The organism is Vibrio sp. 1F279, assembly GCF_041439815.1.
GTDB classification, from domain to species: domain Bacteria; phylum Pseudomonadota; class Gammaproteobacteria; order Enterobacterales; family Vibrionaceae; genus Vibrio; species Vibrio tasmaniensis_A.
The window spans coordinates 57,672-103,588 of the sequence record NZ_JBGOOU010000018.1 but is presented as its reverse complement, the minus strand read 5'-3'; the positions used below and the strand labels follow the sequence as shown (position 1 = coordinate 103,588).

The 45,917-nt window shown below is 44.2% G+C and carries 41 protein-coding genes and 3 pseudogenes (1 of these 44 only partly in view); 19 read left to right on the top strand and 25 right to left on the bottom strand.

The genetic code is table 11. The features are described 5' to 3' along the window. The 3 genes from ACED60_RS14510 to ACED60_RS14500 all read left to right on the top strand — a co-directional run. On the top strand, positions 1-3,364 hold a 3,364-nt coding region (locus ACED60_RS14510; protein ID WP_371727854.1), incomplete at its 5' end, for an RHS repeat domain-containing protein. Positions 3,365-3,932: 568 nt separating this feature from the next. After that, entirely contained in the window at positions 3,933-4,361 is a 429-nt protein-coding gene (locus ACED60_RS14505) for a hypothetical protein (RefSeq protein ID WP_371727853.1), read from the top strand. 491 nt (positions 4,362-4,852) lie between these two features. Then, entirely contained in the window at positions 4,853-5,113 is a 261-nt protein-coding gene (locus tag ACED60_RS14500) for a YcxB family protein (protein WP_009846197.1), read from the top strand. 69 nt (positions 5,114-5,182) lie between these two features. On the opposite strand, the gene ACED60_RS14495 is transcribed toward ACED60_RS14500, so the two are convergent. Next, positions 5,183-5,461, bottom strand: a complete 279-nt coding sequence (locus ACED60_RS14495; protein ID WP_371727852.1) for a hypothetical protein — start codon at positions 5,459-5,461, stop codon at positions 5,183-5,185. 205 nt (positions 5,462-5,666) lie between these two features. Between ACED60_RS14495 and ACED60_RS14490 the strand changes: the two genes are divergently transcribed. The 3 genes from ACED60_RS14490 (at position 5,667) to ACED60_RS14480 (ending at position 7,662) form a co-directional block, all read left to right on the top strand. Then, complete coding sequence (locus ACED60_RS14490; RefSeq protein WP_371727851.1) at positions 5,667-6,233, top strand: RHS repeat-associated core domain-containing protein; 567 nt, start codon at positions 5,667-5,669, stop codon at positions 6,231-6,233. After that, positions 6,223-6,555, top strand: coding sequence for a hypothetical protein (locus ACED60_RS14485; RefSeq protein ID WP_371727849.1), 333 nt, complete (start codon positions 6,223-6,225; stop codon positions 6,553-6,555). The genes ACED60_RS14490 and ACED60_RS14485 overlap by 11 nt, the downstream gene beginning before the upstream one ends. Before the next feature lie 828 nt (positions 6,556-7,383). After that, positions 7,384-7,662, top strand: coding sequence for an RHS repeat-associated core domain-containing protein (locus ACED60_RS14480; RefSeq protein ID WP_371727848.1), 279 nt, complete (start codon positions 7,384-7,386; stop codon positions 7,660-7,662). 26 nt (positions 7,663-7,688) lie between these two features. On the opposite strand, the gene ACED60_RS14475 is transcribed toward ACED60_RS14480, so the two are convergent. Continuing rightward, positions 7,689-8,486 (bottom strand): CLCA_X family protein, encoded by a 798-nt coding sequence (locus ACED60_RS14475; RefSeq protein ID WP_371727847.1) that lies wholly within the window; start codon positions 8,484-8,486, stop codon positions 7,689-7,691. An 85-nt stretch (positions 8,487-8,571) separates the two neighbouring features. Beyond that, positions 8,572-9,273: a flavin reductase family protein gene (locus ACED60_RS14470; protein ID WP_371727857.1), complete on the bottom strand. Its 702-nt coding sequence runs from the start codon at positions 9,271-9,273 to the stop codon at positions 8,572-8,574. Positions 9,274-9,539: 266 nt separating this feature from the next. Between ACED60_RS14470 and ACED60_RS14465 the strand changes: the two genes are divergently transcribed. Continuing rightward, positions 9,540-9,947: a hypothetical protein gene (locus tag ACED60_RS14465; protein WP_026012354.1), complete on the top strand. Its 408-nt coding sequence runs from the start codon at positions 9,540-9,542 to the stop codon at positions 9,945-9,947. Positions 9,948-10,155: 208 nt separating this feature from the next. On the opposite strand, the gene ACED60_RS14460 is transcribed toward ACED60_RS14465, so the two are convergent. Then, a complete protein-coding gene (locus ACED60_RS14460; protein WP_371727846.1) occupies positions 10,156-11,598 on the bottom strand; it encodes an N-acylglucosamine 2-epimerase in 1,443 nt (480 codons plus the stop codon). Positions 11,599-11,831: 233 nt separating this feature from the next. Here ACED60_RS14460 and ACED60_RS14455 point away from each other — a divergent pair, with 233 nt between their 5' ends. Together ACED60_RS14455 and ACED60_RS14450 are read left to right on the top strand one after the other, a co-directional pair. Continuing rightward, positions 11,832-12,380: a DUF2975 domain-containing protein gene (locus tag ACED60_RS14455; protein ID WP_371727845.1), complete on the top strand. Its 549-nt coding sequence runs from the start codon at positions 11,832-11,834 to the stop codon at positions 12,378-12,380. 10 nt (positions 12,381-12,390) lie between these two features. After that, positions 12,391-12,624 carry a helix-turn-helix transcriptional regulator gene (locus tag ACED60_RS14450; protein WP_009846209.1) on the top strand — a complete coding sequence of 78 codons (234 nt, stop codon included), beginning with the start codon at positions 12,391-12,393 and terminating at the stop codon, positions 12,622-12,624. A 77-nt stretch (positions 12,625-12,701) separates the two neighbouring features. On the opposite strand, the pseudogene ACED60_RS14445 reads toward ACED60_RS14450, so the two are convergent. Continuing rightward, positions 12,702-13,348 (bottom strand): annotated as a pseudogene (locus ACED60_RS14445) (glutathione S-transferase family protein). 138 nt (positions 13,349-13,486) lie between these two features. Here ACED60_RS14445 and ACED60_RS14440 point away from each other — a divergent pair. Then, positions 13,487-14,338: a LysR family transcriptional regulator gene (locus ACED60_RS14440; protein ID WP_371727844.1), complete on the top strand. Its 852-nt coding sequence runs from the start codon at positions 13,487-13,489 to the stop codon at positions 14,336-14,338. 118 nt (positions 14,339-14,456) lie between these two features. Here the strand turns inward: ACED60_RS14440 and ACED60_RS14435 are convergent. The 3 genes and pseudogenes from ACED60_RS14435 to ACED60_RS14425 form a co-directional block, all read right to left on the bottom strand. Next, positions 14,457-16,163: pseudogene (locus ACED60_RS14435) on the bottom strand (methyl-accepting chemotaxis protein); the annotation flags it as partial. 144 nt (positions 16,164-16,307) lie between these two features. After that, positions 16,308-16,697 (bottom strand): annotated as a pseudogene (locus tag ACED60_RS14430) (methyl-accepting chemotaxis protein); the annotation flags it as partial. 407 nt (positions 16,698-17,104) lie between these two features. Further along, positions 17,105-18,892 (bottom strand): sigma-54-dependent Fis family transcriptional regulator, encoded by a 1,788-nt coding sequence (locus ACED60_RS14425; RefSeq protein ID WP_371727843.1) that lies wholly within the window; start codon positions 18,890-18,892, stop codon positions 17,105-17,107. Positions 18,893-19,245: 353 nt separating this feature from the next. Between ACED60_RS14425 and ACED60_RS14420 the strand changes: the two genes are divergently transcribed. Next, positions 19,246-20,766, top strand: coding sequence for an aldehyde dehydrogenase family protein (locus tag ACED60_RS14420; protein ID WP_004732897.1), 1,521 nt, complete (start codon positions 19,246-19,248; stop codon positions 20,764-20,766). A gap of 143 nt (positions 20,767-20,909) precedes the next feature. Here the strand turns inward: ACED60_RS14420 and ACED60_RS14415 are convergent, their stop codons facing one another. From ACED60_RS14415 to ACED60_RS14395, 5 genes are all read right to left on the bottom strand, one after another. After that, entirely contained in the window at positions 20,910-21,647 is a 738-nt protein-coding gene (locus ACED60_RS14415; RefSeq protein WP_371727842.1) for an NUDIX domain-containing protein, read from the bottom strand. A 236-nt stretch (positions 21,648-21,883) separates the two neighbouring features. Next, complete coding sequence (locus ACED60_RS14410) at positions 21,884-22,285, bottom strand: hypothetical protein (RefSeq protein ID WP_009846215.1); 402 nt, start codon at positions 22,283-22,285, stop codon at positions 21,884-21,886. Between the two features lie 144 nt (positions 22,286-22,429). Next, entirely contained in the window at positions 22,430-22,762 is a 333-nt protein-coding gene (locus tag ACED60_RS14405; protein WP_012601126.1) for a multidrug efflux SMR transporter, read from the bottom strand. A 162-nt stretch (positions 22,763-22,924) separates the two neighbouring features. Further along, a complete protein-coding gene (gene fghA, locus ACED60_RS14400; RefSeq protein ID WP_371727841.1) occupies positions 22,925-23,764 on the bottom strand; it encodes an S-formylglutathione hydrolase in 840 nt (279 codons plus the stop codon). A 154-nt stretch (positions 23,765-23,918) separates the two neighbouring features. Then, the gene (locus ACED60_RS14395) at positions 23,919-25,067 is read right to left on the bottom strand and encodes an S-(hydroxymethyl)glutathione dehydrogenase/class III alcohol dehydrogenase (protein WP_017064961.1); all 1,149 of its coding nucleotides are present in this window, start codon (positions 25,065-25,067) and stop codon (positions 23,919-23,921) included. A 463-nt stretch (positions 25,068-25,530) separates the two neighbouring features. Between ACED60_RS14395 and ACED60_RS14390 the strand changes: the two genes are divergently transcribed. Genes ACED60_RS14390 through ACED60_RS14380 form a run of 3 tightly spaced genes read left to right on the top strand, consistent with a single transcriptional unit; the run spans position 25,531 to position 26,766 of the window. Next, the gene (locus ACED60_RS14390; RefSeq protein ID WP_017099702.1) at positions 25,531-25,674 is read left to right on the top strand and encodes a hypothetical protein; all 144 of its coding nucleotides are present in this window, start codon (positions 25,531-25,533) and stop codon (positions 25,672-25,674) included. A gap of 55 nt (positions 25,675-25,729) precedes the next feature. After that, entirely contained in the window at positions 25,730-26,098 is a 369-nt protein-coding gene (locus ACED60_RS14385) for a hypothetical protein (protein ID WP_230691214.1), read from the top strand. After that, positions 26,095-26,766, top strand: a complete 672-nt coding sequence (locus ACED60_RS14380; protein WP_048665043.1) for a site-specific DNA-methyltransferase — start codon at positions 26,095-26,097, stop codon at positions 26,764-26,766. The genes ACED60_RS14385 and ACED60_RS14380 overlap by 4 nt, the downstream gene beginning before the upstream one ends. 356 nt (positions 26,767-27,122) lie before the next feature. On the opposite strand, the gene mpaA is transcribed toward ACED60_RS14380, so the two are convergent. Further along, positions 27,123-27,833: a murein tripeptide amidase MpaA gene (gene mpaA, locus ACED60_RS14375; RefSeq protein WP_371727839.1), complete on the bottom strand. Its 711-nt coding sequence runs from the start codon at positions 27,831-27,833 to the stop codon at positions 27,123-27,125. A gap of 174 nt (positions 27,834-28,007) precedes the next feature. Between mpaA and ACED60_RS14370 the strand changes: the two genes are divergently transcribed. Then, complete coding sequence (locus ACED60_RS14370) at positions 28,008-29,633, top strand: ABC transporter substrate-binding protein (RefSeq protein WP_371727838.1); 1,626 nt, start codon at positions 28,008-28,010, stop codon at positions 29,631-29,633. A gap of 106 nt (positions 29,634-29,739) precedes the next feature. Here the strand turns inward: ACED60_RS14370 and ACED60_RS14365 are convergent, their stop codons facing one another. The 4 genes from ACED60_RS14365 to ACED60_RS14350 form a co-directional block, all read right to left on the bottom strand. Next, on the bottom strand, positions 29,740-31,164 hold the full coding sequence (locus ACED60_RS14365; RefSeq protein ID WP_371727837.1) for a fructose-specific PTS transporter subunit EIIC: 1,425 nt from the start codon (positions 31,162-31,164) through the stop codon (positions 29,740-29,742). Between the two features lie 13 nt (positions 31,165-31,177). Then, the gene (locus tag ACED60_RS14360) at positions 31,178-31,618 is read right to left on the bottom strand and encodes a PTS sugar transporter subunit IIA (protein WP_009846228.1); all 441 of its coding nucleotides are present in this window, start codon (positions 31,616-31,618) and stop codon (positions 31,178-31,180) included. A 258-nt stretch (positions 31,619-31,876) separates the two neighbouring features. Next, on the bottom strand, positions 31,877-33,094 hold the full coding sequence (gene manA / locus ACED60_RS14355; protein WP_371727836.1) for a mannose-6-phosphate isomerase, class I: 1,218 nt from the start codon (positions 33,092-33,094) through the stop codon (positions 31,877-31,879). Positions 33,095-33,224: 130 nt separating this feature from the next. Continuing rightward, a complete protein-coding gene (locus ACED60_RS14350) occupies positions 33,225-35,144 on the bottom strand; it encodes a fructose-specific PTS transporter subunit EIIC (protein WP_371727835.1) in 1,920 nt (639 codons plus the stop codon). A 378-nt stretch (positions 35,145-35,522) separates the two neighbouring features. Between ACED60_RS14350 and ACED60_RS14345 the strand changes: the two genes are divergently transcribed. Beyond that, positions 35,523-36,362 (top strand): helix-turn-helix transcriptional regulator, encoded by an 840-nt coding sequence (locus tag ACED60_RS14345; protein ID WP_029223612.1) that lies wholly within the window; start codon positions 35,523-35,525, stop codon positions 36,360-36,362. 63 nt (positions 36,363-36,425) lie between these two features. Here ACED60_RS14345 and ACED60_RS14340 read toward each other — a convergent pair whose 3' ends face one another. Both ACED60_RS14340 and ACED60_RS14335 read right to left on the bottom strand, forming a co-directional pair. Next, positions 36,426-37,199 carry a PTS sugar transporter subunit IIA gene (locus tag ACED60_RS14340; protein WP_371727834.1) on the bottom strand — a complete coding sequence of 258 codons (774 nt, stop codon included), beginning with the start codon at positions 37,197-37,199 and terminating at the stop codon, positions 36,426-36,428. A 7-nt stretch (positions 37,200-37,206) separates the two neighbouring features. Beyond that, a complete protein-coding gene (locus ACED60_RS14335) occupies positions 37,207-37,509 on the bottom strand; it encodes a PTS fructose transporter subunit IIB (RefSeq protein ID WP_009846233.1) in 303 nt (100 codons plus the stop codon). Positions 37,510-37,752: 243 nt separating this feature from the next. On the opposite strand from ACED60_RS14335, the gene ACED60_RS14330 reads away from it, so the two are divergent. After that, on the top strand, positions 37,753-39,618 hold the full coding sequence (locus ACED60_RS14330) for a fructose-specific PTS transporter subunit EIIC (RefSeq protein WP_139683511.1): 1,866 nt from the start codon (positions 37,753-37,755) through the stop codon (positions 39,616-39,618). Positions 39,619-39,712: 94 nt separating this feature from the next. Here the strand turns inward: ACED60_RS14330 and ACED60_RS14325 are convergent, their stop codons facing one another. Together ACED60_RS14325 and ACED60_RS14320 are read right to left on the bottom strand one after the other, a co-directional pair. Next, positions 39,713-40,315, bottom strand: a complete 603-nt coding sequence (locus tag ACED60_RS14325) for a TetR/AcrR family transcriptional regulator (RefSeq protein WP_371727833.1) — start codon at positions 40,313-40,315, stop codon at positions 39,713-39,715. 144 nt (positions 40,316-40,459) lie between these two features. Beyond that, positions 40,460-40,633 carry a hypothetical protein gene (locus ACED60_RS14320; RefSeq protein WP_198592270.1) on the bottom strand — a complete coding sequence of 58 codons (174 nt, stop codon included), beginning with the start codon at positions 40,631-40,633 and terminating at the stop codon, positions 40,460-40,462. Between the two features lie 424 nt (positions 40,634-41,057). On the opposite strand from ACED60_RS14320, the gene ACED60_RS14315 reads away from it, so the two are divergent. After that, positions 41,058-43,037 (top strand): methyl-accepting chemotaxis protein, encoded by a 1,980-nt coding sequence (locus tag ACED60_RS14315; protein WP_102250183.1) that lies wholly within the window; start codon positions 41,058-41,060, stop codon positions 43,035-43,037. A 125-nt stretch (positions 43,038-43,162) separates the two neighbouring features. On the opposite strand, the gene ACED60_RS14310 is transcribed toward ACED60_RS14315, so the two are convergent. Further along, entirely contained in the window at positions 43,163-43,585 is a 423-nt protein-coding gene (locus ACED60_RS14310) for an organic hydroperoxide resistance protein (RefSeq protein ID WP_012601111.1), read from the bottom strand. Positions 43,586-43,712: 127 nt separating this feature from the next. Between ACED60_RS14310 and ACED60_RS14305 the strand changes: the two genes are divergently transcribed. Then, the gene (locus ACED60_RS14305) at positions 43,713-44,150 is read left to right on the top strand and encodes a MarR family winged helix-turn-helix transcriptional regulator (protein ID WP_041473174.1); all 438 of its coding nucleotides are present in this window, start codon (positions 43,713-43,715) and stop codon (positions 44,148-44,150) included. Between the two features lie 151 nt (positions 44,151-44,301). Here ACED60_RS14305 and ACED60_RS14300 read toward each other — a convergent pair whose 3' ends face one another. After that, positions 44,302-45,465 (bottom strand): amino acid permease, encoded by a 1,164-nt coding sequence (locus tag ACED60_RS14300; protein ID WP_371727856.1) that lies wholly within the window; start codon positions 45,463-45,465, stop codon positions 44,302-44,304. Positions 45,466-45,716: 251 nt separating this feature from the next. Next, on the bottom strand, positions 45,717-45,917 hold the 3' end of the coding sequence (locus tag ACED60_RS14295; protein ID WP_371727832.1) for a PLP-dependent aminotransferase family protein. 1,230 nt of this gene lie beyond the right edge of the window; the window shows 201 of its 1,431 coding nt (coding positions 1,231-1,431); the start codon falls outside the window, past its right edge — the gene reads right to left on this strand; its stop codon occupies positions 45,717-45,719.

Below are 45,917 nucleotides of genomic sequence, written 5' to 3'. Positions count from 1 at the left end.
CCCCCCCCCCCCCCCCCCCCCCCCCCCCCCCCCCCCCCCCCCCCCCCCCCCCCCAGGAGATGATTGCCATTCTTCGAGAGGAGCACCAATATGGCACTTTGACTTCAATAATCTCAACCTCGTTGTTCAAGATACGCCAATCTGGTTTGATTCGGCGTATGGACCTAATATTGAATTCACATTAACTTACAATGCGCTTGGAAAAGAAAATACAAATAATTCGGTTGGCTCTCGATGGTCCCATAGTTACAGTGACTATATAACCCAACCGAATGAATCTAATTCGCTAGTTCTGTTTGCGGGAACAGGACGCGTCGATGAATACCAACAAATTGGTACTAACTATGTTTTAAATTCACAATCGCTTCTGTCAGGAGAAGCGACTTTGCTGCCTCGGTTGAGTGTTGAAGATGGCGTGATTAAGGCGACTTACGTTGACGGCAGTTACAAAACGTTCACTCACGTGGAAAGTGGCGACTACCGATTAAGTTCCACGGTCGATCAAAGCGGTAACGCACTTAAGTTTGCTTACCAAGACGACCAGTTAACGAGTGTGACTAACGCATTAGATCAATCTCTGACTTTTAGTTATAACCAGGCCAAGCAAATTGTCTCGGTGAAAGGCCCGACGGGGTATCAAGCTCACTTCAACTATAACCAGAAAGGTGAATTAATCTCGCTTGAGGACATGCAAGGGTACTCCGCAGATATCACTTATGATGAGATGGGGATAATCTCGTCAATCACTGATGCTAAGGGACAAACCCAATTTGTTGTTGAGCTAGGCAACGCTGATTCAAATCGGGTAGATGAATATCCAGCACCTGGTGACCCAATGGGAATGAGTAGCCGAGTGACTGCGATAAATCCGCTGGGTTATAAAGAGGAGTTTTTCTACAACTCAGAAACAGGCAAAGCGTGGTACATCTCACCAGAACACTACATCAATTACGTGGATGTTAATGTTAACAATGACCAACCCGACGTTCCTAAAACTGTCTATGACTATCAGCGGTTCTCCAAAGGTTATTCTCGTGTTCAACAGGTTACTAGACCGGATGGTACATGGACTCGTTTCGAATACGATCAAAATCGTAATCTATCCAAAACTGTTTATTCAGATGGTAATTCCGTAAAGTATCGCAACAACTCGTTTGGTAAAGTTGTGGAGTTTACTAATACGCTCAATAACAGCACGATCTATGTTTACGATGCTCGTCAAAACTTAATTAAAGCTGTCACGCCGACAGGCGAAAAGGGTTTTGAATACAGCCAAAATAACTTACTGATTGGTGCTACTAATTTAAACGGAGTTAAAACTCGCTATAAATACAACGACCAAGGGCAGTTGTTACAAGTAACGACTGCTGATGGTAACGTTGTCGACTTTGGTTATTCATCTGGGCGACTCGACTCGATTGTTAGTCAGGGTAAGGCGCTGGCGTCATATCAATATGATGAGCTAGGGCGCGTAACGCAAGTTATTGATATACATGGTAACGCCACGCAGTATCGTTATGACCGAATTAACCAACTCACTCATGTCAGCGGAGAGGGAAATCGTGATACTGAGATTGTTTATGGGAGTTGTCCTCGCCTTGTAGAGAGCGAAACCCTTCCGGGAGGTCGAACTTACCAATATCAATATAATTCAGCAAAGCAACTGGTAGCGGTTATTGACCCTATGTTGGGCGTTACACGGTTAAAACGAGATGCGGCAGGACGCACTACGGTTTTAATTGATGCCAATCAAAATAAAACAGAATTTGAATATAACGCCGTGGGTCAGCTTACAACGAAGCGTTACGCAGATGGCAGCGCGCTAAAAATTGATTACCAGCAAGGTTATATCAACAGCACCACTAATGCTCGAGGCGTTACAAAGTCTTTTCATTACAATGAAAATAACCAACTGACTCGTGTAAGTTATGGCGACGCTACACCAGAAGTTTCCTATCAATATAATTCGTTAGGAGAGCTGGTATCAGTCTCTGATGGCCAAGGTCTGACACAATATTCTTATTTCTCGGACGGTAAAGTTGAGAGCATTGATGGCCCTTGGGACAACGATACCATTGAACTTGGGTTTGATAAGCTGAATCGATTGTCTTCATTGATGTTGGATGGAGATAACTACGGTGAGTACAAGTACGACGCTCTGGGTCGACTAAAGCAAGTTTCGGCACTGGAACAGGTCTTTGAACTCACCTACGATGATTCGCCTGATAATGTTTCGGCTCACTTAACTTACCCCAATGGCATCAAGCAAGTATTGAGCTTTGACAATATTGGCGATCTCTCCAAGCTCGAATACCGAAAAGGCGTGAATACAATCGGCAAGTTTGTTTTCGGTTTTGACGTTGCAGGTAAACTCACCCAATTAGAGTCTAACGAACCGCTCCTTCTAGAGCGCCCACAAACACAAGCCACGTACAATTCGCTTAACCAAATTTCCTCGTGGGATGGCGACAGCAGCGCTTTTGTTTATGATGCTGATGGAAACTTAGTACAAGGCTTATTGCCAGGTGAGACTCCTTTTGAAGCAGACTATGACGCTGAAAACAGACTGACCGCGATTCGTTTTGAGAAAAGTGGCACTCAGATTGAGGAACGATTTGAGTATGGTCACGATCATTTTCTAAGAGTGTATCAGCGTTTTGAAAGCAATATTAAAACCTTAGAGAAACGCTTTGTTCGCTTAGGCCTTATTGAGCTGCAAGAGCGTGACAGCGAGAACAACGTATTAGCAAACAATGTATGGCGACCAGATAGAAAAGGCGGTGTCGCTGGCTTATTAATGCGTCAGCAGAGCCAGCAAAATATCTACTACATGACTAACCATCTTGGTCACGTCTATGGTGTGTTTAACCAGGCTGGCGAAAGACTCAGCCAGCGAGGTTATTCGCCTTACGGGCAAATAAGTGGTGATGGTTTCACTCTACAGCCGTTTGGTATGTCGACCAAACGCTCAGATTTTGAAAGTGGATTAGTTTATTTTGGTTATCGCTTCTATATGCCAAACTTGGGCCGCTGGCTAAACCGCGACCCACTGCAAGAGCAAGGCGGGATTAACCTCTATGCGTATGTAAATGGTGACCCGTTAGGGTATGTAGATCTGGATGGAAGGCTCGGGGTACCGATCTCTCCAGTTCCAGTGCTACCACCTCAAGCTTTTAATCCTCCCGAACTAAATAAAGCACTCCGAGACGCTGAGGTTAAGGCAGATGAGGAAGCGTGCAAAGTAGCGAAAGATATTGATAGAATATCGGATGTTGGTGGAGCAATTCCTAACCCGTACGTTAAAACAAGCTGTACGGCAATTAATATAACGTCCAAGTTAGTGCAGGCTGGGATTTGTAAATGATAAATTATTTTTGTTTGACGGAAAGGGTTGGAAAATAAACAGTATATACTCAATAGCTACAATTATTGCTCGATGCATAAAAATGCGAGCTTGTCCGTGGATAGGTGCTTTTGCTAGAGGTGTGATGGATAAATGCAAAGTTAAACCTCATCCCACACCATATATCACACGGTAGTACCACGTAATTTAGGTAACTAGCCACCGTTGGGAAAGCCTGAATCCTAGTATGTGCTCCTATCCAAGGGCAATACTTATTATACCTCAGTAGATCATTTAAGACGCTATAGGTAAGCTAAAAACAGCCAATCGCTGCCCATATGCGAAAAACGTTCGGTTGGCTAGGTAAAGCATACTGGAAAGAGAATATTGTTTGATTACGAGGTCATATTGTCAGTTGTATCAGTGCCAATGAAGACGTAATAGTGAATTACATTTGACATCAGGACTAAAAGAACCTTGGTTGACGGAGCGTAGGGTTGTAACAGTAACTATGGGGATCTGCTCGGTATTAAGCCATTTACTTTAGATAGTGGTAATTTAATTTTTTCACACATATTAAGGGGTGTAAATGAAAGTTAGTCTTTTATGTTTTTGGTTGCTATGTGTCTCATTACCTCTCCAAGCCACGGAGAGAAGCAAGATGGAAAATGAGATTTCTGAAATTCTGGGATTTGAACAAACAGTGGAGCACTACTTTGTAGAATATAAAAAACAGCTCTTCAAACTATATCCCAATTTTACAGAGGAGTATGTTGAATTAAATTATGCTCCAGTTTTTCAGTATGGTAAAAAGAGATATATGAATGCATATATGAAAGGTTTGTTAGTTTATAGTGATGAAGAACTTAGGCAACTTATTGATTACTATAAGTCTGATAAGGGAAAGTGGATTGTTAAGAAAAATTTGGAATCAAATGTTATTGTTCTTGATGATTTAGCACTTGCTTCTGATGATTTTAATAAGGTATTTATTGAGAAGATTGAATCTCAACAATAACAAATATCGATTATAATGAATAGGGGGCAGTTTTTTCCTTTTACTATAGGGTAAAGGCTTTGGCTAAAAATAAACATTCCTTACATTAATAACTTAAAATGCTAGCCGACAATATAGGTTTAACTGGTTTGTGTGTGGTCCGTGTATTGATCTAATACGATTATTGTATTGTTCTACAACTACGCAAGTCGATGTATACATAGGGAAGTTATAATGATCAAATCAATTAAAATCACCAAAAAGAACTACTTGGATTTTTCAGGTTTTGCTTTAAAACGACTGAGTTCATCGCAAGAAAGTACAAAAAAGAACTTTATAAAGAGCATGATGATTGGCTTTTTTATTGCTGTTTTTTTATGTCAGTCGCTATAAATATTGGAAGGGTTAACTTTTCTAGTTTTCATTTGCAAACATTTTTAATGACAATGACACTTATTTTTATATTATTTTCGGGTTTTATTTATAACTTAATAAAGATAAGGAAATTATCAGTGCCAAATGAAGGTGGTATTATTATTGGTGATAAGACCATTGAGTTAACAGAGGAAGGGATTCATGAAGTGAATCCATTCGGGAGTTGTTTTTACAAATGGGAGGCTGTTGAGTCCGTAGAGGATAACAGTGGAGATGTTTATATTTTTGTGGATAAGCTTGCTGCTTTGATTATTCCTTCTGATTCATTCGAATCTCAGATTGAGGAAGAAAAGCTGGTTTTACTAATAAAGAAATATGCATTGAAGACAAATGATTAAGGCAAGTGAGATAGTGTGTGTTTTCACCCATTAATGCGTTTAGCATAAGGCAAAGCCCTATGTTTTCTGTTAGAAATCTATCAGCTCTGTTTTATCTTGTAGCGCTTCTTCTGCCGGATTTTTCCTGCGTTGACGGGCGAGAAAGCAGTTTAACTTATGGTTATCAGCACTAGTATTTGGCTTCATGCAAGTTTTTGCGGCAACGTTTATGTTGACCACTTGGTTCGACACAGCCATAGCGTTGATGTTCCCATGGTTGGCAAATATCTCTTGGGTGCTAAGCTTGTCTAATAACCAAGGGATAAAAGTGAATCCATGGTCAGTCGTAACCTTATGTGCGCTAATCATTTTCTTTTCTCAGCCGCTAGTAATAGTGGCCGGGGGTAACGGGGCTACCTCTATTTTATCTTTAAAGTTACACTCTGGAGCTTATTTATGGGGCGTTGCGTTGATGCTACCTATATTTATTAAGAATAAATAATTAAAGCATAGAAGAATAGGGTCAGGTCTTGTCTTTTTCCATAATACAAAAGGCTTTGTCTCTGGGTTATTAATGCGTCAGCAGAGCCAGCAAAATATCTACTACATGACTAACCATCTCGGTCATGTCTATGGTGTGTTTGACCAAGCAGGCGAAAGACTCAGCCAGCGAGGTTATTCGCCTTACGGGCAAGTAAGTGGTGATGATTTCACTCTACAGCCGTTTGGTATGTCGCCCAAACGCTCAGATTTTGAAAGTGGATTAGTTTATTTTGGTTATCGCTTCTATATGCCAAACTTGGGCCGCTGGCTAAACCGCGACCCACTGCAAGAGCAAGGCGGGATTAACCTCTATGCGTATGTGGATGGTGACCCGTTAGGGTATGTGGATCCGGATGGCAAGCAAGCATTCCCAATACCATATATACCCAATAGGCCTACAGAGGATTATTACCCGCAAGAGGTAAAAGACAGTATTGAAAAAGGTGAAAAAAAAGCTAAGAAAAAAGCATGTGATACTGCTGGGTATACACAAACGGTAGCGGACATGGCTAGTACATTGTTTCCACCATCGAGGCCACTATGTGTGGGAGTTGATGTGTATAGTCGATTGGTCAAAGGAGTTGTATGTGAGAAATAATCTGAAAACCCAAATTAAAATGATGTTAGTTGCAGTGACCGCGTTCGTACTGGTTTTTATGATGTTCCAATTGACTCTAGTAGGGAGTGGTTCGACGGAGATAGAAGAGTTTGAAATTATGGAGGTTTATTGTGAACCAACAATTAAACTTGCAAATGGCGCTGAATCAAACAATGTATGCAGGTTTAAGGGGATTACAAATGGTGAGAAAATTTCTGGTTATGCGCTACCAGCGTGCGAAATTGATAGGAGTTATATGACTCTTAAAAAAAGTAGTAGCATATTCAGTCAGAGTCCTAATTTTACATTGATATGCTATTGAATTATTAATTAATAGGTCTTTGTTTCCAAGAAATGCTAATGAGGTTAGTTATTGGTTTTGTTGCTTAATTCAGAGAGAGAGAAGGCATACTTATCCCATAGAAGGCTAGACAGTACTGTGATGATATGCAGAGCCATTATAAGAAAGCAGCTTCAGCTACTTACAACGCCGCAAAATCTGTACCAGGTACAAGCGTGACGGGACCGCTGCCAGGTAGTCAAGTTGATTTAGCTACAGGGTATGTTGTCGGTGAGCTTTTATGAATAAAAAACTAGTATCTTTAACTCTCTTCATTTTAATTAGTCATTTAGTGACTTTTAGTTTGGCCGACGGAAGAGGAAAGGTTTTTTTCCTAAAATTAAAGAGGTTAGTTAGGATGTCATATTAGATGATGACACTTGCTATATAATATCGAGTGATTGGCTATTGCTTTCGAAGAATGAACGGTCATATGCATTTATGTATTTAGATAAGAAGTCTCTGGGTGCTACGATTGCATTTGGAAAGAATATGAGTCAAATGCCGGAAGAGAAACGATAGTGGATTAGGCTAGAAGAAGAGATTCGAGGAAAAAAGATATACTTAATTGAGTATAATTCCAAAATTCACTACTTTTCTGATGTGAATACTCTTGAAGCGCTCATGGTCGTCGACGATAAAGGAGTATTTAATTACCCAATGCCTTTAATAAAAACCAACATTGATGATTGCTCAATTTGAAGTAAGGTAGAGTTCGAATACTTGCCTTTAAGAAACACAAGATAAAGGGGGCAGTTTTTGCTTTTTGCTATAGGGCAAACACAGGATAGTAGGGTCAGGTCTTGCCTTTTGCTAAAAGGCGGTGTCGCTGGGTTATTAATGCGTCAGCAGAGCCAGCAAAATATCTACTACATGACTAACCATCTTGGTCACGTCTATGGTGTGTTTGACCAGGCTGGCGAAAGACTCAGCCAGCGAGGTTATTCGCCTTACGCGCAAGTAATTGGTGATGATTTCACTCTACAGCCGTTTGGTCTGTCGACCAAACGCTCAGATTTTGAAAGTGGATTAGTTTATTTTGGTTATCGCTTCTATATGCCAAACTTGGGCCGCTGGCTAAACCTTTGATTGTAAGGACGGCGCCATGTTTTGTCTTAACGCGATTTACTTAGAGATCGACCCAACGGCGCGAAGTAACCTTGCAGCGCTTTATTAATTTCTTTGCGATGCTTGAGGTCTGGATATAGAGGGAACATATCTGGTTTGGTCGTGCCATCGACTAAGTAAGCATTCTCGATATCTGAGCAGGATTCAATCGCAGATTCAAACGCGCGGGCCATCATCTCTGTTGGCAATGAGAAGTAACGGGCAGATGTTGCTTTGTCGGCAATGACACTTCGAGCCACGTAATCGTGCTTATCCAAATTGTTCTCGCTGAGTAATGTGGTGTTGAACAGCGACATCAGACTCTCGTTTAATGGGTGAGGTCGCACCTTTCTATCATGTAGCCAACAGTCACTGGCGAACAAGATTTGCTTGCGAGGACCGGAGGTGTCACCAATCTCAAACGCCTTTTCGGCAATGTAGTGGTCAAATGCATGCCAGAACTCATGCGCTAACGCACCAGCCCCTGCGTTTTTAGCGAGGGCTAACTCTCTTTGATTTGGTGCGTAGTGTGCTTGTACACCCTTTCTGCCACCACTGCCGAACGCTAAGCCTAATGTGCCACGTAAGCCAATCGCTTCTGGTGGCAAAGCCAAGATGTAAGCCAAGTCTGCTAGCGAGTCGAATATCAGATTCGCAGCGAGCTCTTTCTCTTCTTTCGTTACCCAAGCGCCTACACGAATGCTGCCCATACCGAAGGTCTGTTTGATGTCCATGAATGACACCTGATCGCCATGTCGGTAGTCTGGGCCTTTGCGCGTTTTGTATTTAAAGTGGGTTAACTTCAAAAGGGTCCTTGGAAATAGATGTAGTTTAGCGCTGTTGTGTGGTGCACAGGGTGAAGTTGAGAAAGTTAGCACCTTTGTCCGTAAATTACCGAACAAAATGAGTGAGATTGTGTTCGAAAGCCTCCCATGAGGTTGGGTTACCTTCGTGGGTCAGTGGAAATAGTGCCCTATTTGGTTTTGCATAGCTTAAACGATGTAGCCTCTGCGTGACATGATAACTGTCTAGCCCTGAAATTGTGACTAAATCTAACGCTTCTAAATCTAGGTAGCCGTCTGGCATCACAGCACGTTTTGGTGCGTGAATCGTAACAACTTCACCAATCAACATTTGAGTTTGGTTACTTTCAATTGTTATCTGCTCTTTGAAGGCTAAGCCTATTTTCAGAGGGCTTTCCAAAACAAACGGAGCAGGGAACACATCATCGTAATAGGGCGTGAGACCGACCGCGTTAAATTCTGAGACTGATTTAGGATAACGAGCGGAAGTTTGATGAGCTTTTTGAACAAAGCCCGCCCCGATACTATTGATAGTGAAGTGTTGAGTTTCTAGGATATTTTCTAGTGTATGACGGCGACTTTCCGCAGGCCGGATGATGAAGCCAAGTAAAGGTGGATTCGACCCCAACTGAACCACGGAGCTCACTACTGCAAGATTTTCTAGCCCTTGCTTGTCACAGGTGCCAATAAGGTTTGCGCTTTTAAACCCCGATAAGGAGTTAATTAAACGAGCGCGCTCACGCTGGTCCATTGCTTGGTTATCTTGTCTTGAAAGGGTCATTGCCTTCATATCTTCTCTTGAAAGGGTCATTGCCTTCATATCTTCTCTTCTTCTCACTTTTGTTTTCGACGACTTGTTTACTAACTAAAACATATCTACGCAGCATCACTTTATTCCGATCATCCAGTTTGAATAAGTGGTAGTGAAAGGAGGGTTCTTTTAGAAAACTGCAATTTCCTTGAAATTAAATGTGACACTGTAGCTTAATTTATTGTTGCAGCGGTTTGCTATTGAGCGATACCATGTACGGCTATTTCTTTGGTAAAGATGTAATTATGTCAGATGAAAAGCTCGCGCTAGAGTGGATGCGCCAACAAGCGCATAGAATTGATCCATATGTTATAAATCCATCATTTGATGAATGCGTTGAGTTGCTTGAGCCTGCCTTTAAGAAGGGCAAGAGTGTCGCGCAGCTAAAATATCTATTATCAGAAGCGGATCGCCGAGCGGGAGCTGCCGAACGTAAACATGCTGCTTTAAAGTTTGCTAAAGAAAAAAGCCCAAAGGCAGGTCAAAACCTTCGTCTGCAAAGCAAACTTCAACAAGTTCAATTGGCATTAAAGTTAGCAACTGGCGATAACAACATGACCATATCGCAGTTCTGCTCTGAATATGATGTCAGTAAGCGAGACGGCAACGAAGCGTGGAATGAAAAGTTGGTTGAGCAGAATAATAAGAAGTGATTTCGTGATGCCGTATATGGTTTAACTGAAGATCCGACAAGATTAACTTGCTTATGTATTCATTTAAAATCCTACCAATAAATGTTGCTCAACGGTATTTCAAAAGCCTGAAGATCTTCTTTTCAGGCTTTGCTAACGGCTAGCTACTCATCAGCTCCGTCTTAGTCGTTAACCACTTCTAAAAATACCGATGAGTGAATATCAGGTATTAAGGTCGAATGTTGTTGAAACTGACCTTTTGCGTTCCATCGCTCTGATTCTCTAATTTAAGTACATCTCCTTGATAGTAATAAGGTTCCATTGGCATCTTGCTGTTAGTTGGCCTTGCGTAGTGAAGTACAGCGGGTTTACCTTCCTCTTGTCGAGCATATAAATAGCCAATCAGCGCATGTTCAAATTGGTGATAGCCATTGCCCCAATGGAAGGCTTTAGTACGCTTAGGCTCAAGCCCAACGCCACCGTATTTATGATCTACCCATACATCATGAAAGGTGGGCAGGGTGTATTGCAGTACGTCTTTCATTGAACCATCGATAAGCGATACCGTCATCGCAGCTTGATCAAGCTCAGCCCATTCCCATGATGACGCCCATTGGCTGTACGGTCTGCTTTGCCAGCCCGTGATATCTTGCCCTTGCCACATCTTCTGAAGTCGCTCGCCAAAGTAGTTAGATACATTGGCAAAATCTTTTTGATATTGCGCCTGAGCCAAAGTGTGTTTCATACCGTCTAAACCAAACTCCGACCAATCGGAATTTTTTAATGCATGACCAGTTAGATAGGTCATCCAATACGCTTTAATGGTGTGCCCAAAATCATTGTGATTGGCATTCGGCATCATTGCCGCTTTGTCGTGAATTGCGCCGTAGAAGCGTTGTTCATCTTCAGAGTGGTAGTGATCAATCATGGCTTGCGAGAGCCAGTTTAAGTCATCAAGCCATTTGGCTTTGACGGGCTCTTTGAGCAGAGGAGCGACTAACAACAGGTAGCCGTTTATTTGATCAAGTTGCGCGACCAGTTCACGTCGTTTTGCACTGCCATCTTCACCGTCGGCGAGTACCCAAGCAAGACCGCTGTTGTCGCTAAGTCGATATTTATCAAAGATAAAAGCTTGTTGGGCGATGAGTGCTTCTTCTACCTTTTTGTCTTGGGTCAGGTAGTAGTACATCGCGAGTCCAACCAGCGCATACGCTTGATCTTGAGAGGTACGTTGCTGCCAATCTTGACCCGCTTTTCCCTCTTTTGTGTAGCCAATAAAGCCACCATTTTTCTTATCTTCTAGTTGATCAATGAGGTAGTAGGCACCTTGCTTGGCAAGCGCTAAAGCTTGTTTGTCTCCAGTAAGGTGATAGAGCACGCCGTAGGCATAGGTTTGGCGTGATTTCATACGCGTAAACTCCTTGCCAAAGTGGGGAGTGATCCAGCCTCTGTTCAATTCAGGACACACATCAGATACATCGAGCAAGGTACCATCATCGCAGCGGAAAGTAGGGAAATTGCCTATCGGTTCTCCCTGTGCGCTCGGCATAAGCCAGTAAGGTGCGAGCCCTTCAGAAGCATGATTGATCCAGTCTTCTCCAGAGGGAAGGGTGACATTGGCAGATACGGCCAAGCTAGTGACACTGAGTAATACGATGGTTGCTCGTAACATAACGTTTATCTTAACTATTTGAATTTAGTTGAATATAAACAATCACATCTGCACATTGTGATTAGGCGATCACAATCGACCAAATTATTTGTGGTGTAGATGTAGGACTATCTGGGTCTTACTCATTTTAATATTGCAAATAAACAATAATTTATCGTTTATCGATAAATTGTTGTTGATCATCGTTTGTTTTGATCTTAATATTCTTCCATCAACTCAACAGGAATATAAGTATGTCTAAGATTCAAAAACAAAGTCGCCGTGTGCGAATGCTACTGCAGTCCTTTCTTGCACTCACTCCGATCATGGTGTGTTACTTCTGGCTAACGGTTCAAACACCCTATGACTTTCTTAGTGAGATGGGCATTATTCAGTTTTCCATCGAGATGGATTACTTCACAACCTCTCCACTGACTACGACAACAAGAATCATCGCAATGTTCACCAGTTTGGCGATGTCGAGCATTCTTATGTATGCATTAACGGTTCTGATACGCCTATTCCGTAACTATGAGCGAGGTGAAATCTTCTCTTTAGAAAACGCAATGTCCTATCAGAAACTCGGATATAGCTTGTTTTATTGGGTATTAGGTTCAGTTATCTATGGTTCATTGATGTCAGTGATTCTGTCGTTCAATAATCCACCAGGTGACCGTATCTTTGAGATTAGTTTCGTTGGTATGGACTTTTTAACACTGATATTGGGTATAATTATTTTGATCATCTCGTGGGTGATGAAAGAAGGTTATATTCTGGCTGACGAACATAGCCAAACCATTTAAAGGACTTGTCATGACTATCCGCATTAATTTAGACATTATGATGGCCAAACGGAAAATGCGATTAAAGACATTGGCAAAAGAAGTTGGGATAACAGAAGCCAACTTGTCCGTATTAAAAAATGATAAAGCCAAAGCCGTAAGGCTATCGACGCTCGACAAGCTATGTGAAGTTTTAGAGTGCCAACCTGGTGATATTTTAGAATTTGAACCGAATGATCATAAAGACGGCGTTGCGGCAGAGTAGCCAGTAAGGAAATTGCTTTCAAATCATCTAATAATGAACGAGTCTCGATATTGCATCGAGACTCTTTTTTAATCTATTTATACCGACTCTCCCGCCTCGTCCTCTTCAACCACATCGGTTTCTAAGCTCGCTTCTGCCAACCATTTTTGTACTGATGGGCTGTTGAGCACACGTTGCTGATACTGTGATGCCTTCTCTGAAAGTTTGATGCCATAGGTTTCACGCGTAATGCCACAGGTGCAAACATCGCATCGGCAATCGACCATTCACCAAACAACCAACCTTCTGGATATTGTTCCATTTGCGTCGACCATATGGCATCAATACGGGCGATGTCTTTCAATGCCTCTCCACTCAAAGCAAGCTTTCGTTGAGCGCGGCAGTTCATCGGCATTTCATTTCTTACGGCAAAAAATCCAGAGTGCATCTCTGCAGAAATTGCTCGGGCATGGGCGCGTTCTTTCACGGATTTAGGCCATGCTGCGCCGTCCAAGTAGGCTTCGTTGACGTATTCGAGAATCGCCAGTGAATCCCACACCGCAACGTCACCGTCAACCAGGGTTGGAACTTTGGCTGTTGGTGTCACTGAAGCTAGTGTGTCGTAAAAATCAGAAGTGAATAGCTTGAGCTTGATGATTTCCGCATTGAGGTTGTAGCTGTCGAATATTAGCCATGCGCGTAATGACCAAGTTGAGTAGTTCTGGTTTCCAATATAAAGCTGCATCGTTGCTTCCTTGCGTTTAGTGTGGATGCTTTGAGACTTAGGGTAAGGTATTGAGCCTTAGGGGCATGCATTTGAGCTTAGGGGATTGTATTGCGGCGCACTAACGGATAATTTTGATGCAATACATTAATAAAAACGATGGGTGGTGATTTCAATATGGATATTGATGCTTTGCGAGGCTTTCTCGCGTTTGTAGAAACCAGTAGCTTTACTCGTGCAGCGAAACAGATAAATCGCACCCAATCGGCATTCAGTGCGCAGATGCGCAAACTGGAAGAAGAGCTCAATGTGACCCTTTTCCAGAAAGAAGGCCGTAATCTCGTGCTGACAGAGGCTGGCTTAGCGCTGCGTTCTCATGCTGAACAGTTGGTCGCCCTCCACAATACCGCCCTCAAGCAAGTAAAGCGTTACGAAGACAAACAACCTCTAAGACTCGGTTGTCCTGAAGACTACAATGACACTATTCTGACAAAAGTGATTCGCCTGTTGCAGAAAGCAGAACCCACCTGTTCTATTCAAGTATTCAGCCTGCCAAGCATTACGCTCAGAGAGTGGTTGGATGATGGCAGGCTTGATGCTGCAATTGTCACCCGAGCGCCTGACAGTGAAGAGGGCTATTGGCTGACCAGTGATGTGGGTGTATGGATAAGCAGCCAAGACTATGTGTTCGATGATTCTAAACCCGTCCCATTAGCCTTGTTTCAGACCGATTGTAAGTATCACGCAGCGGCAGTGAATGGCCTAACTAAACAGGGTACGCCTTATCAGTTGTTGGCGTGCAGTAATACCGCTTCGGCGCAACGTGCCATTGTTAAAGCAGGTTTAGCGATTGGCGCGATGGGTAAGCTGAGTGTGACTTCTGATTTGAACATTCTGGAAGATATGCCACCACTGCCTTCGGTGGATATTGTGCTGATCCTAGCGAGCAAACATCACCCAGTGTTAGACAAAGAAGTGCTTAACCAACTTGTGGAGTTGGACTCCAATTAGATTTTTGCTCGGTGAGGGTAATGTTGAGTGCGGAGCTAAAATAGATAGGCCGAGAACATGCTGTTTCGCGGAGGAAATGGTGGTTCTCGGCCTAGTTATTGTTAGACGTTGTTGGTAATTAAGAAAGCTTGAACTTACTCAGTTCACCGTGTAAATCTCCGGCTTTCACTGTCAGCTCATTACTGATTGCTACTGATGATGTCATGGTGTCCATCACTTCCACTGCTGTGTCATTGATGATCACTACATTGCGGTTAATCTCTTCTGACACAGAGCTTTGCTCTTCAGCCGCGGAAGCGATCTGATTGTTCATGTCATTAATCACTTCAATCGCTTGGTTGATTTCAGACAAGGCTTGATGTGCAGCTTCGGTTTCACTTTTTGTGTTGTTCGCTTGGTTCTGGCTTTGCTCCATCAGTACCACAATAGATTGAGTCTCTTGTTCTAAGCGAGCCAACATAGAGCGAATCTCTTCTGTTGAACCTTGAGTTCGATTCGCTAGGTTACGAACCTCATCAGCAACCACTGCAAAGCCTCGACCAGCCTCACCTGCACGAGCCGCCTCAATCGCTGCATTCAGTGCAAGTAAGTTAGTTTGCTCTGCAATGCCACCAATCTCGCTCAAGATACCCTGAATAGCGGTGCTCGAATCGACTAAGTTCTGTGTTTGTTGCTGCGCATCGTTAACCTGCACAGCCAAGCTGTCTACAGCACTGGCGGCATTGTCCATGCGCGTCATACCATTGAGACTGTTGCTTTGCACTTGGCTTGCTGCTGCCGCTGCTTGAACCGCTGAGTTCGCCACTTCTTGCGCTGTTGCACTCATTTCATTGATAGCGGTGGCAAGTGAGTTCACTTCGTTAACTTGAGAATTCAGCTGGTCACGTGAAACTTCAGCACGAGCTTGGCCTTCTGTCGCGTTTTTATCCACTTGGTCAGCCGTTACCATCACGGTAAGTAGCATCTCTTGTATGCGAGATAGGAAGGTATTGAACCAGTGTGCAAGCTGAGCGGTTTCATCCTTACCTTTCACTTCAATGCGATAAGTTAAGTCACCTTCACCCTGTGCTGCATCTTTAAAGCGTTCCACTAAGTTGTTCAAAACCTTGCCCAAAGAGTTAGCAATGAATGCCATTGAGGCAATGCCTAGAAGAGCGGCGATGATTCCCGCCCACACACCTTTTTCAAGTGCTTTTGAATTCTGAGCATCACTCCACTCGGTGTAGTCATTGACGCTTTTGGCTAGGTGACTACTAGGAACAGACACCATGACTACCCATGGCGCATCACTGGTATCAATTGCGGTAATCGCGTACTCATCGCCGCCGAAAGTCACAAGACCGGCGCCTTCTTGGTTAGCGATAGACTGAATCTTTGACCATTCAGATTCCAATTCAGAAGAGACTTTTTTACCCACCATATTTCCAGCTCGGCTGTTGGCCAATGTAATGCCTTTCCATGAAGTGATTAGGATTTTTCCTTGGCCATCAAACAAGTTACGCGCAAGTAACTCACTTTGGCTTTGGAGTTCATGTAGGGATAAATCAAAGCCTAGCGAGCCGATGATTTTTCCGTCATGTTTGATTGGTTGGCTGATGGTGGTAATGAGCTCTTGTTTGCCGCGGACTGAATAAAAATACGGTTCCATCACAAACGTTTTACCCGTTTGATATGGCATTAAGTGCCAGTCATCTTTGCGCTCACCGTTGCTGTTGAGCTCGGTATTGCTAAAGCTTTCCATTGCGACAGCATCAAAGCTGTTCTGGTCATTGGGAGAGAAGAAAGGCGCAAGGTAGCCTTGACTGTTAAAACCTAACTCAGTGTTTGAGCTTAACTCGATGTTTGAGCCAGATTCGATATTCGAGTCTGATTCTGTATTAATGCTCAGTTCCGTGTTCGAGTCTTGTTGGTTATCTGAAATTAGCGACGTATCTGAGCCATTTTCGCTGTTCACGTTGAGCTCGTTATTCAAGACAGACTGTTGTGACCATGTCTTATCTTCCCAAACCATGTAACCCGCAAATACAGCTTTGTTTTGTGCTTCCAGTGCCGCAGTAAACTGTTTCACTATAAGCTCTGCACTTGCGTCGGTTTCTGAACTTAATTCGATGATTGAGCGCACTTGCTTAAGGTTCGCTAATACGGGGTTAACCTGGTTAGCGATGTTCAAACCTTGTTGAAGTGCCGTGTTTTGTAAATCCGTAGCGGTGGCCTCTGTCAGCTGCGTTTTTACTTTTTCAGTGACTTGTTTATTCACATCGGTAAATGCGTTGGTCGTCATTCCCATGGCGATTAACAGAGTGAAAGCCATCGCTCCGCCCGCACTCACCGCAATTCGCGTTCGTATACTGTTAAACATATTATCTCTCTAACCAAATAGTGGTGGTTTTTCAGAGATTTTAAACAAGATAAGTGAATGGAAAATTCTAAATAATGAACACAATAAGAATAGGGTGATTAAAAATATAAATAGGATGGTATAACGATCCGGATTATGTCTTTTAGAGAGGAGCTATAAGATAGGTGTATGGCTGTTTTTATTCTATTATCTAATTGTATTTGTTGATATTTTATACTTGATGCCGTTTTTAATTTCCTGGTAAATCAGGAGGTTGTAGTTTGAGGGTGTTGTGGATATACATTACTCATTATATGATATCAGTCACATTTTAATTTAATCCGAAGTGTGGAGTACCCACTTAAAAAGTATGTATTTATACTTTGTAGACTAAATTCAAGTAACTGGGCCATTGATCATCTTCACTATTAAAGAATCCCCAAACTCTTTAGCTTTCTATAAATGGTATTACGGCTGATGCCAAGTATTCGTGAAGTCTTGCTGATATTACCTTGGTTGGCTTGATAGGTTTGCAACAAGGTCTCTTCAACGGTACTTCTTAAATCGTTATTCGTTGTGCCTTTGAAGGTATTAGGAGTCGTCAGTAGATGCTGATTATCTTGCGCTAGTAACGTGAGATGTTGAGCAAGGTGGCTGGGCACATGCTCGAGTGTGAGTTGTGCTTCATCACTCGCGAGTAGGGCGGCGACCTTAAGTAAATTGTCTAACTCGCGAATATTGCCTGGCCAAGAATAGGCGCACAGTAAGCTCATTAAGTGCGGGCAGATTGTCTGTTCGTCTTCTGCGTATTTACGATGAATATGCTCGATTAAGGCGTGCTTGTCTTGTCGATGTTGCAGGCTTGGCAAGGTGAAGGCTAAGCCGTTTAGGCGATAATACAAGTCTTGTCTAAATTCCCCCGTAGCGACCAATTGTTCTAGGTTTTTATGAGTTGCGGCGATGATCTGACAATCGACTTGATAGCTCTGATTTGAGCCAACAGGCACTACCGACTTATCTTGTAGAACATGCAGCAATCGACACTGAGCCTCCAATGGCATGTCGGCGATCTCATCGAGAAACAAAATTCCCTTATCTGCTTGGCGGATCTTACCTTGGAATCCTTTGTGGCTTGCGCCAGTAAAAGCGCCCGGCGCGTAGCCAAACAGCTCAGATTCGATAAGATCTTTCGGCAGCGCACCGCAGTTCACCGCAACTAACGGTGACGATTTACGTTGGCTTTGCTTGTGCAATGCTTTAACAAACTCGCCCTTACCGACCCCCGTTTCTCCTAAGATTAATAGGCTGATCCCTTTGTCGATTACCTTGTTGGCCTGCTGCCAAGCATGTTCAATTTGTTGTTCACCATGGTGCAAATCGCACGATGCTGAAATGGAACGCGTGCGTTTTGCAGTTGGTTGTTTGAGGTGCTGTTTCTCAAACACAAAGGGCGTGTCTAATGAGGTTCGGTTGAAGAGGGTATCTATGCATTCGCCGACGATCGAGGTTTGATCCAGCAGTTGAGAGGCGACCTGATTGTGCGCCACTACCTCACCAGCTTCATTGGCTATTACTATCCCTTGCCAACCACTGTGTAATAAAGATTTCTCACACGCGAGATCGATTCGAGTGGTGCCTTGTGGGATATGACTCAGAAGTTGATTTTCAACAAGCTGAACCATATTTTGAACCAGTAATTGCACCGAGCTGTCGTGTTGCTGTTGCTCACTGGTGATGTCCAATACGCCAACCATTTTACCTTGATGATCAAACACCGGGCTTGCTGAACAACTGATAAATCGATGCTGGTGGATGAAGTGCTGTTCGCCAATGATGGATACGGGTTTTGCTTCCACAATCGCGGTGCCAATCGCGTTGGTGCCTTTAAGTTGTTCCTGCCAACATGCTCCCGAACTGAGTGCAATTGACGTCAGCTTCTCCTTAAACCGCTCCTGTCCCCAACCTGCCAGAATTACCCCTTCAATATCGGTCAAAATCAAACGACTGTCAGTGCGTGCAAACATCTGATTAAACAGAGGGAGAGCATTACGTTCGACGATATGAATCAAGTCGGACGATTGATGACGTCGCTGTTTAAGAATCGATTGTGGCAGGCGAATGTCTTCGGGAAGTCGTCTCTGTTTTAGACCCGCTTCTGTGCTGCGGTGCCAAGAGGATGAAAGCCAATCTGAGGTGTTTGCTTGTTGAAGGTGCATGACTGTTCCATGTCGTAACAGTGAGGGTGTACCAATTTGGAACAGTTGAACACTGGAGTGCTTTCCAGACGTCCGTTCAATGCCAACTCACTTTGGGTTGTAAACGTTTGGTAATCATAGTTTTACAATTTATTAACAACAAGTTTTGAAGTTCTGGCGTGTGATTTGCGTTGTTACTGTTGTGAAGAAAACACGAAGTATCAGTGTTTTAAACAGAAAGAATAAACATGGTGACACTCTTTTTTAGAGCTCTTTTCATGAGATCTGTTCTCAAGGGAAGCCGCCATGCTAGCTCGACAACATAAGCTCAATAACGAATGAGCAACGACTAAAAATCTAAGAAGGATCTAACTATGATTTACGCACAGCCGGGTAGTGATAACGCAGTGGTGAATTTTAAAGCGCAATACGATAACTTTATCGGTGGCGAATGGGTGAAGCCTGTTAGCGGTGAGTATTTTGATAACACTTCCCCAGTGAATGGTCAGGTGTATTGCCAAGTGGCACGTTCAACCGAGGCGGACATTAGCTTGGCACTCGATGCGGCGCATGCAGCTCGCGCAAGTTGGGCGGCAACCAGTGTGACAGAGCGTTCTAACATCCTACTTAAAATTGCTGACCGTATTGAAGCGAACCTAGAAGAAATCGCGGTCGCTGAAACGTGGGAAAACGGCAAGCCTGTGCGTGAAACGTTAGCGGCGGACATTCCGTTGGTTGTCGATCACTTCCGTTACTTTGCTGGCTGTATTCGAGCGCAAGAAGGCAGCGCAGCAGAGCTCGATTCAAACACCGCAAGTTATCACTTCCCAGAACCTATTGGTGTGGTGGGGCAGATCATTCCTTGGAACTTCCCGATTTTAATGGCGGCTTGGAAACTGGCTCCAGCACTTGCTGCGGGCTGTTGTGTGGTGATGAAGCCAGCCGAGCAAACACCGACATCGATTTTGGTGATGATGGAGAAGATCGCTGATCTTCTACCTGCAGGCGTGGTCAACATCGTGAATGGTTTTGGTAGCGAAGCGGGTCAAGCGTTAGCAACCAGCGATCGTTTGGCGAAGCTGGCTTTTACCGGTTCGACAGAAGTCGGTCACCACATCCTGAAATGTGCGGCTGAAAGTTTGATTCCATCAACGGTTGAGCTTGGCGGTAAGTCTCCAAACATCTACTTCCCAGATATCTTTAACCACGAAGACGAATACCTAGATAAGTGTGTCGAAGGTATGTTGCTGGCGTTCTTCAACCAAGGTGAAGTGTGTACCTGTCCATCACGTGTGCTGATCCATGAATCGGTATATGACAAGTTCATCGCAAAGGTGGTCGAGCGTGCTCAAACGATTAAACAAGGTAACCCGTTAGATACCGATACTCAGGTGGGCGCACAAGCTTCAAAAGAGCAGTTTGATAAGATCTTGAGCTACCTAGAAATCGGTCGTCAAGAAGGCGCAAAAGTGCTAACAGGTGGTGAAATCGCGCAGCAACCAGATGATCTCGGCAACGGTTATTACATTCAGCCAACCATGCTGGAAGGGCACAATAAGATGCGTGTATTCCAAGAAGAGATCTTCGGCCCTGTTATCGCAGTAACGACGTTTAAAGACGAAGCGGAAGCGTTAGAAATAGCTAACGATACCGAGTATGGCTTGGGTGCAGGCGTGTGGACACGTGATGCAAATCTAGCGTATCGCATGGGTCGTAACATTGAAGCGGGGCGTATTTGGGTGAACTGTTACCACGCTTACCCAGCTCATGCCGCGTTTGGTGGTTACAAAAAATCGGGTATTGGCCGAGAGACACACAAGATGATGCTCGATCACTACCAAAATACTAAGAACCTGTTGATCAGCTACGATACTAATCCGTTAGGCTTCTTCTAATACAGGTTCGTTCTAAAAGTATGAGAATGAATCATGGGTACAAAGAATAACTAACAATGCAGTAGGCTTAATTAAGAAAAACAAAAGCTAGAAACCAAAACGCCCAATTCAATTGAGTTGGGCGTTTTTATATCTGAAGCACTTTAGCTTTTCGAAAAGAAGATCTCTGGCTTGTGGGTTGGGCCTGAATTACCTTCTAACTGAGTGAGCTCCAAACCTTGCTTTCCTATCAGAGAACCGACCAATTGGCGGTTAAACGGGTAGCTGTCGGGGTTGTTAATATACTCTTCAATATCAACCCATTTAGCCTCTGCAATTTCATCGGTGTCTTGAATCGCAATCTCTTGGGTTTGAGCGATAAGGTGGCAAATAAAGTAGAGGTTCGATTTGCCAAACTGATACGGATGTCTCGTCGCCATGCCAACTACAGAAATGAATGTGGCTTTGATACCAGTCTCTTCCAAGGTTTCACGAACAACCGATTCTTCAATGCCTTCACCCAACTCAATATGGCCGCCCGGTAATTTGTAGCCTGTCATACCGTGCTCTTTAATCATCAGCACTTGATTATGTTCGTTGGTGATCAATGCGCCTGCGCCCAAGGTGTGGGTCGGAATGAAAGGCACGAACTCGACAATTTCGGATTTATGGATCAGTGTAATTTCGTCTTCCAAACAGTTGTGAAACACAAAGCCAAGCTCAGTCGCCACAGGAATAAGGTGCGAGAGCGAAATAGGCAAGCTAATCCAAATGATGCCTTTGTTATTCTGCTTTGAAAATTCGGTGATCTCGCTGAGTTCGGCATTGAAAGAGTCAGCATCGTGAGGGGCTGTTGCTGGGTCGATGATGATGCCGTTAAATTTGTCGAGCGTAAATTCCACGGGTGATCCTTTATTATTTTTGATTTATAGGGAGTCGAGCATAGGTGGAGCTTATAACATCTTAAGGGCTTATAAAACCTGCTCTGCTTGTAGCGTTTTTAAGAGCACGGCAGTGATGGGTAAAAACTAAGGGAGAGTGTAAAGCGGGCGGCTTGAAACAAAAATTACGCTAGAAACAAAAACTGCGCTTGGAAGCCAAAGCGCAGTTTTAAAATAGGGTTTATTTGGATTCGACTCTAACGAATATAGTTCGCATCAACACTCACGTACCAGTGCTGCAGTTTGCCGTCAGATTTTTTGATCCACAAGTCGTTGGTGTAGCTTTCGATCTTGCCGTTAACCGTTAAACTGAACGTGTTCTCGTCGAATTCGCCAAGCTTCACGAACTGGTCTGTGGTAACCAGGAACGGGTCCATGTCGTCCACGCCAACCACATCTGAAATCACATAGTAGTGGTAAGTCAGCGGCTTGCTCGCATCATTCGGGTTGCTGCGGTACGCCACAAGCTTGAATGGTTCCGTTAATGGAAGGTCGAGCGTTTGCTTGTCCATGATCGCTGGAGTCGGGATAAACAGCCAAGCGGTAAACAGACCGCTTAATAAAACCATCAGGAAGAAAAGAGTCTTAATTGCTTTCATAGCAACCTTCAAAATAGATGATGTAGAAGACGCTATGGTAACAGGTTTGATTTGCCGATTGTAAGAGTATGAATAAGTGAAGGCGACACTGTCTGTTAGGAAACTTGAACGAATTGACACACTGTTCATAAGTCACTATCTACACTAGTGCGAGTGACCTTGAGATAGGTTGATCATCACAACACCTGCTGCCACAAATAACATACCAACCCACACCATAGTATCGAGGTGCTGGCGGTAAACAAACGTAGAAATCAAGCTCACGGTTACGATAGCCAAGCCCGCCCATAAAGAGTGAACTACACCTACAGGCATCCCTTTCATTGCTTGGCTCAAAAATAGAAATGCCGCCAAATGTCCTGAAATCACCAATAGAGCAGGGATGGGTTTAGATAAGCTGAAACCGTCGGTTGCTTTAAGTGCTACGTGAGAAAGTGCTTCCGCCATCACGCCCATCATTAAGAAAAACCAGCTCATAGTCGTACCTTTTAGTTGTATTGTTTTTTGTTGGTATAGCGGGGGTATTTGAAAGTGTTAATCGTTGTTGCTGATCTTTAGTCTAAGCGTATTTGCCCAAACAGCAGGCACAAAAAAGCCCACACCTCACGCTTTTGCAAGGTGTGGGCTAATTCGGTGTGACTACTTGTTTAGGTAAGCAGCATGGAACTCAATGTGTTCATCAATAAAGCTAGAGATGAAGTAGTAGCTGTGGTCGTAACCTGGCTGCATACGTAGCTCTAAATCGGCATTGGTTACCTTAGCTGCTTCGACCAATTGCTCAGGCTTTAGCTGCTCAATTAGGAAGTTGTCCGCTTCGCCTTGGTCTACCAACATTGGCAGCTTAGTGCCTTTGGTTTTTAGAAGCTCAAAGGCATCGTAGTGTTTCCATTCTTCAATATCTAAGCCTAGATATTGGTTGAATGCTTTTTGTCCCCAAGGGCATTGCATTGGGTTCGTGATTGGGCTGAATGCCGAGATAGAACGGTAGTTATCTTCGTTCTTAATACCAATCGTTAGGGCACCGTGTCCGCCCATGCTGTGACCTGAAATGGATTTCACAGACGTTACTGGGAAGAAAGATTCAATCAAAGCTGGGAGCTCTGTTACCACGTAATCATACATGTGGTAATGGCTGTCCCATGGCGCTTGAGTAGCATTCACGTAGAAGCCTGCACCTTGGCCGAGATCGTAATTTTCATCGTCGGCAACACCTTCGCCACGTGGGCTAGTGTCTGGTGCAACAATCGCGATGCCTTGCTCAGCCGCGGCTTTGAAAGCGCCGGCTTTTTGCATGAAGTTTTCATCGGTACAGGTTAAGCCTGACAACCAATACAAAACAGGAACTGGGTTTTCTTTGCTTGCGTTAGGTGGCAAGAAAATCGCAAAACGCATGTTGCAGTCAAGCGTTGCAGAAAAGTGGGTGTATTGTTTGTGCCAACCACCAGCAACCTTTGCTTGGCTAATGTTTTCGATTGTCATCTATTGTGCTCCGTTAGGTTGATGGTTTTGGGGAGTAAATTTCTCTATATTACTTAAAGTTTCACCACCCACCGGGCAGGAGGTGGTGAAGACAGTTTGTTGCTTCTCATTTATAGCTTTGGCCTCGACACCTAAGTATCGAGACCAAGGAGAATTATTTATCCATGTGTAGAACAGTACGGATAGATTCACCTTTGTGCATTAGGTCGAATGCTTCGTTTACGTCTTGCAGACCCATAGTGTGAGTAATGAACTCCTGAAGACCAAACTCACCTGCCATGTAGCGGTTAACGATTTCTGGAAGCTCAGAGCGGCCTTTAACACCACCGAAAGCAGAACCACGCCATACACGACCAGTCACTAGTTGGAATGGACGAGTTGCAATCTCTTGACCTGCACCCGCAACACCAATGATTACTGATTCGCCCCAACCTTTGTGGCAGCACTCAAGTGCTTGACGCATCACGTTTACGTTACCAATACACTCAAAAGAGTACTCAACACCACCGTCTGTCATCTCAACGATAACGTCTTGGATTGGTTTGTCGAATTTAGTTGGGTTGATGCAGTCAGTCGCGCCAAGCTGTTTTGCTAGCTCGAATTTGCTCTCATTGATATCAACACCGATGATGCGGTCAGCACCAGCCATGCGAGCACCAATGATTGCAGAAAGACCGATACCACCTAGGCCGAATACAGCAACGTTGTCGCCTTTTTCAACTTTAGCTGTGTTTAGTACAGCGCCCATACCTGTTGTTACACCACAACCTAGAAGACAAACTTCTTCAAGTGGTGCTTCTTTGCTTACTTTCGCTAGAGAGATTTCTGGAAGTACTGTGTACTCAGAGAAAGTAGAGCAACCCATGTAATGGAAAATCGTTTCGCCATTGATAGAGAAGCGGCTTGTACCGTCTGGCATTAGGCCTTTACCTTGCGTTTCACGAACCGCTTGGCATAGGTTAGTTTTACCAGATTTACAGAACTTACATTCGCCACATTCAGCTGTGTAAAGTGGGATAACGTGGTCGCCAATCTCAACACTTGTAACGCCTTCGCCGATCATCTCAACGATACCGCCACCTTCGTGACCAAGGATTGAAGGGAAGATACCTTCTGGATCGTCACCTGATAATGTGAATGCGTCAGTGTGACAAACACCAGTAGCAACGATGCGAACTAGAACCTCACCAGCTTTAGGAAGTTGTACATCAACTTCTTCCATTTTTAGTGGCTCGCCAGCTGCCCATGCAACCATTGCTTTTGATTTGATATGAGTTTGACCAGGTTTAATTTCGATTGTCATTGGATGTTTCCTATATATGTCAGTACAGCGGATAACCGTGCAATTAGCTTCAACCCGTTAAGAGTAGTTGAGCTTAATTGTTTCCGCTCTCTCGTTTTGTTGGGGCTAGTATAGGTGCGAGTACATGTTTTGATAATTCCCTTAAATAGAAAATAATTATTACGTATTTGTAATAATCAATGTATTCAGAGGAGTTCGAAGAGGGGGTAGTTACTCAGAAAACCTAAGGACGCTCTGAGTAGCTTTCTATGGAAGACATTAATTGGAAACAAATGGGGCGTAAGTTAGTAGGCTATGTGATTTGGTGTGGTGGCCATCAACTTGTTTAGAGTTTTGTGAGTTATTAAGGGCTCTAACTCATTTCTGCCCCATTATTGGTTTCGCTAAAAAGTCCACAATCACAGTCGATCAGTTTTTGACCTAATAGAACTAATCTGAAACCCAAACTCATAAAGAACGAAAAATGGGTATCAGAGTGCAGTTCTTAGTTCAAAGAAACTCGATGATTTTTGCTCTACAAACCGCTCTTAAAACGTCAAAAACTTACAAAGCGTTATGGAAGTACCGCCTTGTTCAAGTGTCTCAAATCTTCGCTAAGAGCGTTTGAGGCGGTCTGAGGCTGTTTCTGATAGCAAACTCACACATTTACCATAATAGGAATAATGAACACCACTTTTTTATGCATCTTCACTCTTAAAGGGGTTAAAATATTTTTGCGGGCTAATGATGGCCTATTAAAACAAGGAGATATGAATATGAGATGTAGTTGCTGTAATTCTCAATTAAACAGTGGAAGGGTTTTCAAAAGATTAGCTAATGGGGCTCTTTTAAAATCATGCCCACATTGCTCTGTTGCTAATGGCTCTGAGCATGTTTTCCATCGTCATCCTCAAAACTTTGGTCAAACACCAGCAAGAGTATCGGCTAGAAATCCTGATGGAGATCAAAGTTACTGTATAGATTGTAGAGCATTAGATAAAGGTGAGCCTTCTAAAGTATCTGATCGTGGGAATGTGTGTAGTTCATTTTGAGTATATTCAATTGTGACGCGGTTGAGTGGCTTTCATCGCTAGATAGTGAAAGTGTAGATTTGCTTATTACAGATCCACCTTATGAGTCTTTAGAGAAGCATAGGAAAGTGGGTACGACAACTAGATTGAAAGTAAGTAAATCTTCAAGTAATACTTGGTTTGAAATTTTCCCGAACTCAAGATTTGAAAGTTTACTGGTTGAGATATATAGAGTGTTGAAAAAGAACACTCACTTTTATCTTTTTTGCGATCAAGAAACGATGTTTTTTATCAAGCCGATAGCTGAAAAGGTAGGCTTTAAGTTTTGGAAGCCTATTGTTTGGGATAAGGTCTGTATTGGGATGGGGTACCATTATAGGTCTAGGCATGAATACATACTCTTTTTTGAAAAGGGTAAAAGGAAAATCAATGATTTAAGCATTCCTGATATATTGGAACATAAGCGTGTCTTTAGAGGTTACCCAACTGAAAAACCAGTTCCATTATTAGAAGTTTTAATAACTCAAAGCTCTCAACAAAATGAGTTAGTTGTTGACCCTTTTTTTGGATCAGGGTCAACTTTACTGGCAGCTCTAAATCTGAAAAGGAAGTATCTAGGGTGTGATATATCGTCTTATGCTCATGATCTATTTCTAGAACGAATAAAAGTTGGTAATCATAGTGTTTAAAGGCTTTTTTTATGATTTGCATGGTCACGAAATCAAGACATTGACTCCTATTACCTTGCTTTCAGATTTGGAGTCATCCATTGTCGATGTTTCACTAAACCTTGGTTTAGAGCCTATGATTGTTAGTTACCAAAGAACATGGGCTTTGTTTGAGGTTAATTCTCAAATTAGGCTTCTTGTTGCTACTGACAATTTAACGTAACGTCACTTAATACGTACCCAAACCAGTACTTTTGCTAGTGCGATGCTACTCATCGCACTAGCTCTTCACAAGTAGATTTGCCATACCCCTAGTTATTGATGGTTTTCTAATTTAGAAAAATCGCTGGCACGTTTATGTCCAAAAGCGTGTTTGTCTAACCAATCTCCTCACACCCCAACACAGCCACAAACGCATCCAAATATTGCTCGATAGTCAAATCAGCAGACACTGGCGGCAGTTCTACGGTAATACACGGTAGGCTTCTTTCTTGGCACCATGTGCCGAATGAGCCTGGGGTTTCGTAATCAACGTCTTCGACGAGTGGTAGGTTGAACTGTTTGCCTAGCCAAGAGGCGAGTTCTGATTGGGTTGGGTCGTCGACCATCGCGAGCGGTTCGTGGAAAGAGATGACGAACTTGGGTTGGCGTTGTTCTATGAGGTTAATGAGCGACTGCACTTCCGGTTCAAGCTGATCGGCTTGTCCCGTTTTAACTTTTACATCTCTGACAGGGGTGTGAGAACTCCAGCGATAGACGGTACCGTTTTCTGTCCAGTTTTGAGTTGGAAAGGCGCGGTTCAGATCGACTTGATTGGCGTTAGCGCGAGTGCCAAGCTGGTTGCCATCTGGGTTCATCGATAAGATCACATCGTGTCGCAAGTTGGCGGCAGGTAAGCTTCTTAGCGCGCAAGATAAACCCGCGATAGATGCGGTTTCATCACCGTGTGTGCCCGCTAAGATCAGCCCGCGAGATTCGCTTTCGATTTGCGCGGGGAAATAGAGCAAAGGCGCACCCAACACCGATTTTCCATATGACAGCGGCTTTATTGAAAACGCAGCTCTTTCCGTTCTTGGAATTAAACTCACCTTAATCTCCTGATTGATCAAGTACTATCAAGTATTCACTATTGGCTATATTAATCATTAACCAAGTCCATTAGATGAACCCCTTTAAATAAACCATAGCGTCAAAACTCGTCAACCGTCGCATTGTTAATTTTATTACTTTGCTTCAAAGATAGGCTAGGAGAGCAAAAAAACATGGATTTTAAGAAACATTCAACGGCTTTACTCATTTCATCTTTATTGACCCCTTTTATCTCAGTGACTGCCGTTGCTGAAACCTTACCTGCTGGTGTTTCACTGGCAAAAGACCAACATTTGGTGCGAGCCAATGATGCAGAAGCTGCGACACTCGATCCGGCAAAGGCAGAAGGCTTGCCTGAAATGCACATTCTACGTGACCTATTTGAAGGTTTAGTTATTCAAGATCGCGATGGCAACATCACTCCAGGTGTTGCGGAATCTTGGGAAACCGAAGACAACCAGACGTTTGTATTCCACTTGCGTAAAGATGCTAAATGGTCGAATGGCGATCCGGTGACGGCCGATGATTTCGTGTATGCGATAAGACGCGCGGTCGATCCGAAACTCGCTTCGCCAAATGTGTGGTATCTCAAGCTGACTCAAATCAAAAATATCGCTGATGTGGCAGAAGGTAAGAAGCCTGTTGAAGAGCTCGGTATCTCGGCGGTTGATAAGCACACGGTGAAGTTCGAACTCGATAGCAAAGTTCCATACTTTGTGGCGATGACAGGCCACACTTCAATGATGCCCGTTCATAAGGCAACGCTAGAAAACAGCGATAAGCCGTGGAGCGATCCTAAGCAGTTTGTTGGTAATGGTGCGTTTGTTTTAGGCGAGTGGGTGGTGAACGAACGCATTGAACTGGAGAAGAACCCTAACTATTGGGACAGTTCAGATACGCACTTAACCCAAGTGACTTACATTCCGTTTGAGAACCAGAATGCGTCGATTAATCGCTATGCGGTGGGCGAGGTCGATATTACGTCTGATGTGCCGACACACATGGCGCAGCAGCTAAAAATGAAATATCAAGACGCGTATACAGCGGTACCTTTATTGTGTACATACTATTACGCGTTCAATACCACACGCCCTCCGTTTGATGATGCGCGAGTGCGTAAAGCGGTGTCTTATTCCATGATGCGCAATGTGATTACTAATGGAGTGACTCAAGTAGGTAACTTACCGGCTTATACCTTTGCTCATGAATACACGGCAGGTTTTGATGCCACTCAACCTGAGTACAGTACATGGATTCAAAGGGACCGTGACCAAAAGGCGAAAGAGTTGCTGAAAGAAGCCGGATACGATGCTTCTAACCCGCTAGATTTTAAATTGCTTTACAACACCAGTGAATCGAATAAGTCGATTGCGGTGGCGATTGCATCTATGCTGAAAAGCAATCTAGGCGCGCAAGTTGAGTTGGAAAACCAAGAGTGGAAGTCTTACTTAGTGTCACGTCGACAAGGTGATTTTGATGTGATGCGAGCGTCTTGGTGTGGTGATTACAATGAAGCGTCGACCTTCTTAAGCCTTCTGCGTTCTGAATCTTCAGGTAACTTTGCTCGTTACAATAATGAAAAATACGATTTAGCAATGGATAGCGCATTGGCTGCAACTAATGAGCAAGAACGCCAAGGTTTCTATGACCAAGCGGAGCAGTTACTGGCTGAAGATATGCCGATCGCGCCAATCTACTACTACATGCAAGCTCGCCTAGTGCGACCAAGTGTCGGTGGCTTTGCTAAGAACAACGTAGAAGGCCGCATCTATTCTAAGGATCTTTATATCAAGCAGTAAAAAGCTTTGAACATTATATAAATATAAATCCCCATTCGCTGACAAGGCGAATGGGGATTTTAGTTACTAGGGGGTAGTAATTTTATCTTCTAACTTGTTTCAGGCTTTAAATAGCCACCATGTCCGCGGCTTTCTTCATCGCTTCCTTGGTTGAACACTCAATCACGTTCGCGTTAGCAAAGCGGTGAGGGTCTTTCACTTGAATATCGTGAGCCAAGATAACCAGTCTTGCGTTCGCTACATCTAGGTCGCTGATGCGGTTCTGAATACCGTTTTGACCTTGAGTTTCTACCTTAATCTTAAGGCCTGCTGCTAAGCCTGCTTTCTCTAGTGCTTTCGCTGCCATGAAGGTGTGTGCAACACCAGAAGGGCAACATGTTACGGCTACGATGTCGTACTCGCCTTCGCCTGCTACAGGAGCTGTTTGAGCTTGTACTGGCGCTTCAACCATGTCTTCTTCGGTTTCAACCGCGACAGGTTTCCAGAAGCCAACGATAACCGCTGTGGTTAGCGAGCCAAGTGCAATACCGACCACGTACATTGGAATGTTGCTTGATACTGGCGCTGTGATTAGGCCGCCCCAAGGTGCGTGTAGTAGAACGTCTGTCATGAAGCCGAATACACAGCCCACGATACCACCGGCAACGATTGAAGGAAGTACGCGCATTGGGTCGTTCGCTGCGAATGGGATAGCACCTTCAGAGATACCGATAGAACCCATGATTGCTGCTGCTTTACCTGCTTCTTGCTCCTGTTTAGAGAACTTGTTTTTGAATAGGAAAGTCGCCAATGCCATACCTAGAGGTGGTGTACAAATCGCAATGCCTACGCCGCCCATTAGCCAAGGTTGCGTGTCTACTTGAGTTTGAGCAAATAGCGTTGCTACTTTGTTGATAGGGCCGCCCATATCAAACGCGGTCATACCGCCAAGGATTGTGCCCAGAACCATCTTAGACGCGCCAGCCATTGAAGCTAAGAACTCGTTCATTGAAGACATGAACAGTTTGATTGGCTCACCAATGCCCCACAGTACGATACCTGCAGAGATTAATGTGCCTAGAAGCGGGTAAATGAAGTAAGCACCTAGCGCGGTCATGTTCGCAGAAAGTGGGATTTTCTTAAGCTGGAACACCACGCCACCGGCGATAAAGCCAGCCACGATACAACCAAGGAAGCCGCCGCCCATGTCAGCCATGATGCCAGAAGAGATCATCGCAGGTGCAAGTGCTGGTTTGTCTGCAATTGAGTAACCAATAAAGCCGCCAAGAATGATTGGGAAAAGAACAAGGCCTTTGATACCGATATTAGAGATGTCTGCTAGCAGGCCATCTGCAGGTACAGCACCTTTGCCTGATGCCATGACCGCTAAAGCCAATAGAACACCACCGGCTACGATGAAAGGTAGCATGTGTGAGGTTCCGAAAAGCAGATGGCCTTTCATGGTGCTAAGGATTTTTTTAAAGTCGCTACTACTGTTTTTGTTATTAGAATTACTACTGGTATTCGTAGCTTGAGTTGTTAGGGTGCTCATAATTTTCTACGCCTTATGAATTAATTAAAATATTAAGGATTTGTTGTTCGTCTTTTGCGTTATGTATATCTTGAATAAATTCATCGCTGAATTTTCCAAATAATTCTTGTAGTACATAAATATGATGGTCAGCACCGTTATCTGGTGATGCAATCATAAAAAATACCGTTGGGTTAATGCCGTCTTCATCGCCATACTCAATACCTTCTCGTTTTACACCGACAGCAATGGCAGGCTCAGTAACCGCTTGGTTTTTGGAGTGAGGGTAAGCGATGCCATCCATTGAGGTGATACTTTGAGATTCACGAATTTCAATACCTGATAGGAAAGTATCTTTGCAATTAATTCGGTTGTTCTCAAATAACATACCCGCCAATTCTTCAAACAGTTCTTTTTTATTATTCGCTTGAAGATTGTTATTAATTAAGTTGACGTTAGTTAGCTGTGTGATCATTTATTAACTCATTCACTATTGAAGTTCTTGAATTAAAATTAATGGATTAACCCGATTCGCGAAATAGCAAATAAAAGCCCTTCACTGTACATTTGTATCCAGCAAAATTAAGTGTGATTTGCATCATTAATTCAGTGTGAGATGGGTCATATTTGATGGCGTCTTGATTATGTTTTTGACACGCTAATAAGCTTCGTCAGAAACAAAAATGCCCCGCATGAGCAGGGCAGTAAGACCTTGTACTGAGTTCTAAGGAAGCTAGCTGTAAGCGCGCGCGACACGTCCAACGCAGTCCAGTTTGTAGCTCTCTGCGTAAGCCGGAATGAAAACCGATTGGCCTTTCTCTATCACACAGGTTTCGCCGCACTGGTGAGTAAGCACCATGGATTCATCGAGCGGTAGCAGGATCTCGGCACCTTCGGTAGTGATCTGTCGCTGATGTGAGTTTTGCACGATAGAGAACTTAAAATCTTCGACTGGAATTTGATATTCCATCACATCACCTTGCTCTATCGGGCTGAGCAGCAATCTATCTGCAGGCTTTTCATTGAATCGAGTACAAGAGACTAATTCATTGATATCCATGTACTTAGGCGTCAATCCTGCGCGAAGTACGTTGTCTGAATTCGCCATCACTTCTAAGCCCGTACCTTTAATGTAAGCGTGGGGTGTCTCGGCATCCAGATACATGGCTTGCCCAGGCTTTAAGGTGATCACGTTCAACAGTAGCGGAGCAAACAGGCCTACATCACCCGGATATTGTTGTTCTAGCTCTGAAATCAACTGGAACACGGGTGCATCAGAAAGCTTGGCCTTCATCAGCAACATGGTCAGCGCCATGCCTTTTTGTTCACCTTGCAAAGACAATAAGCTCGCGAAGAAGCTAGCTAATCCATTAGGCGTTTGGTCGCCCGCTAGGTCATTAACCATAGAGTTTAGCTCTGGAATATCAAGGTAATGGAAATGCTCAAGAATCTCGCTGATCGACCTAAAGCCATTCATCGCGGTGTAGTCGGTTAATGCATACACCAGCTCCGGCTTGTGGTTGGGATCCTTGTAGTTGCGGTTGCCAGCCGTCATCGGAATGCCTTGCTGCTCTTCTAGAGCATAGCCAGATTCGGCTTGCTGCTTGTTCGGGTGAACTTGAACAGAGAGCGCTTTCTCCGCCGCTAACACCTTAAACAGGTACGGAAGTTCACCAAAACGGCTCGCGACTTTCTCACTTAGAAACAGGTTTAGGTTCTTAGAAATCAAGCTAGACAATGTGGTCTGCTGCCCGTTGTCGTTCACCATTGAGCAACCATTAGGGTGAGCGCCCATCCAGATCTCCGCTTGTGGCTCACCAGATTGGTTATCAATACCAAACAGTTGGCTAAACGAAGAAGGGCTACCCCATGCGTAGTTTTGAATCACGTTGGTCATAGGGTAGAAAAAGCGTTGTACGAACGAATCGTTCGCTAAAGAAAAATCAGACATCGAAATCACCATGAAGGGAAACATGGCTTGAGCTCTACTCGACCTACTCATTAGTAAAAAACTAGCAACTAAAGTATTAGCGACTAAAAAAGGAGAATTGAGGGGCTCAAGCCATTGGAGTTGAAATGGCTTAAGCCGCTGCTGTCGTTAGCTTGGTTTTGCGTAGATTCTTAAGCGCAATACAAGTAACCGCTGTTACGCCCGCACCTGATGCCATGCACAGCAGTGCTAGCATTGGGTAGTTCATTGCGCCAAGTAGAGCGACTACTGGACCACCGTGAGCCACGCTGTTGGTGATACCGAATGAGAACGCCATAACAGCGGCAGTCATTGAACCAAGTACGTTGGCAGGGATAACCGACATCGGATCTTGAGCCGCGAAAGGAATCGCACCTTCTGATATACCCACCAAGCCCATTGCGCCTGCTGCCTTACCTGCTTCGATTTCAGAAGATTCGAACAGGTTGAACTTGCGGCCAAGTCTGGTTGCGATGGCCATACCCAGTGGAGCCACAGGAATTGCACACGCCATCGCACCCATGAATTGAGTTTGACCGCTGGCAATCATGCCGACCGAGAAAAGGAATGCCACCTTGTTGAATGGACCGCCCATATCGAAACCAGCCATACCACCCAGTACGATGCCTAGCAGAACCACGTTGCCTGTGCTCATGCTCGTTAGTAGTGCAGTAAGAGCATCCATCAGCCCAGCGATAGGTGCACCGATAACAAAGATGAACAGACCCGCGATGAATAGAGAGCCAGTGATCGGAGCGATCATGATAGGCACAAGCGGTTGAACGAACTTGTGGTAGTTAAACGAGGTGATCCATTTAACGAAGTAACCCACTAATAGGCCAGCGATGATTGCACCAATGAAGCCTGTACCCGCGTCAGCGCCATAGAAAGAGCCGTTGTTAGCAATCCAACCACCGATAAGACCAGGGGTTAGGGCAGGGCGGTCAGCAATCGCGTAAGCAATGTAGCCAGCCAAGATTGGGATCATCAGGGTGAACGCAACCACACCGACTTCTAGAATTTGGTTCCACATGCTGCCAGCAGGAATCGCCATGCCTGATTCACTTGGCTCACCGCCAATCGCTAAGGCTAGGGCAATCAATAGGCCGCCAGTGACTACGAATGGGATCATGTGTGATACGCCATTCATCAAGTAACGATAAAGGTCTGAACGCGCTTGTGAGGCTTTTTCTACAACGGATTGGTTGGTCGGCGTTTGTTCAGCTTGGTAACTAGGTGCATTGAGAGCTTGCTTAATCAAGCCTTGTGCGTCTTTGATTGGTGCTTTTACGTTGGTGCTGATGACGCGTTTTCCGGCAAAGCGAGCCATATCGACCTGTTTGTCACAAGCGACGACAATCGCGTCTGCGCGTTCGATCTCTTCTTGAGTTGGGCTGTTTTTAACGCCTATCGAGCCGTTGGTTTCGACCTTGATGTCGTAGCCAAGAGCCGCCGCGCCTTTCTCTAGCGCTTCAGCTGCCAAATAAGTGTGTGCAACGCCAGCTGGGCAGCCAGTGACACCAATGATGAAACCTTGTTTTTCTAAGTTGGTTGCAGTTTCGTTGGTTTCTGTTTCTGATGGCTCAGGTTTGGTAAGCAGTAGTTCTAATGCTTCTTGTTCAGATTGAGCATTCATGAAGCTTTCGATAAAGCCTTCTTCAATCAGTTTTGAAGAAAGCTCTGCCAATACTTCGATGTGGTGATCATCGCCGCCATCAGGAGAGGCAATCATGAAGAAGAGTTTTGATGGCTGACCGTCATCGGCGCCGTACTCGATACCCTGCTTGTGGACGCCGATAACAACCGCGGGTTTGATCACCGCGCTGCTTTTCGCATGTGGTAGGGCAATGCCTTCTTCAAATCCGGTATTACCTTGTTCTTCTCTCGCCTTAATGTCGGCAAGAAACTGTGCTTTGTCTGAGATTCTGCCTTGTGCGTACAGCACGTCTATCAGCTCTTTAAATACGTCTTCTTTTGAATTAGCGCTAAGCGAAAGCTTAATCAAATCTTGATTGATCAATGTCGTGATCATAATGAACCCCTACTCTGTTTTTATTTTGTTAGGGGTATTCTGGAATCTACGGCTTACCTTCTGTAGTGAAGAAAAAATGCATTTACTGGATGATTGTTGCGTTATAAGTGGAGTGTGATTTTGATCGGTCGAGTGGTCGCTTGTAGGACGATGTTGACAGAGTTAAAGATGTGTTGAGGCTTTTATTTATAAGGGCTGTAGCGTATTTGTTTATCAGGGCAGGAACGTGCTAGGTCAGTTTTGTTACTGGAAATTTATTTCCGTTACTGGATTTTTGTAACCCAGATCTCAAATTGTGATTTTGCTCAATAGCGCTATGTTTCACTAAGGGGTATATCTATTCACGTAGCCTTATTGCTGCCCACTAGAGTTCGAATAATGATATTTCATGACTTAATCTCGTCTGTATTAAATGAGCGAGAACCGTTTCATAACATCTGGTTTGCTGGAGATTTTCACACGCCTTCAGCGTGCAGTTATCAGGTGAACTTTCCGCGCTTAGAGTTAGTGCTAGACGGAGAGTATATTAATGAAATGGAGAGTCATGATCGCAAAATAACCAACGTTATCGCCAAAGCCGGAGACGCGATTTTCATCCCACCCAACTGCTGGAACAAGCCAAACTGGGATACAGACTGCTCGGTGTTGAGCATGTTGTTTGGTCGTCGTCAGCTTGGTTTAAGCTTGGTGAGCAAGCGCAAAGGCGAGGAGAGCTTTTACGATATTCAAAAGCACAGTATTCAGACTCGCTCTGGTTTTGCGATTGATAATATTTTGGAGGCGCTTAGCTCGTTAGCGAGAGAGAGTAACAAGCAGCCGATGGACGAGTTATTGCTGCAAGCTCTACTGCAATACAGTAAAACCATGCTGGAAGCGCCCGTAGAAAAATCTCATAGCCGAGTACAGGATGTGTATCAAGGGATTTGTATCTACATTCAAGAGAACTTCCACCGCCAGATCACCCGAGACAGCATTGCCTCGCGCTTTAGCATTTCATCCAATCACTTGTCGCGAATGTTCCGTCAACAAGGCCACATGACGCTAGCAGAATACATCACCCGCGTGCGGGTCGACCGTGCCAAGTTCATGCTCAAGAAGTACAACTTCAAGCTCAATGAAGTGGCTGTACGTTGCGGTTTTAAGGATGTGAACTACTTCTGTCGAGTATTTAAGAATCGCACCGGAAGAACGCCGACTGAATATCGTGGTTCTATTTAGTTAAGCCGTCTTTTTAAGTCGGAGCGTATTTTTTTGTTGAGCCGTATTTTGGAGTGAGTAGCCTTAAAGTAGGCGAGATGAGATATACATCAACAAGGCTTGTAAATCGACACTGCTTCGAGTCTTTTGCAAACGCTCGTTGACCTGATCGTGAAGTAGGTTTCTAGTTAGGTTGGTAGCCGCCACAATGTGTTCATGTTGCGGCTTGGTTGGCAGTACTAAAGCGATAGCAACGTGTACTTGGCCAATTTGAGATGCCCAGTCAATCGGGTTGTCACTGACGATGACCGCGATCGAGAGATCTTGAGTAGATTCAAACATCACATGGGGCAGCGCGATCCCTGGTGACACGCAGGTTGAAGAGCGTTCTTCTCGCTTAATGAAAGCCAAAATCAGCTCATCTGGATCTTCTGGATAAACGAGGTGAGCGAGCCCTTTCAAGCACTCAAATTTTGTCAGTTGAGTTTGCGCCTTAGCGTAGTGCCACTTGATGTCACAAGGCGGGCATATCTGAGGCATACGCTGGATCAAGTCGTTCGAGAACTCATGATTCACTTGTGAGCCAACCATGGTGTAGTGCTCAGCAATCACGTCTTTTATTACAAAACATGCGAGTTCAGCATCAATACCTACTGCGGTTACCTGGCACAAATCCCCTCGGAGTAAACCCACTTGTAACATCGCGACAGATTTGGAGAGATCAGCGGTTCGATTTTGAGTGATGTTGATAATGCGGATGTTGCTTTTGAACTTCTTCGCTAAACGAGTCAACGGCTGCGCGACGTGTGAGTTCGCGGCAGGATCGTCAACGAAGAAGGTGATCTGATATTCATTCATGAAAGGTCTAAGTTCGACAATGCTTGATAAAGACTTTATCGACACTCAATAACACCTCTTCCATTGGAATGAAGACGGTTTTCGCGGGGTCAAATCGGCTTGGTTGTTCGATGTCGATATCAGAGACGATCAACACTTTGTCTGCGAGGGTAATATCCTGGCCTGTCAGTAAGTTTTCAATCCCCATAGCGCCTTGAGTCTCAACCTTGATTGAAACATTGAATTTTGGGGCTGTTTTATTTAGTGCATCAGCTGCCATATAGGTGTGCGCAATGCCTGTAGGGCACGCAGTTACCGCTACAATTCTCATTATTATTCTCGGTGTGCTTAGATCGACAGTTTACTTGGATCGATGGGACTATCTGAATCTAGGAAGTTTATGGATTCCCGTTTTTAATTCAAAGGTGAACGTCACACTCTTGCTTCTTGGTTACAATTATCCAGTTAATGCACCTTTCCTCCTATATATTGAGCGGCCTTGCCTCGTTAGTCTTTTCATATTATTAACCTCTTTATCTCATTTACTTAAATTGGTACTCGGACGAGGCAGCACATGGACATCACTGACATTATAGAGCCGGAGATTATCTGTCTGGATTTAAAGGCAGACTCTAAACAGGCGGTATTTGAAGAGCTTGTCGAACTGCTTGACCGCGCAGGTAAGCTCTCCAATAAAAGTGAGTTCCTTGATGATATCTGGAAGCGTGAGGCCATCGGCAATACGGGCTTTGATGATGGTATTGCGATTCCACATGCGAAAAGTACCGCCGTTGCCAAACCTGCTGTGGCGGTAGGTATTAGCCGAACGGGTATCGATTATGGCGCAGACGGCGGCGAACTGTCGGATGTGTTTTTTATGCTCGCGTCGCCAGACAATAGCGATGATCATCATATTGAGGTTCTGGCTCAGATCTCAACTCGATTGATCGAAGATGGTTTTGTTACAAAATTAAAGGCGGTAGAGTCGGTCGAGGAAGCTCAAGAGCTGTTTCTCGAAGCGAATTCTGAATCTTTCGATAGCTACGCTTCTAGTCATCATGAAGTTTACAGCGAACCATTAAGCCCGTGGGCTCAGTCTCTTAATCGTCTTAAAGAACACTTGTTGTACGGTACTTCGCACATGATCCCATTTGTGGTCGCGGGTGGGGTACTTTTGTCTTTGTCGGTAATGATGTCTGGTCATGGCGCAGTGCCTGAGAGCGGTGTTCTGGCTGACATAGCACAAATGGGTATCGCGGGGCTAACCCTGTTTACCGCCGTGCTCGGTGGTTACATTGCATATTCAATGGCCGACAAACCGGGCTTAGCACCGGGCATGATTGGTTCTTGGCTCGCAGTGAATCAGTACAGTACCGGCTTCCTTGGTGCAATTGTGGTCGGATTCTTCGCTGGCTTTGTGGTTAATGTGCTCAAGAAGATCAAACTGCCAGACAGTATGATCTCGCTGAGTTCGATCTTCATCTATCCATTAGTCGGCACCTTTGTAACCTGTGGGGTGGTGATGTGGGTGATTGGCTCTCCTATCGCGTATGTGATGCTTGAGATGAACCAAATGCTGACTGGCATGGCGGGCTCAGGAAAAGTGGTGTTGGGCAGTATTTTAGGGGCGATGACGGCCTTTGATATGGGCGGCCCAATCAACAAAGTGGCGACGCTGTTTGCTCAAACGCAGGTGAACACTCAACCTTGGCTAATGGGGGGCGTCGGTATTGCCATTTGTACGCCACCATTAGGCATGGCGCTTGCCACTTTCATATCACCTAAGAAATTCAAACGAGACGAACGCGAAGCCGGAAAAGCAGCGGGTATTATGGGCATGATCGGCATCAGTGAAGGTGCGATTCCTTTTGCTGCCGCCGATCCTGCGCGAGTTCTGCCTGCTGTTGTTGCTGGTGGCATTGTCGGTAATGTGGTTGGCTTTATGTTCCATGTCATCAACCATGCACCATGGGGCGGCTGGATAGTGTTGCCGGTGGTTGACGGCAAAATTGGCTATATCGTCGGGACATTAGCAGGAGCACTGACGACGGCTCTGATCGTGATACTACTGAAAAAGAACGTGGTCGAAGGCGAAGCAAATTCTAATCAGTTTACGGGTGGCTCGATAACGGAAGAAGGGCAAGCGGATGTATTGGCGATCACTTCTTGTCCATCTGGTGTTGCTCATACGTTTCTTGCGGCTAAGTCTTTGGAAAAGGCGGCTCATCATCTTGGGGTTCGGATTAAAGTCGAAACGCAGGGTGCCAACGGAATCGGCAATCGCATTACACAGAAAGACATTGAGCGGGCGAGGTTGGTGATTTTTGCTCATGATGTGGCGATTAAAGAGATCGAACGCTTTGCGAACGTGAAAACCTTAGATGTCAGTACTAAGGAAGCGATGCTCAATGCGCAGGCGTTGATTATGAGGAAAGTATAAAAGCAATCGGCTTTAAGATTGGCTGAAAAGCAATAAATAAAAAGACGCCCAAGTATTAGTAGTAATACTTGGGCGTCTTTTTGTAGAGCTGAGCCTATATACGCTCAGTTGCTAAAAAAGGGTGGTACTTGAAGATGTCTTCGACCATTGAGTTGAGTAGTTCTGTGTCATCGCAGGTTTTTGCATAAGTGCGTAGCCCTGCAATTTGAACCTGAACGTGGCGAGCAAGTTGAGTAGGTTCGCGTTCTTTGCTGATCTCACCAAGTTCTTGCGCTTCGGCAATCAGTTTGGCGAACTCGCCTTCCATGATTTTGAGTGATTTCTTGGCTTCTTCTAATAATTCAGCGTGCTCATCCGTCAGTTCAGCTACTGTTTTAGCCAGCATACACATGCCGTTAGGCGCGCTTTGTTTCGATTCGACAACGGCACGTTTTACGAAGTCTTCGAGCGCTTCGATTGGAGAATCTGTTTCGCTGCGAAAGCGGTTCAAATTGAGGATGCCGAGTTCGGTATAACGAGCTAATGTTTCTTTAAACAAGCCTTCTTTGCTGCCAAAAGCCGCATAAATACTGCCCGGACGCATATCAATCACGTCCTGTAGATTGCGCATAGAAGTTGCGTGAAAGCCCTTTTCCCAATACAGGTTAGTCGCTTTATCTACTACGTCTTGTCTATCGAACTTCGCTGTCTTGGCCATAACATCTACTTCATTAATTTGAACATATGTTCAATATTTTAAGATGAACGCTCGTTCTAGTAAAGGCGTGTTTAGTCGCTTAGGCTCGATAAAGCTGTAACAGACTAAGAATCGGTCAAGTGTTTTAGTCATTAGCAAAACATCCTAACCATCGACAACTTCAACGGTCTTGTGTTGCGCGCCATAATAGGTGCCTTCATCGATGGTATACATCAGCGTTTCTTCGCACTCTGGGCAATCGAATTCTTCATTCGGTTCTATTGCTTCCTCTTCAACCCATTCCCAACCGATTTGCTCTTCGCAAGCGGGACAATCCATAAAATATCTCTCAGTTATTGTCACATATTTGCTGCGAGCTGCTACTTAATAAGCTCGGCAGTATACATATTTGAGACTGAATATATAGATGCTCGTGAGTGAACAGCTTGGTAAGGGTTACACAGTGAGAGCCGATCTACCACTTTATGATTATGCAAGAGCTGTCAATTTTTAGTCACTGCGTCAGAGAATTGTTGTTACACGTATTTTTCGTCTTGTTAAGTCAGATAGTTAACAGTTTTATTTATAAATCAATGAATTTTATAAGGTTAAATGTTAACGTCCTCTGCGCTGAATTGTGTGGTTAGGTCATGGTTTACATGGGTCAGCTTGAATAATTATAGAGTCACAATTAAGGCGCACCCGTTAGAAGGAAGCCTAATTCGATGACTGAGAAGATTTGTTAGTTGTTAGGGAAATAATAATGAATTTAACCGATATGTCATTTAAGCAAAAAATCATCGCTTTGCTTATCTTACCGATCTTAGGGTTTTTATGGCTTAGTGTTTCTGCCATTTCAAAAGGCGTAGAAACCACCAGTGAAATGTCGTCATTAAACCAACTTACGCGTTTGTCGGTTGTGTACAGTGAGTTGGTGCACGAGTTACAGAAAGAACGTGGTATGACGGCTGGCTTTATTGGCTCACAGGGAAACAAGTTTGGCAGTGAGCTAAAAGCACAAAGAATTAACGCAGACAGCAAACGCAATCAAAGAACCGAGTACTGGCAGTCTGAAGAAATCGGCTTATCGCAGATCGCGCGTCTGAATACTGAAATCAGCCAAAGTCTCAACCAAATTACTTCGATTCGCAATAGAGTGGATTCTCAATCAATTCCGCTTTCTGAAGCATTAGGCTACTACACCAAACTTAATGCTAAGTTATTGAGTGTATCTGCATTAATTGCTGAGCTAAGTACTGATGCTACCATCACGACAGAAACCATCGCCTACTATAACTTTCTACAAGGCAAGGAGCGTGCGGGTATCGAACGTGCGGTTCTCAACAACACCTTTTCTAAAAATGAATTTGGCCCGGGTATGCTGGTTAAATTCATCTCTTTGGTAACCGAGCAAAATACATATTTTGCGAACTTTGAAGTTTTTGGTAACCCAGATAACGTTGATTTCTTTAAACAACAACTGAATGATCGCTCGGTGGCTGAAGTGGAAAAACTTCGTGATGTGGCTGAATCGAAAATGAGTGGTTTTGATGTCGATCCTGTTTATTGGTTTGCTCAATCGACGGCACGAATTGTTCAGCTGAAGAAGACTGAAAATCAGTTAGCAGAGTCTCTTATTACACTGACGGATCAGAAAACTCAGCAAGCTCAATCAGCAATGATGGGCAGCATTGTGATGTTTGTTGTGATCACTTTGTTCGCAACTTTTGTTAGCTTCAAAGCCATTACTGATTTAACGACTCGAGTTAAAGATCTAACGCGAGTACTTTCTAAAGTCCGAAATGACAATGACTTAACCGTTCGTGCGACTTACGAAGGTAATAGTGAGCTGGGTCAAATCTCATCGTCGCTTAATGAAACATTAGAGAAGTTTTCTCAAGTTATCGATAACCTATCTCAATCTAGCCTGACACTTGCTTCAGCAGCAGAAGAGACGGCGCAAACTTGCCAATACAACTCAAGCACCTTAGTTGAACAGCAAGACCAGATTGGCTTGATTGCGACAGCAACAGAAGAGCTATCAGCGACGGTGAATGAAGTCGCGGCTAAAACACAGCAAACGGCAAGCTCAGCGAAGATCGCTGATGAACAATCACAGCAAGGTTTAAGCACGGTCCAACAATCCTATGAGTCGATAGAAACCTTGGCTTCTGAGATTAACGGCCTCGCTGAAAAAATCACTCATCTACACGAAAGTAGCAACAACATTAACAGTGTGATTGATGTGATTAAATCCGTTGCCGAACAAACCAATTTGTTAGCGTTAAATGCAGCGATTGAAGCCGCTCGAGCTGGTGAACAAGGTCGTGGTTTTGCTGTCGTAGCCGATGAAGTTCGTACTTTGGCTCAGCGTACGCAACAGTCCACTTCGGAAATTGAAGGCTTCATTAACTCGCTACAATCTGACGTGCAAACAGCGTTCAATGTGATTGATAACAGCAAGAAGATGTCTTCAAGAGCGGTTGAAGACTCACGAGGAGTAGAACAGACCCTGCAAGATATTTCAGGGGCTGTGAGCGAAATATTCAGCATGGCAGAGCAGATCGCAACCGCAACTGAAGAGCAAGCAGTAGTGACTCAAGATATTGCTCAGAACGTTGTCGCGGTAGAGCAGAAGTCGACAGAATCTACGACAGGCGCAACGCAAATTGCTGCAACAGCGAAAGAGCAGGCTGAGTTGGCAACATCGCTGAAAGAGCTCTCGAATACGTTTAAGAGTTAGCAACTCAGAGCTAGAAGCTTTCTATCGCATATAAAAAATGTCCCGCCTAGTGCGGGACATTTTTTTAGCGGGGTACTTTTTCTTTTTATTTTTCTTTTTTTTGGGGGAGGGGGGGGATGAAGCGGCTAAAGCGCTTGTCCGTTAACCGACAATTTCACATCAATGTTGCCACGAACCGCGTTTGAGTAAGGGCAAACTTGGTGCGCCGTTTTCACAAGCGTCACAGCTTGTTCTTGCTCTAGATCCAGTTCAATCGATAGAGCAACAGTTAAAGCAAAGCCACCGTTTTCATTTGGTCCAATACCGACTGTTGCAGTCGTTGGCGCCGATGCGATTTTGATTTTCATCTCTTTAGCTACATGAAGTAGAGCATTTGAGAAACACGCAGAGTAGCCCGCAGCAAACAGTTGCTCAGGGTTTGTCGCTTCACCTGTTCCGCCCATCTCTTTAGGGTAGCTCAACGCCACTGAAAGCAGGTTGTCATCAGTAGAAACTTGGCCGTTACGACCTGCAGTAGCTGTAGCAGAAGTTGTGTAGAGTGTTGTCATTGTCTTAGTCCTTGTTTGAATTGTGTGACATTAGATTGCGCGCAACTTAATTTTAAAACTAGCTTAATTGATAAAATTCGAGCACGCAAGTATATTGTGCGCAATTTAATTTATTGGTGAGGTGATCATGAGCGACCAAGATGACTATCTAAAACTGGATAATCAGGTGTGTTTTGCGCTGTATAGTGCATCGAATGCAATGAGTAGAGCGTATCAACCTTTACTGAAAGCGCTTGACCTTACTTACTTGCAGTACATTGTGATGATGGTGCTGTGGGAAGAAAAAGAGATAAATGTCAAAGCCCTAGGCGCAAAAACGCATTTGGATTCAGGTACGTTGACGCCTTTACTCAAGCGCTTGGAAACGAAAGGTTACGTGCTTAGAACTCGCAGTGCTGAAGATGAACGAGTTCGAGTTACTACACTGACGCCTGCAGGGATAGAGCTCAAAGAGCAAGCGCAGACCGTGCCAGTTGAAATGCTATGTCTTTCTAAGATGAATGAAGATGAGCTTAAATCGCTAAAAGCACAGTGTGAGCAATTGCTTGGTAATTTGACCAAGTAAGCACTTTTAGTTTTTGGCCATGGTAATCAGAAAATAAAAAGCCCGTTAGTCCTACTGTTAATGAGTTGCGATTGCTAATTCGAGTAAGACTAACGGGCTTTTTGTATCTACTCCCTTCTAAATGGCAACAGATAGTCTATTCAATTGGGATTTATCCCATAAACCAAGAGATAAAAATCAACGCACCAAAACCGAATGTTGCCATCAGTGCCGTATCGCCACCTGCTGCTGTGTAACTGCCTTCGGTTTGAAGGTGAGGGAAGTCAGGCCTACGAACCTTAACCACCATTGCGAGTGGTCCCCAGATAGCTAGGAACACCAACACCATGCCTGCATAGTCCAGCATGCTCACGAACTGGCTTGCGAACAGCTCTGCTAATACCAAAGGCAATACAAAGGTCAGAGCATAAGCTAATGCTTTGTTGTTGGTGACTGCGTCTTTGTTTTGGTCATACAACGCCATGGATACACCAAGGAAAGAGGTCACCAGTGCTAGCGCTGAGAACAGCGCAATCACGACTTTTAACCAAGCAGATTGTCCGCTAAACGCAGAGATCAGTTCTGAAATGTTGTGGAACTGGCTGATCGCGTCTGTGCCAAGGTTACCGATAATCGCGAACAACCAAGTGAGGTAGCACACTAGCGGAATCACTGAACCTAACAGAATCATATTGCGGATCTGCTTTTGAGTCGCTTCGCGGTTGTAGATAACCAGTGACGGGATCACCACCATAGAGGCAAAACTGGTAAAGATAACCGCGCTGTACTGCACCACGTCATTGGCCGTGTATTGGCTAGTTTGAGTTAGGTAATCTAGACGGATATTACTAAACAGAGAGGCAATAACAATGAAGAGCATCACCACCATCATGATGAATAGACCACGGTTTAATTTATCGATATAAGACTTACCCGCGACTACGATCACACCCACCAATAGGCTGAAAACGGTATAAGCAGCGGATGCAGAGATGTCTACGCCGACGTCGAGCAGTAGCTTATGAATGATGTCGCCAACACCCAAGATATAGGCGATCAGCATGCATACCAGCAGCAGATAAAAGAGTGCATTGATAAAGTGTTTACCTTTGCTGCCCAGAGTGAGGTAAGCAACACTGCTCATGCCACTGTTGTCTTTCGTTTTGGTACACGCTTCTGCCAGTAGGAGTGCAGAGTAGGTGGTGCCGATAAAGATAAGTAGCATCAGCACTGAGCTGATCATGAAGCCAAACTGGGCCAACACCATGGGAATAGCAAGCATGCCAGCCCCTAATGCAGTTCCTGAAAGGATTAGGGAACTGCCGAATAATTTCATATTCAAAAAAACAACCTCTAGCGATCCAATTAATTTTTGTTTGGATTGTAAATAATTGTTTCCAAGACTAACAAAATACTCAGTAAAGTTAGGGGTTAAATCCTAATTATTTTTGAATTTTTTAAAAAAACTTACAAAGGTATTTCGGAGTATTATCTGTGATCGTTTGACGCATTTTCTTGGTGATTGTATTGGTTGTTTTAGTTAACGTTTATTCATTGTTGAATGATCTAGCAGTCAGAAATATTCGATTAGAAAGAAGTATGTTTGGCGATTATTTTCGCTAGTGTCACAACCCCTTCTTTCCACTCTTTACTCTCTTCGATGTTCGCTACCGTGAAGCGCAAGCAGTGTTTATATTGATCGTTTGTCCCAAATACTGTGCCAGGTAATATTCCCAATTTGTGCTTCAAACAATCTTGATAAATCGCGTAGCTATCGACAGATTCAGG

Coding starts and splice junctions, on each gene's coding strand:
- ACED60_RS14505 (WP_371727853.1), top strand. CDS start 3,933: ATGAAAGTTAGTCTTTTATGTTTTTGGTTGCTATGTGTCTCATTACCT.
- ACED60_RS14495 (WP_371727852.1), bottom strand. CDS start 5,461: ATGATTAGCGCACATAAGGTTACGACTGACCATGGATTCACTTTTATC.
- ACED60_RS14490 (WP_371727851.1), top strand. CDS start 5,667: ATGCGTCAGCAGAGCCAGCAAAATATCTACTACATGACTAACCATCTC.
- ACED60_RS14470 (WP_371727857.1), bottom strand. CDS start 9,273: ATGAAGGCAATGACCCTTTCAAGACAAGATAACCAAGCAATGGACCAG.
- ACED60_RS14465 (WP_026012354.1), top strand. CDS start 9,540: ATGTCAGATGAAAAGCTCGCGCTAGAGTGGATGCGCCAACAAGCGCAT.
- ACED60_RS14460 (WP_371727846.1), bottom strand. CDS start 11,598: ATGTTACGAGCAACCATCGTATTACTCAGTGTCACTAGCTTGGCCGTA.
- ACED60_RS14455 (WP_371727845.1), top strand. CDS start 11,832: ATGTCTAAGATTCAAAAACAAAGTCGCCGTGTGCGAATGCTACTGCAG.
- ACED60_RS14450 (WP_009846209.1), top strand. CDS start 12,391: ATGACTATCCGCATTAATTTAGACATTATGATGGCCAAACGGAAAATG.
- ACED60_RS14440 (WP_371727844.1), top strand. CDS start 13,487: ATGGGTGGTGATTTCAATATGGATATTGATGCTTTGCGAGGCTTTCTC.
- ACED60_RS14425 (WP_371727843.1), bottom strand. CDS start 18,892: ATGCACCTTCAACAAGCAAACACCTCAGATTGGCTTTCATCCTCTTGG.
- ACED60_RS14420 (WP_004732897.1), top strand. CDS start 19,246: ATGATTTACGCACAGCCGGGTAGTGATAACGCAGTGGTGAATTTTAAA.
- ACED60_RS14410 (WP_009846215.1), bottom strand. CDS start 22,285: ATGAAAGCAATTAAGACTCTTTTCTTCCTGATGGTTTTATTAAGCGGT.
- ACED60_RS14405 (WP_012601126.1), bottom strand. CDS start 22,762: ATGAGCTGGTTTTTCTTAATGATGGGCGTGATGGCGGAAGCACTTTCT.
- fghA (WP_371727841.1), bottom strand. CDS start 23,764: ATGACAATCGAAAACATTAGCCAAGCAAAGGTTGCTGGTGGTTGGCAC.
- ACED60_RS14395 (WP_017064961.1), bottom strand. CDS start 25,067: ATGACAATCGAAATTAAACCTGGTCAAACTCATATCAAATCAAAAGCA.
- ACED60_RS14390 (WP_017099702.1), top strand. CDS start 25,531: ATGGGTATCAGAGTGCAGTTCTTAGTTCAAAGAAACTCGATGATTTTT.
- ACED60_RS14385 (WP_230691214.1), top strand. CDS start 25,730: ATGAACACCACTTTTTTATGCATCTTCACTCTTAAAGGGGTTAAAATA.
- ACED60_RS14370 (WP_371727838.1), top strand. CDS start 28,008: ATGGATTTTAAGAAACATTCAACGGCTTTACTCATTTCATCTTTATTG.
- ACED60_RS14365 (WP_371727837.1), bottom strand. CDS start 31,164: ATGAGCACCCTAACAACTCAAGCTACGAATACCAGTAGTAATTCTAAT.
- ACED60_RS14360 (WP_009846228.1), bottom strand. CDS start 31,618: ATGATCACACAGCTAACTAACGTCAACTTAATTAATAACAATCTTCAA.
- manA (WP_371727836.1), bottom strand. CDS start 33,094: ATGTCTGATTTTTCTTTAGCGAACGATTCGTTCGTACAACGCTTTTTC.
- ACED60_RS14350 (WP_371727835.1), bottom strand. CDS start 35,144: ATGATCACGACATTGATCAATCAAGATTTGATTAAGCTTTCGCTTAGC.
- ACED60_RS14345 (WP_029223612.1), top strand. CDS start 35,523: ATGATATTTCATGACTTAATCTCGTCTGTATTAAATGAGCGAGAACCG.
- ACED60_RS14340 (WP_371727834.1), bottom strand. CDS start 37,199: ATGAATGAATATCAGATCACCTTCTTCGTTGACGATCCTGCCGCGAAC.
- ACED60_RS14335 (WP_009846233.1), bottom strand. CDS start 37,509: ATGAGAATTGTAGCGGTAACTGCGTGCCCTACAGGCATTGCGCACACC.
- ACED60_RS14330 (WP_139683511.1), top strand. CDS start 37,753: ATGGACATCACTGACATTATAGAGCCGGAGATTATCTGTCTGGATTTA.
- ACED60_RS14325 (WP_371727833.1), bottom strand. CDS start 40,315: ATGGCCAAGACAGCGAAGTTCGATAGACAAGACGTAGTAGATAAAGCG.
- ACED60_RS14320 (WP_198592270.1), bottom strand. CDS start 40,633: ATGGATTGTCCCGCTTGCGAAGAGCAAATCGGTTGGGAATGGGTTGAA.
- ACED60_RS14315 (WP_102250183.1), top strand. CDS start 41,058: ATGAATTTAACCGATATGTCATTTAAGCAAAAAATCATCGCTTTGCTT.
- ACED60_RS14310 (WP_012601111.1), bottom strand. CDS start 43,585: ATGACAACACTCTACACAACTTCTGCTACAGCTACTGCAGGTCGTAAC.
- ACED60_RS14305 (WP_041473174.1), top strand. CDS start 43,713: ATGAGCGACCAAGATGACTATCTAAAACTGGATAATCAGGTGTGTTTT.
- ACED60_RS14300 (WP_371727856.1), bottom strand. CDS start 45,465: ATGAAATTATTCGGCAGTTCCCTAATCCTTTCAGGAACTGCATTAGGG.